Annotated in this window: 50 protein-coding genes, 1 tRNA gene and 2 pseudogenes (1 of these 53 only partly in view); 28 read left to right on the forward strand and 25 right to left on the reverse strand. The window is 64.2% G+C overall.

Features of this window, described 5'->3' with window-relative positions; translation table 11 throughout:
- Window positions 1–162 (forward strand): annotated as a pseudogene (locus ACN0S5_RS15220) (succinyl-CoA--3-ketoacid-CoA transferase); the annotation flags it as partial.
- A 709-nt stretch (window positions 163–871) separates the two neighbouring features.
- On the opposite strand, the gene ACN0S5_RS15225 reads toward ACN0S5_RS15220, so the two are convergent.
- The 6 genes from ACN0S5_RS15225 to ACN0S5_RS15250 form a co-directional block, all read right to left on the reverse strand.
- Window positions 872–1,738 (reverse strand): fumarylacetoacetate hydrolase family protein, encoded by an 867-nt coding sequence (locus ACN0S5_RS15225; RefSeq protein ID WP_417209571.1) that lies wholly within the window; start codon window positions 1,736–1,738, stop codon window positions 872–874.
- Window positions 1,739–1,787: 49 nt separating this feature from the next.
- Complete coding sequence (locus tag ACN0S5_RS15230; RefSeq protein WP_417209573.1) at window positions 1,788–3,293, reverse strand: sugar ABC transporter ATP-binding protein; 1,506 nt, start codon at window positions 3,291–3,293, stop codon at window positions 1,788–1,790.
- Window positions 3,290–4,291, reverse strand: a complete 1,002-nt coding sequence (locus ACN0S5_RS15235) for an ABC transporter permease (RefSeq protein ID WP_417209574.1) — start codon at window positions 4,289–4,291, stop codon at window positions 3,290–3,292. The genes ACN0S5_RS15230 and ACN0S5_RS15235 overlap by 4 nt, the downstream gene beginning before the upstream one ends.
- A 15-nt stretch (window positions 4,292–4,306) precedes the next feature.
- A complete protein-coding gene (locus ACN0S5_RS15240) occupies window positions 4,307–5,281 on the reverse strand; it encodes an ABC transporter permease (RefSeq protein WP_417209576.1) in 975 nt (324 codons plus the stop codon).
- Between the two features lie 142 nt (window positions 5,282–5,423).
- Complete coding sequence (locus ACN0S5_RS15245; protein ID WP_417209578.1) at window positions 5,424–6,236, reverse strand: SDR family NAD(P)-dependent oxidoreductase; 813 nt, start codon at window positions 6,234–6,236, stop codon at window positions 5,424–5,426.
- Between the two features lie 79 nt (window positions 6,237–6,315).
- On the reverse strand, window positions 6,316–7,275 hold the full coding sequence (locus ACN0S5_RS15250; protein WP_417209579.1) for a sugar ABC transporter substrate-binding protein: 960 nt from the start codon (window positions 7,273–7,275) through the stop codon (window positions 6,316–6,318).
- 296 nt (window positions 7,276–7,571) lie between these two features.
- On the opposite strand from ACN0S5_RS15250, the gene ACN0S5_RS15255 reads away from it, so the two are divergent.
- The 10 genes and pseudogenes from ACN0S5_RS15255 to ACN0S5_RS15300 all read left to right on the forward strand — a co-directional run bounded on the left by ACN0S5_RS15255 (window position 7,572) and on the right by ACN0S5_RS15300 (window position 18,453).
- Window positions 7,572–9,320: an extracellular solute-binding protein gene (locus ACN0S5_RS15255; protein ID WP_417209580.1), complete on the forward strand. Its 1,749-nt coding sequence runs from the start codon at window positions 7,572–7,574 to the stop codon at window positions 9,318–9,320.
- Between the two features lie 18 nt (window positions 9,321–9,338).
- The gene (locus ACN0S5_RS15260) at window positions 9,339–10,148 is read left to right on the forward strand and encodes an SDR family NAD(P)-dependent oxidoreductase (protein WP_417209581.1); all 810 of its coding nucleotides are present in this window, start codon (window positions 9,339–9,341) and stop codon (window positions 10,146–10,148) included.
- A gap of 68 nt (window positions 10,149–10,216) precedes the next feature.
- Window positions 10,217–11,515 carry a M24 family metallopeptidase gene (locus ACN0S5_RS15265; RefSeq protein ID WP_417209582.1) on the forward strand — a complete coding sequence of 433 codons (1,299 nt, stop codon included), beginning with the start codon at window positions 10,217–10,219 and terminating at the stop codon, window positions 11,513–11,515.
- Window positions 11,516–11,517: 2 nt separating this feature from the next.
- Window positions 11,518–12,282 carry a glucose 1-dehydrogenase gene (locus ACN0S5_RS15270; protein ID WP_417209583.1) on the forward strand — a complete coding sequence of 255 codons (765 nt, stop codon included), beginning with the start codon at window positions 11,518–11,520 and terminating at the stop codon, window positions 12,280–12,282.
- A 10-nt stretch (window positions 12,283–12,292) separates the two neighbouring features.
- Window positions 12,293–13,036, forward strand: a complete 744-nt coding sequence (locus ACN0S5_RS15275) for an SDR family oxidoreductase (protein WP_417209584.1) — start codon at window positions 12,293–12,295, stop codon at window positions 13,034–13,036.
- Window positions 13,036–14,181: an alpha-hydroxy acid oxidase gene (locus ACN0S5_RS15280; protein ID WP_417209586.1), complete on the forward strand. Its 1,146-nt coding sequence runs from the start codon at window positions 13,036–13,038 to the stop codon at window positions 14,179–14,181. The genes ACN0S5_RS15275 and ACN0S5_RS15280 overlap by 1 nt, the downstream gene beginning before the upstream one ends.
- Before the next feature lie 176 nt (window positions 14,182–14,357).
- Window positions 14,358–14,690, forward strand: a pseudogene (locus ACN0S5_RS15285) (hypothetical protein); the annotation flags it as partial.
- 139 nt (window positions 14,691–14,829) lie between these two features.
- Complete coding sequence (locus ACN0S5_RS15290; protein ID WP_417209587.1) at window positions 14,830–15,708, forward strand: BadF/BadG/BcrA/BcrD ATPase family protein; 879 nt, start codon at window positions 14,830–14,832, stop codon at window positions 15,706–15,708.
- Window positions 15,705–16,826: an N-acetylglucosamine-6-phosphate deacetylase gene (gene nagA / locus ACN0S5_RS15295; RefSeq protein WP_417209589.1), complete on the forward strand. Its 1,122-nt coding sequence runs from the start codon at window positions 15,705–15,707 to the stop codon at window positions 16,824–16,826. The genes ACN0S5_RS15290 and nagA overlap by 4 nt, the downstream gene beginning before the upstream one ends.
- A 376-nt stretch (window positions 16,827–17,202) precedes the next feature.
- On the forward strand, window positions 17,203–18,453 hold the full coding sequence (locus ACN0S5_RS15300; protein ID WP_417209590.1) for a lytic murein transglycosylase: 1,251 nt from the start codon (window positions 17,203–17,205) through the stop codon (window positions 18,451–18,453).
- A gap of 57 nt (window positions 18,454–18,510) precedes the next feature.
- Here the strand turns inward: ACN0S5_RS15300 and ACN0S5_RS15305 are convergent, their stop codons facing one another.
- Entirely contained in the window at window positions 18,511–23,682 is a 5,172-nt protein-coding gene (locus ACN0S5_RS15305) for a Hint domain-containing protein (RefSeq protein ID WP_417209591.1), read from the reverse strand.
- A 274-nt stretch (window positions 23,683–23,956) separates the two neighbouring features.
- Window positions 23,957–25,567, reverse strand: coding sequence for a transcriptional regulator (locus tag ACN0S5_RS15310; RefSeq protein WP_417209593.1), 1,611 nt, complete (start codon window positions 25,565–25,567; stop codon window positions 23,957–23,959).
- A 151-nt stretch (window positions 25,568–25,718) separates the two neighbouring features.
- Here ACN0S5_RS15310 and ACN0S5_RS15315 point away from each other — a divergent pair, with 151 nt between their 5' ends.
- Window positions 25,719–26,825, forward strand: coding sequence for a phosphatase PAP2 family protein (locus ACN0S5_RS15315; RefSeq protein WP_417209594.1), 1,107 nt, complete (start codon window positions 25,719–25,721; stop codon window positions 26,823–26,825).
- 26 nt (window positions 26,826–26,851) lie between these two features.
- On the opposite strand, the gene ACN0S5_RS15320 is transcribed toward ACN0S5_RS15315, so the two are convergent.
- Window positions 26,852–28,891, reverse strand: a complete 2,040-nt coding sequence (locus tag ACN0S5_RS15320; protein WP_417209595.1) for a S8 family serine peptidase — start codon at window positions 28,889–28,891, stop codon at window positions 26,852–26,854.
- A gap of 271 nt (window positions 28,892–29,162) precedes the next feature.
- On the opposite strand from ACN0S5_RS15320, the gene ACN0S5_RS15325 reads away from it, so the two are divergent.
- A complete protein-coding gene (locus ACN0S5_RS15325) occupies window positions 29,163–30,653 on the forward strand; it encodes a bromoperoxidase (RefSeq protein ID WP_417209597.1) in 1,491 nt (496 codons plus the stop codon).
- Window positions 30,654–30,660: 7 nt separating this feature from the next.
- On the opposite strand, the gene ACN0S5_RS15330 is transcribed toward ACN0S5_RS15325, so the two are convergent.
- Window positions 30,661–31,362 carry a DUF1194 domain-containing protein gene (locus ACN0S5_RS15330; protein ID WP_417209598.1) on the reverse strand — a complete coding sequence of 234 codons (702 nt, stop codon included), beginning with the start codon at window positions 31,360–31,362 and terminating at the stop codon, window positions 30,661–30,663.
- Between the two features lie 123 nt (window positions 31,363–31,485).
- Here ACN0S5_RS15330 and ACN0S5_RS15335 point away from each other — a divergent pair, with 123 nt between their 5' ends.
- On the forward strand, window positions 31,486–31,884 hold the full coding sequence (locus ACN0S5_RS15335) for a c-type cytochrome (protein ID WP_417209599.1): 399 nt from the start codon (window positions 31,486–31,488) through the stop codon (window positions 31,882–31,884).
- A 1-nt stretch (window position 31,885) separates the two neighbouring features.
- Here ACN0S5_RS15335 and ACN0S5_RS15340 read toward each other — a convergent pair whose 3' ends face one another.
- The 6 genes from ACN0S5_RS15340 to ACN0S5_RS15365 all read right to left on the reverse strand — a co-directional run bounded on the left by ACN0S5_RS15340 (window position 31,886) and on the right by ACN0S5_RS15365 (window position 37,100).
- Window positions 31,886–32,650, reverse strand: coding sequence for a hypothetical protein (locus tag ACN0S5_RS15340; RefSeq protein ID WP_417209600.1), 765 nt, complete (start codon window positions 32,648–32,650; stop codon window positions 31,886–31,888).
- A gap of 188 nt (window positions 32,651–32,838) precedes the next feature.
- On the reverse strand, window positions 32,839–33,024 hold the full coding sequence (locus tag ACN0S5_RS15345; RefSeq protein WP_417209601.1) for a hypothetical protein: 186 nt from the start codon (window positions 33,022–33,024) through the stop codon (window positions 32,839–32,841).
- Between the two features lie 336 nt (window positions 33,025–33,360).
- On the reverse strand, window positions 33,361–33,663 hold the full coding sequence (locus ACN0S5_RS15350) for a hypothetical protein (RefSeq protein WP_417209602.1): 303 nt from the start codon (window positions 33,661–33,663) through the stop codon (window positions 33,361–33,363).
- Window positions 33,660–35,618 (reverse strand): DNA topoisomerase IV subunit B, encoded by a 1,959-nt coding sequence (gene parE / locus ACN0S5_RS15355; RefSeq protein ID WP_417209603.1) that lies wholly within the window; start codon window positions 35,616–35,618, stop codon window positions 33,660–33,662. The genes ACN0S5_RS15350 and parE overlap by 4 nt, the downstream gene beginning before the upstream one ends.
- Before the next feature lie 202 nt (window positions 35,619–35,820).
- A complete protein-coding gene (locus ACN0S5_RS15360; RefSeq protein ID WP_417209604.1) occupies window positions 35,821–36,297 on the reverse strand; it encodes a dihydrofolate reductase in 477 nt (158 codons plus the stop codon).
- A gap of 11 nt (window positions 36,298–36,308) precedes the next feature.
- Complete coding sequence (locus tag ACN0S5_RS15365) at window positions 36,309–37,100, reverse strand: thymidylate synthase (RefSeq protein ID WP_417209605.1); 792 nt, start codon at window positions 37,098–37,100, stop codon at window positions 36,309–36,311.
- A gap of 177 nt (window positions 37,101–37,277) precedes the next feature.
- Here ACN0S5_RS15365 and ACN0S5_RS15370 point away from each other — a divergent pair, with 177 nt between their 5' ends.
- From ACN0S5_RS15370 to ACN0S5_RS15390, 5 genes are read left to right on the forward strand one after another with little or no spacing between them, the layout of a single operon-like run.
- A complete protein-coding gene (locus tag ACN0S5_RS15370; RefSeq protein ID WP_417209606.1) occupies window positions 37,278–38,285 on the forward strand; it encodes a hypothetical protein in 1,008 nt (335 codons plus the stop codon).
- 7 nt (window positions 38,286–38,292) lie between these two features.
- Window positions 38,293–39,675 (forward strand): surface lipoprotein assembly modifier, encoded by a 1,383-nt coding sequence (locus ACN0S5_RS15375; RefSeq protein WP_417209607.1) that lies wholly within the window; start codon window positions 38,293–38,295, stop codon window positions 39,673–39,675.
- 27 nt (window positions 39,676–39,702) lie between these two features.
- Window positions 39,703–40,131 carry a VOC family protein gene (locus ACN0S5_RS15380; protein ID WP_417209609.1) on the forward strand — a complete coding sequence of 143 codons (429 nt, stop codon included), beginning with the start codon at window positions 39,703–39,705 and terminating at the stop codon, window positions 40,129–40,131.
- The gene (locus ACN0S5_RS15385; protein ID WP_417209694.1) at window positions 40,125–40,832 is read left to right on the forward strand and encodes a DUF1194 domain-containing protein; all 708 of its coding nucleotides are present in this window, start codon (window positions 40,125–40,127) and stop codon (window positions 40,830–40,832) included. Before ACN0S5_RS15380 ends, ACN0S5_RS15385 begins: the two co-directional genes overlap by 7 nt.
- 8 nt (window positions 40,833–40,840) lie before the next feature.
- A complete protein-coding gene (locus ACN0S5_RS15390) occupies window positions 40,841–41,506 on the forward strand; it encodes a DUF1194 domain-containing protein (protein ID WP_417209610.1) in 666 nt (221 codons plus the stop codon).
- Between the two features lie 97 nt (window positions 41,507–41,603).
- Here ACN0S5_RS15390 and ACN0S5_RS15395 read toward each other — a convergent pair whose 3' ends face one another.
- From ACN0S5_RS15395 to ACN0S5_RS15405, 3 genes are all read right to left on the reverse strand, one after another.
- Entirely contained in the window at window positions 41,604–42,101 is a 498-nt protein-coding gene (locus ACN0S5_RS15395; protein WP_417209612.1) for a MarR family winged helix-turn-helix transcriptional regulator, read from the reverse strand.
- A 208-nt stretch (window positions 42,102–42,309) separates the two neighbouring features.
- Window positions 42,310–42,582, reverse strand: a complete 273-nt coding sequence (locus ACN0S5_RS15400) for a succinate dehydrogenase assembly factor 2 (RefSeq protein WP_417209614.1) — start codon at window positions 42,580–42,582, stop codon at window positions 42,310–42,312.
- Between the two features lie 2 nt (window positions 42,583–42,584).
- Complete coding sequence (locus tag ACN0S5_RS15405; protein ID WP_417209615.1) at window positions 42,585–42,977, reverse strand: helix-turn-helix domain-containing protein; 393 nt, start codon at window positions 42,975–42,977, stop codon at window positions 42,585–42,587.
- An 88-nt stretch (window positions 42,978–43,065) separates the two neighbouring features.
- On the opposite strand from ACN0S5_RS15405, the gene ACN0S5_RS15410 reads away from it, so the two are divergent.
- Together ACN0S5_RS15410 and ACN0S5_RS15415 are read left to right on the forward strand one after the other, a co-directional pair.
- On the forward strand, window positions 43,066–44,268 hold the full coding sequence (locus ACN0S5_RS15410; protein WP_417209616.1) for a pyridoxal phosphate-dependent aminotransferase: 1,203 nt from the start codon (window positions 43,066–43,068) through the stop codon (window positions 44,266–44,268).
- Window positions 44,265–44,666, forward strand: a complete 402-nt coding sequence (locus ACN0S5_RS15415; RefSeq protein WP_417209618.1) for a hypothetical protein — start codon at window positions 44,265–44,267, stop codon at window positions 44,664–44,666. The genes ACN0S5_RS15410 and ACN0S5_RS15415 overlap by 4 nt, the downstream gene beginning before the upstream one ends.
- Before the next feature lie 306 nt (window positions 44,667–44,972).
- On the opposite strand, the gene ACN0S5_RS15420 is transcribed toward ACN0S5_RS15415, so the two are convergent.
- Window positions 44,973–45,431 carry a YHS domain-containing (seleno)protein gene (locus ACN0S5_RS15420; protein WP_417209619.1) on the reverse strand — a complete coding sequence of 153 codons (459 nt, stop codon included), beginning with the start codon at window positions 45,429–45,431 and terminating at the stop codon, window positions 44,973–44,975.
- Window positions 45,432–45,573: 142 nt separating this feature from the next.
- On the opposite strand from ACN0S5_RS15420, the gene ACN0S5_RS15425 reads away from it, so the two are divergent.
- From ACN0S5_RS15425 to ACN0S5_RS15435, 3 genes are all read left to right on the forward strand, one after another.
- Window positions 45,574–45,870, forward strand: coding sequence for a hypothetical protein (locus ACN0S5_RS15425; RefSeq protein WP_417209620.1), 297 nt, complete (start codon window positions 45,574–45,576; stop codon window positions 45,868–45,870).
- A 141-nt stretch (window positions 45,871–46,011) separates the two neighbouring features.
- Window positions 46,012–46,305 (forward strand): hypothetical protein, encoded by a 294-nt coding sequence (locus ACN0S5_RS15430; protein WP_417209621.1) that lies wholly within the window; start codon window positions 46,012–46,014, stop codon window positions 46,303–46,305.
- An 85-nt stretch (window positions 46,306–46,390) separates the two neighbouring features.
- Window positions 46,391–47,182 carry an inositol monophosphatase family protein gene (locus ACN0S5_RS15435; RefSeq protein ID WP_323766799.1) on the forward strand — a complete coding sequence of 264 codons (792 nt, stop codon included), beginning with the start codon at window positions 46,391–46,393 and terminating at the stop codon, window positions 47,180–47,182.
- Window positions 47,183–47,233: 51 nt separating this feature from the next.
- On the opposite strand, the gene ACN0S5_RS15440 is transcribed toward ACN0S5_RS15435, so the two are convergent.
- The 3 genes from ACN0S5_RS15440 to putA all read right to left on the reverse strand — a co-directional run bounded on the left by ACN0S5_RS15440 (window position 47,234) and on the right by putA (window position 51,961).
- The gene (locus ACN0S5_RS15440) at window positions 47,234–47,614 is read right to left on the reverse strand and encodes a GFA family protein (RefSeq protein WP_417209623.1); all 381 of its coding nucleotides are present in this window, start codon (window positions 47,612–47,614) and stop codon (window positions 47,234–47,236) included.
- Window positions 47,611–48,390: a rhomboid family intramembrane serine protease gene (locus ACN0S5_RS15445; RefSeq protein WP_417209624.1), complete on the reverse strand. Its 780-nt coding sequence runs from the start codon at window positions 48,388–48,390 to the stop codon at window positions 47,611–47,613. The genes ACN0S5_RS15440 and ACN0S5_RS15445 overlap by 4 nt, the downstream gene beginning before the upstream one ends.
- Before the next feature lie 139 nt (window positions 48,391–48,529).
- Entirely contained in the window at window positions 48,530–51,961 is a 3,432-nt protein-coding gene (putA, locus tag ACN0S5_RS15450; RefSeq protein ID WP_417209625.1) for a bifunctional proline dehydrogenase/L-glutamate gamma-semialdehyde dehydrogenase PutA, read from the reverse strand.
- 159 nt (window positions 51,962–52,120) lie between these two features.
- Here putA and ACN0S5_RS15455 point away from each other — a divergent pair, with 159 nt between their 5' ends.
- The 3 genes from ACN0S5_RS15455 to ACN0S5_RS15465 all read left to right on the forward strand — a co-directional run bounded on the left by ACN0S5_RS15455 (window position 52,121) and on the right by ACN0S5_RS15465 (window position 53,314).
- Window positions 52,121–52,597, forward strand: a complete 477-nt coding sequence (locus ACN0S5_RS15455) for an Lrp/AsnC family transcriptional regulator (protein WP_417209626.1) — start codon at window positions 52,121–52,123, stop codon at window positions 52,595–52,597.
- Window positions 52,598–52,627: 30 nt separating this feature from the next.
- Window positions 52,628–53,167 (forward strand): tetratricopeptide repeat protein, encoded by a 540-nt coding sequence (locus tag ACN0S5_RS15460; protein ID WP_417209627.1) that lies wholly within the window; start codon window positions 52,628–52,630, stop codon window positions 53,165–53,167.
- Between the two features lie 62 nt (window positions 53,168–53,229).
- Window positions 53,230–53,314, forward strand: a tRNA-Leu gene (locus ACN0S5_RS15465).
- A gap of 24 nt (window positions 53,315–53,338) precedes the next feature.
- Here the strand turns inward: ACN0S5_RS15465 and irrA are convergent.
- On the reverse strand, window positions 53,339–53,764 hold the full coding sequence (irrA, locus tag ACN0S5_RS15470; protein WP_323766785.1) for an iron response transcriptional regulator IrrA: 426 nt from the start codon (window positions 53,762–53,764) through the stop codon (window positions 53,339–53,341).
- A gap of 186 nt (window positions 53,765–53,950) precedes the next feature.
- Between irrA and fabA the strand changes: the two genes are divergently transcribed.
- Complete coding sequence (gene fabA / locus ACN0S5_RS15475) at window positions 53,951–54,460, forward strand: bifunctional 3-hydroxydecanoyl-ACP dehydratase/trans-2-decenoyl-ACP isomerase (protein ID WP_417209628.1); 510 nt, start codon at window positions 53,951–53,953, stop codon at window positions 54,458–54,460.
- A gap of 261 nt (window positions 54,461–54,721) precedes the next feature.
- On the opposite strand, the gene pqqE is transcribed toward fabA, so the two are convergent.
- Window positions 54,722–55,593, reverse strand: partial view of a pyrroloquinoline quinone biosynthesis protein PqqE gene (gene pqqE, locus ACN0S5_RS15480; RefSeq protein WP_417209629.1) — the 3' portion only. The gene runs 232 nt beyond the window's last position; the window shows 872 of its 1,104 coding nt (coding positions 233–1,104); its start codon lies beyond the right edge, outside the window — the gene reads right to left on this strand; its stop codon occupies window positions 54,722–54,724.

Raw genomic sequence — 55,593 nt, forward strand, 5'->3', positions numbered from 1 at the left:
AAGGCATGCACCCTGCCGCTGACCGGCAAGGGCGTGGTCGACCGCATCATCACCAACCTCGGCGTGCTGGACGTGGTGGACGGCGGCTTGCAGATCGTCGAGACCGCCGAGGGTGTCAGCGAGCAAGACCTGCGCGCCGCCACCCAGGCGACAATCCTGTAACCCCCCCCTTGCCCCGCGCCGTTTCGGATGCGGGGCAAGGCCCAAGGGTCGGGCGGCGGTTCAGGGGGGGCCATGCCGTGTCAGGGTATGGCGTTGGTCGGAACGGGCGATGAAAGAGTGGCAAAGACCGCCACATCGCCGCCCCCGAGACACGTTGGAACGCCGCGGCGCCAGTAAGCGCAGGGCATGTTCATCCCTAAGAAATTTTTTCTGTCATGAAGCGGCTGCTCCTTTGGGACGATCACATCGGGACAGCGGGCGATGGCGGACCCGTCCGGGACGTGGGGCATGACCATCATTCATTTCGGCCATTTATCACGCCTACGAGGATCGAGTTCGCGGCGGGTCAGACGTCGGATTACCGTGGCTTCGATCTGGCGGTGTCAAGGAACCCTCTGTCCTCAAGTGGACTTATGGCTGGCCGAGGCTGGGGGGCTGCCAGCCTTCGGAAAGCAATGGATGTGCCCGAAGGCCCTGCGGTGATCCAAATGAGGAGGTCGGCCAAGATACATTTCGGCGCGGACGGCCGCCTTTGCCGGAAACGCACCGTGATCGGACGATGCTTTGACAAGGGAAGTCGCCCGCGATGTGGCCACCTGAAATGGCAAGCCGGAGCATGATCGGTCGATTTCATCGACCTCACGTCGATCCGAATTTGGCAGAGCCGTTTGTCAACAGAACGCCACCAGCGGGCTGCGGGGATCGGCCATCACGTTGACCGTCCCCAAGGGATTACCGGCGACTTCTGTTCGCCCAGCCCCGCGATCCCGAGGGACACCGTCTCTCCGCCACTCAGGTAGCGTGGGGGCGTCTGGCCCATACCGACGCCCGGCGGCGTTCCCGTCGAAATGACGTCGCCCGGCTGAAGGCTCATGAACCGGCTGCAATAGGCGATCAGGTGCGGGATCTTGAAGATCAAGGTTGCGGTGGTGCCCGATTGCTGACGGACGCCATCGACATCCAGCCACATTTCGAGGCTGTCCACATCGGCCACTTCGTCCGGTGTCACCAGCCAAGGCCCGGTCGGCCCGAATGTGTCGCAGCCTTTTCCCTTGTCCCATGTCCCGGCGCGGTTGAGCTGAAAGTCGCGCTCTGACACATCGTTCACGACGCAGAACCCCGCCACATGCTGCATCGCGTCGGCCTCGGCGATATAGGCGCCGGGTTCCCCGATCACGACGCCCAGTTCGACCTCCCAGTCGGTCTTGACGCTGTCGCGGGGGATCTGGATCGGGTCGTTCGGCCCGCACACCGCCGAGGTCCACTTGTTGAAGATGATCGGCTCTGGCGGGATCGGCATTCCGGCCTCTTCGGCGTGATCGGCATAGTTCAGGCCGATACAGACAAATTTGCCGATGCCGCCCACGCAGGCCCCCAGCCGCAGGTCCTGCTGCGGGGTGCCCGCCACCAGCGGCAGGGACGCGGGATCGAGATCCTGCAAGGCTTTCAGCCCGGCGGGGCGCAGCGTCTCTCCGGCAATGTCGGGCACGATCCCCGACAGATCGCGTACCCGCCCATCGGCGTCGAGAAGGCCCGGCTTTTCGGCACCGGGTGCGCCATGGCGCAAAAGTTTCATCAGGTCTCCAGTTCAGGATTGGGGGCGTCGACGGCAATTGGCAGGGGAATCACGCCGCCCGATCGCCGCCAAGGCCGGAGATTGCCTGAATGAGGCTGTCTTCCGTCACTTCGTCAGAGGTGAACGTGCGCATGATCCGGCCCGAATACATGGCGACAATCCGGTCGGAGACGTGCAGAACCTCGGGCATTTCGGAACTGATGACCATCACTGCATAGCCCTGCGCCGCCAGTTCCCGCAAAAGCTTGTGGATTTCTGACTTGCTGCCCACGTCGATCCCGCGCGTCGGTTCGTCCACGATCAGGACGCTGGGATGCATCGACAGCCACTTGCCGATGACGATTTTCTGCTGGTTGCCGCCCGACAGATTGCCGACCAGTTGTTTCCAGCCCGGCGTGCGAATGTCCAGCCGGTCACGGTATTGATCGAAAATCGCCACCTCGGAACCCTCGGCGACGAAGGGTCCAGCCTTGAGGCCGTCCACCTGTGGCAGGGTCATATTGTCCCGGCAGTTCATGCCCAGCACCAAACCCTGCCCTTTGCGGTCCTCGGGCACCAGAGAGATGCCGCGCGCGATGGCCTCCACCGGCGAGTGAATGCGCACCTCTTGCCCATCCAGCAGGATCTGCCCGGCGGAGGGATCGCGCAGGCCAAACAGCGTCTCGGCGATCTCTGTGCGGCCCGCGCCGACCAGACCGTAGAATCCCAGTACCTCGCCGCGACGGACCTCAAAGCTGACATCCTCATAGAGTCGGCCACAACTGAGGCCACGGACCTCAAGGGCCACATCCCCAAGGTCGTGGTGCGACGCGTTGCGGCTGAGATCCAGCTTGCGGCCGATCATCATCTGCGTGACCGCCTCTTCGTTGGTCTGCGCGGTGGCGACGGTGCCCTGATACTGTCCGTCCCGCAGGATCGAGATGCGGTCGGTGATCTTGAAGATCTCTTCCATGCGGTGCGAGATATAGATGATCCCGACGCCATCCGCCTTCAGGTCGGCGATCACGTCGAACAACACGACCTTTTCCGCATCCGTCAGCGAGGCGGTCGGTTCGTCAAAGATCACCGCCTTGGCGTCTACCGTGAGGGCGCGTGCGATTTCCACCATCTGCTGATTGGCGATGGACAGATCGCCCACGCGGGTCTTGGAATCGAAGCCGACATTCAGCTTTTTCAGGATTGCGTTGCTCTGTTCGGCCAGCTTGGCCCAGTCGACCCGGCCAAAGCCTTTGCGCGGCAGTTCTCCAAGGTAGATGTTCTCGGCAACGCTGAGTTCTTCGGCAAGGCTGAGTTCCTGATGGATGAACACGATCCCCTTTGCCTTGGCCTCTAGCGGACCGGCCATGACGACCTTTTCGTCCCCCATATAGATGTCGCCCTCGGTCGGTTGATGGATGCCGCCCAAGACCTTCATCAGGGTGGATTTCCCGGCACCGTTTTCCCCCATGAGCGCGTGCACCTCTCCGGGCATGACCGAGAAGGAGACCCCGTCAAGGGCGCGCACGCCGGGGAATGTCTTGACGATGTTTTCCAGACGCAGGACCGGATCGCTCATACCTTCAACTCCTCTTTGCCCTTGGCGTTCAACTGGCGATCGAGGATCAGCACCGCGATCAGGATCAGACCGATCACAAGGTTCACCGTCGATGTATCCGCGCCGATGTGGCCCAGCCCCTTGCGCAGCAGCTGGATCGCGATGACGCCGCCAAAGGTGCCGATCACGTTGCCTGCGCCGCCGGTGATCTTGGTGCCGCCAAGCACCACGGCGGTGATCACCCACAGCTCATACAGTTGTCCGTCGTTGGGATTGACCGAGCCGCTTTCGGAATAAAAGACCACCGCCGACAGCGCCGCGAGAAAGCCGATGATCGCAAAGTTGATCATCATGTGCGGACCGACCCGGATGCCCGCGTTCACCGCTGCCTCACGGTTGTCGCCAATGGCGTAGGCGTTGCGTCCGTGTACCGTCCGCGCCATCAGGAACCAGACCGCCAGCACCGTACCCAGCAGGAACCACGTGGCGGTGTGCAGCCCCAGAAACTGCGCCTCGGCGAAATCCACCAATGTCCAGTTCAGATGGCTTGTCGGGTTTTCTCCGTTGAACATGAACACAATGCCACGAAAGCCCAGCATCGAGCCCAGCGTGACGATAAAGGCGTCGACGCCGGTCTTCCACACGATCAGCCCGTTCAGCGCCCCAAGCAGCACGCCAGAGATCAGCGCCAGCAGCCATGCCACCGGGATCACCCAGTCACCAAGGCCCGCGAAGATCGGCCATGTCATGCTGTCGAGCAGGACAATCGCCGCGATTGCAAAGGTGGCCCCGACGCTGAGGTCGATGTTGCCGTTGACCATCACCAGCGTCATGCCCATGGCGATGATCCCGATCGGGGCCGACTGCTTGAGCAGCAACAGCATGTTTTCGAAATCCATGAACGCTTTGTCGGAAAGCGACAGGAATTCGCCCGCGATGCTGAAAAAGATCAGTTCCAGCACGATGAAGCCCCAGATCGCGCCGCTTTTCAGCGCTTTGGACAATGCTCCCGGTTGCATGATTGTCTCTCCCCTTCAGGCGATCGGTGACCAGAGCCTGCCGCGCTTGGCCGCAATGTCGAGCCAGACAGCCAGGATGATGATGATCCATGTCACGATGAACTGGACGTAGAATTGCAGCCCGACCAGCAGCAAGCCGTTCTGGATAAAGCCAAGGATCAGGACGCCGATGACGGTCTTGAAGATTGTGCCGGACCCGCCCATCAGCGAGGCCCCTCCAAGGATCACGGCGGCCAGCACCTCCAGTTCCAGTCCCTGGCCGACGGTGTTCTGCGACCCAAGTGACCGGCTGGCCTGAATCACTCCGGCGGTGGCCACGCAGCCGGACGAGATCAGGTAGCAGGTGAACACCGTGCGCGCCCGCCGTATGCCGGAGAATGTCGCCGCCACGCCGTTGCCGCCCACCGCATAGACCTTGCGACCAAAGGGCGTCTTCGACAGAGTGACCCCCAGCACGGCCGCAAGCGCCCCGAAGATGAGGATCGGCACCGGAATGCCAAGCGCCGTGCCCTGTCCGAATACGCTGAACCATGTGCCTTCCTTGTCCGCGATATCCATGTTCTGACCGCCTGAGTATGTCAGGGTCAGCCCGTGGATCGCCGACAGCATCCCCAGCGTTACGATCAGCGAATTCAGCTTCAGATACCCGACGAGGAACCCGATCAGCGCCCCCAGCGCCAATGTCATCGCGAACATCGCCGGGATCGCCAGCGTCGGGCCGATCTTGTCGTGCAGGTCAAGCACGACAATCGTGGAGAAGGACATCATCGAGCCGACGGACAGATCGAGGTTGCCGCTGATCACCACAAAGGTCACCCCCAGCGCCATCACCCCGAGGATCGCCGAGGACCGGATCACGCTGGACACGTTGTCCAGCGCAAGGAACCTTGGGTTGGCAAGGGTGAAGGCGATGATGAACACCGCAAAGGCGATCAGGATGCCCTGTTTCGCAAGGACGCTCCCGATTTGTTGTTTGGTGAGTGTTGCCATGTTCCCCTCCCTAAGGTCGCTGGCGTCCCGTGATGTTTTGGCGATCCGATCTGCCCGACCCGGTCATTGGCTCTGGCTTTGGCTTCGACCTAGGTTTTGGCCGTGCGTCGGCAAACCGCTCCGGTCCGTACAGACCGCTCTTTCAGACCAGAGTCATCCCCCCGTCGATCATGACGATCTGACCGGTCATGTAGTCGCTGTCTCGGGACGCGAGGAATGTCGTCGTTCCGGTGATGTCGCCCGGTCCGGCCACCCGGCCGCGCAGGATCTCGGCGGAAAATTCCTCCATCGCCTGTCCCGGACGGTTGGCGGCACCGATATTCATCAGGTCCTGATCAACCTGTTCCCACATCTCGGTTGCGACGACACCGGGGGCGAAACCCGTAACGGTGATGTCATGCTTGGCCAAATCGCGTGCGCCCGACTGCGTGAGCGACACGACGGCGAATTTTGACGCGCAGTAGGGCGCGACATTGTCAAAACCCTGTCGGCTGGCGACAGAGGCGGTGTTGACGATCTTACCGCGCAGGCCGTCGTCTCCGCGATCCTGTGTGATCATCTGGCGGGCCGCCTCCTGCATGCCGATCATGCAGCCCAGACCGTTGACGCCCATGATGAAATTCCAGTTTTCTTCGGTCACGTCCATAAAGTTCATCGGCTTGTTCACACCGGCGTTGTTGAACATCACGTCGACCCTTCCGAAGGTCTCTGCGGTTTGCGCGATCATCGCCCGCACCTGCGCGCGGTCGGTGACGTCCACCTGCGCCGAACTGACGGCCCCGCCGCGCCCGTTCAGGCGGGTGCGGTTGGCCTCGGCCACTTCGCCGACCTTTGCGCCGTTGATGTCCGCGAAACAGACCCGCGCCCCTTCGTCCAGAAGCGCCTCGCCGATGGCGCGGCCAATGCCCTGCGCTGCGCCCGTCACGATGCAGACGCGATCAGAAACACGTCCCATGCCGCGTCCCCCTTCGACTGAATTGTACTTGAACGGGATGCGCGGGCGACCGAACAGGCCCCCCGCGCAGAACGGTCATTCAGAAGACCGGCTTGGTGTAGTCACCCATGTTGTCCTGGGTGATCTTCGGCGTGTCGAAGTAGTTCAGGAACGGCACGTCCTCGCCATTCAGCACGTCGAGCGCGGTCTTGAGCGCGGCCTCGGCGTCATCGACGGGCGACTGATAGATCGACCCCCAGTATTCGCCCCGTTCCATCGCCTCGTATCCAACCGCAAAGTTGGTCGCGCCGACAAAGATGATGCCATCGCGTCCGGCAGCCTTGGCGGCGTTCAGCGCGCCGACCCCCATGTTGTCGTCGCCCGCATAGACACCGTCGATGTCGTCATATTTGACAAGGAAAGCTTCCATGACTTTCTGCGACTTTTCCCGGTTCCAATCGCCGGGCTGGGTGTCGAGGATGGTCACGTTCGGGCACACCTCGGGCAGGCGGTCGTCAAAGCCTTTTGCGCGCTCAATGGCGGTGGTGTAGCCGGGCTGGCCGGTGATGTGCACAACCTTGGCCTCGTTTTCGATGCCCATTTCCTTGAACTTGTCACACATGATCTCGGCCGAGCGCAGGCCTTGGGTGATGTTGTCCGGCCCCGAGAAGGACGCCACGAAATCGAACCCTGCGTCAGCAATGTTGGAGTTGGTCACGACGACCGGGATACCGGCCTTGTGGGCCTTGCGCACGGCGGGGATCACTGCCTCGCCATTTGTCGGCCAGATGATGATGGCGTCGACTTCTTGTTGGATCAGGTCTTCCATCTGGGCGATCTGGCGGGCGACGTCGCCGCCGCCGTCCAGCACCACGACCTCGACGTTCGGGTTGGCCTCGGCGGCAGCAATGAATGCCTTTTCATAGGTTGTCTGATAGCTGTCGACGCCGACGTTGTTCTGCGTGATGCCGATCTTGTAGCTTGCGTGGCTTTCAGCCACGGCCGCGCCGGTCAGCGCAACCGTTGCCGCAGTCGCGGCGAGAACGGTACGAAGTTTCATATGGGTCTCCTCCCGGATTGTCACAAAGATGTCCAATCCCCCCACCTCCTAGGGGAATCATCATCCGGCGTGCCGGACGACTGTCACTGAATGTGCTGCTTTTGGCTGTTCGGAAACTTACCTAAAATATCCGATTTGAACATTCGAGAGTCCATTCTGGACAAATCGACGGTACATTGCTCCCCGCAAATTGAACATCGTGTGGAGGTATCGAGATGGGCGACGCCGGATCATCCGAAATGAACAGTTCTGGGGTGTCCGCGCCGCAGGAAACACGAAAGGCTCAGCAGCGACAAATGAATGCCATGGGTGCACATACCGACGAGAGGATGCAGGCCCAATTGGCAACGGGCGAGATGTTGCAGATCCTTGAATATCTCGAAGACTGCGCAAATGAGCTTGACGATACGATCGAACTGAATGCGCCGAACCCGGTCTTCAGGATGGCTCTGCATGTCATCAGGGGCCACCTGGAGGCCAAGATCACAACCCCGACATCGCTGATCGCCGCGTCGAACGTGCCCTATGCCACCGCCAACCGGCGCTTGAAGGAGATGGTCAAGGCCGGGCTGATCGACCAGCGCCCGCGCACCAAGTCGGGCAAGAGCTTTTCCATGCATCCGAGTGAAAAACTGCTGGATCAATGGGCGCGGACATCGGGCCGGATCCGACGGCTGACCGAAACCTATTTTGGCACAGAGTCGGCGACGGACGAGGGCCGCGACTATTATTTCGGCGGTTCCTACATGTCCGCGCGGTCAATCCAACCGATCCAGGTGTTGCCGGAGCCGTTGAAGGTGGCTGGCGGTATCCGCGTGCTGGCGCACGGCGATCCGACCTTCATGGTGATGGAAAACCTCAAGCGTCAGTTCGAGCAGGTGATTGGCACGCAAATCCATCAGCGCGCCTTTTCCATCGACCGGCTGCGCGAAGAGGCGCTGCGCAATGCCGAACGCAAGGCCAGCCGATACGACATTATCGCGCTGGACCTGCCGTGGGTCGGGGAGTTCGCCGCCAAAGGCGTGCTGATGCCACTGGACGAGGCAATGCAGATCGACAGGCTGGATCCGGCGGATTTTCACACCGCCGGATGGAAAGCGGCGCATTGGGCGGGGCGGCCCTACGGCGTGCCCGCGCAGACCACGCCGGAACTGCTGTTTTACCGCCGCGACCTCTTTGCCAAGGCAGGACTGGAACCGCCTGCCACCACCGATCAGTTGCTGGACGCGGCGCGGTACATGCATGACCCGCAAAAAGGCCGCTACGGGATCGCGTGGAATGCGGCACGCGGCACGGCGCTGGGCCATACCTTTCTGATGACGCTCGCGGATTTTGGCCAACCGGTACTGGATCTGCCGGAGGTCGCGGGTGGCTTTGACACCGATGGGCTGGCCGGGGGGGCGTATCGCATCACGATCGACACCGATAAGGGGCTGTTGGCCGCGGAGTACCTGCTGGAATTGCTGCGCTATTCGCCCCCCGACATCCTGTCGATGTCATGGTATGAACGCGTCCGCCCCTACGCGGCGGGCAAGATTGCCATGGCATATGGCTATACGCTTCTCGCCCCCTACTTTGAGCTCGACCCGACGTCGGCCGCCTTTGGGCAAACCGGCTATCTGCCGCATCCGCACGGACCGGGAGCCGGAAACGTCGCCCCCGTGGGCGGGTACGTGATGGGCATCCCGGCCAATATCGCGCCGGACCGTCTGCCCGCAGCGACAGAAGCATTGCGGGTGTTCACAAGTCCCGAGGCGCAGAAACTGTTCGTTCAGAACGGCAGCCGCACCAATCCACGTTACTCCGTTGCCGCAGACGCCGAGGTGCGGCGTGCCTCGCCGATCTTTGAGGCGGTCGACGCCATGTCCTGGCGCGATGAGCTGCAATTCTGGCCGCGCCCGCCGGTGCCGGAGATCACCGGGATCATCCAGATCTGCGGTGAGGAATTCCACGACATGCTGCGCGGGCTGATCCCCCCGCGAGAGGCGCTGCGGCGCGCCCAGACAAGGGCCGAGGCGCTGCTTGAACGATCCGAAACACCATGATCCGAGGAGGAGAGACCCATGGACCCCAACCGCCTGAAAGGCAAGAATATCCTGATCACGGGGGCGGCCCGTGGCATGGGCGCGGCCAATGCCGAGGCTTTTGCCGCACAGGGCGGTAACGTGTGCCTTGGCGATCTCGACGAGACCGCCGCGCAAGACATGGCGGACAAGATCAACGCGGCCGGAAACGGCAAGGCGGTTGCGGTCCGGATGGATGTGACCAAACGCGCCGACAACGCCGCCGCCGTCGCCGCGACGGTCGAGGCATTTGGATCGATCAACGTGGCTGTCTTCAACGCCGGGCTCAACAAACCCCGTTTCTTCATGGATATCGATGAAGACAACTGGGACATGATCATGAACGTCAACACCAAGGCGATGTGGCTGGGCATGCAGGAAACCGCCCGCCAGATGATTGCCCAAGGGCCGATGGCGGATCATCCCTACAAGCTGATCAATGTGGGCAGCATCGCCTCGCGCAAGCCGCTGGTGGATGTGACCGTCTACTGCACCTCGAAATACGGCTGCCTTGCGCTGACCCATTGCGGTGCAATCGGGCTGGCCGAACACAACATCACCGTCAACGGCTATGCGCCCGGCGTGGTGGTGACACCGCTCTGGGAGCAACTGGACAAGGATCTGGTGGATATCGGTTTCAAAGAGCGTGAGGGGCAAGCCTATGACGACATCGTCCGCGACGCGCTGCAAATCAAGCGGGTGTCGTATCCCAAGGACATAGTCGGCACTGCGTCTTTCCTTGCCAGTGGCGACAGCGACTACATGACTGGTCAGATGATCCATGTCGACGGCGGCTGGTGCATCCAGTAACCGACTGAATTTTCGAAATTTTCAATCAAATGACGGGGTGTGCGCTTGTGCCCCCGAAGGAGAATGTCATGTCACGTGCCCTGATGCCCAACCTGCTGACCCCGCAGGATCTTGAACCGAACTGGCGCTGGGAGGGTCGGATTCCCGCCTGGGGCCATACCTCGGTGGATTTCGAACGGCGGATCGATCACGACCGGCTGCGCCGTTATCGTCTTGCCCGGACCCGGCAGGCGCTGAAGAATTCACATGCCGGTACGCTGTTGCTCTTTGATGTGAACAATATCCGCTATGTCTCGGCGACCAAGATCGGCGAATGGGAGCGGGACAAGATGTGCCGCTTTTGTCTGCTGACCGGTGACGATTCCCCCTACGTCTGGGACTTCGGCTCGGCGGCGATGCACCACAAGAAATTCTCGGACTGGCTGGAACCCGAACATTGCCTTGCCGGCGTTGTCGGAATGCGCGGCACCATCCCGCCGGAATTCGGCCTGATGAAGAAATACGCGCGTCAGATCGCGGGCCTGATCCGCGATGCCGGAATGGCAAACATGCCGGTCGGCGTCGACTATGCCGAAACCGCGATGTTCCACGCCTTGCAGGAAGAGGGCCTGAACGTCGTCGACGGCCAGCAGATCATGCTGGCGGCGCGCGAGATCAAGAACTGGGACGAGATCCAGTTGCTGACTCAGGCGGCCAGCATGGTCGATGGCGTCTACCACATGATCTATGAAGAGCTGAAACCCGGCGTGCGCGAGAACGACATCGTCGCGCTGTCGAACAAGATGCTGTACGAGATGGGGTCGGACGACGTTGAGGCGATCAACGCCATCTCCGGCGAGCGCTGCAACCCGCATCCGCACAACTTCACAGACCGGTATTTCCGCCCCGGCGATCAGGCGTTCTTTGATATCCTGCAAAGTTATCAGGGCTATCGGACCTGCTATTACCGGACGTTCAACATCGGACGGGCAACGCCCGCGCAGAACGATGCCTACGTCAAGGCGCGCGAGTGGATTGACGCCTCGATTGCGATGATCAAACCGGGCGTCAGTACGGACAAGGTGGCTGAGGTCTGGCCCAAGGCCGAAGAGTTCGGCTTTCCGGACGAAGACTCGGCCTTTGGTCTGCAATTCGGCCATGGTCTGGGGCTGGCGCTGCATGAACGCCCGATCATTTCCCGCGCTGTCAGCCTTGATCACCCGATGGAGATCCAGACCGGTATGGTCTTTGCGCTGGAGACCTATTGCCCCGCAGCCGACGGCTATTCGGCGGCGCGGATCGAAGAAGAGGTTGTGGTGACGGAAACCGGCTGTGAGGTCATCAGCCTGTTCCCCGCCGAAGACCTGCCCATCGCAAACCGGTATTGACCATGGGCAACCCGTTTGACCTGACAGGGCGCAAGGCGCTGGTCACCGGCGGGGCGACGGGCATCGGCGAGGGCATCGCCCTTGCCCTTGCCGCCGCCGGGGCCGACGTGGCACTGACCTACCGTAGCCACCAGCCAGAAGAGACGCTGCGCAAGATCGAGGGCATGGGCCGGACCGCCGCCGCCGTTCAGGCGGATTTTACCGGGATGGATGAGCCCGCGGCCTCGGAGGTGACGGACTTTGCCAAAGACGCTCTTGGCGGGCTCGATATCCTTGTCAACAACGCCGGGATCATCCACCGCGAGGAATCCGTCGATATGCCGCTGGACGACTGGCGGCGCGTGCTGTCGGTAAACCTGGATTCCGTCTGGCTGCTGTCGCAGGCCGCCGGACGGCACATGGTGGCGCGGGGGGCGGGCAAGATTGTGATTGTCGCCTCTGTGCTGAGCAGCCAGGGCGGGCTGCGCGTGCCTGCCTATGCGGCCAGCAAACATGCGGTGCTTGGGCTGACTCGGGCGCTGTGCAACGAATGGGCGCCGCACGGCGTGAACGTCAACGCCGTCGCCCCCGGCTACACCGCAACCGACAATACACAGGCGCTGCGTGACGACCCGGACCGTTCAAAGGCGTTGTTGGATCGCATCCCTGCGGGACGTTTTGCCGAACCGTCCGAGATCGCCGGTGCCGCTGTCTTCCTCGCCTCTGACGCCGCCAGCTATTGCCATGGCAGCGTCGTGACGGTGGATGGCGGCTGGCTCGCACGCTGAGAGAGGATTTATGGAACAAACGCTTCACGGAAAAACCGCCCTTGTCACCGCTGCGGGCAATGGCATCGGGCGCGCCTCGGCAAAGGCGCTGGCCCGGCTTGGCGCCTCCGTCATCGCCACCGACATCGACGGCGCGGCGGTCGAGGCCGTCGCCGCCGGGTCCGACCGCCTCACAGCGCATCGGCTTGACGTTTTGGACGCCGACGCGGTGGCGTCGCTTGTCTCGTCGATCTCTCCGCCGCAGATCCTGGTGAACTGCGCGGGCTGGGTGCATGACGGCACTATCCTCGACTGCGACGAGGCGGCTTGGGACCGGTCCTTTGACCTGAACGCCAAGGCCATGTTCCGCATGACCAAAGCCGTGCTGCCCGCCATGCTGGCGCAAAAGTCGGGGTCGATCGTCAACATCGCCTCTATCGTATCCAGCCTGAAGGGCGCGCCGCGCCGCTTTGCCTATGGCGCGTCCAAGGCCGCGATTATCGGCATGACCAAGGCCGTGGCCGCCGACTACGTGCAGGATGGCATCCGCTGCAACGCGATCTGCCCCGGCACCGTTGAAAGCCCCTCGCTGAAACAGCGGCTGGCGGCGACCGGCGATTTTGACAAGGCGCACGCCGCCTTTACCGCGCGCCAGCCGATGGGGCGCTTTGGCACGCCGGACGAAATCGCCGGGATGGTCTGTTATCTCGCGGGCGATCTGTCGGCCTTTACCACGGGGCAGGCCTTTGCCGTCGATGGCGGGTGGTCGATCTGATGCGGTTGGATCGTGCGGCCTCTATCGAGGATCTGCGGCGCATGGCCCGTCGTCGCATCCCGCGCTTTGCCTTTGATCTTGTCGATGGCGGCGCGGAATCAGAGCGCAACCTGCGGCGCAATACTGCCGCCTTTGAGGAGGTCGAACTGACGCCGCGCTATATGGTCGATGTTTCGGACATCGACATGCACGCGACCATTCTCGGGCAGAGATTTGACGCCCCCTTTGGCATGGCCCCCATCGGCATGCTCAATGCCTTCTGGCCCGATGCGGACCTGACGCTGGCGCGGCTGTGCAAGCGCGAAAATATCCCCTACGTGGCCAGTTCCGCCGCCTCGACAACGCTGGAACACCTGGCAGAGGCGGCTGACGGCAATGGCTGGTTCCAGCTATATGTATCCAGCGACGCCACCGTGACCGAAGGGCTGATCGCGCGGGCCGAAGCCGCCGACTACAAGGTCATGCTGGTCACCGCCGATGTGCCCGCCGCAGGAAAACGGGACCGCGATATCCGCAACCAACTGGCGGTTCCGTTCCGGATCACGCCAGAGGTCTTGCTGGGTCTGGTCGCGAACCCCCGCTGGTCGCTGGAAACCCTGCGTCATGGCAAGCCGAACATCGCCAATTATGCCGACCTTTTGCAAAGCGCCACTTCTTACGCGGATGTTCAAAAGACACTGATCACGCCCGGCTTCACTTGGGACGACCTAAGGCGCCTGCGCGACCGTTGGCGCGGAAAGCTGTTGGTCAAGGGCATCCTGCATGCCGAGGACGCCCTCAAATGCGCCGAAATTGGCTGTGACGGGATCGTGGTGTCCAATCACGGGGGGCGTCAGGTGGCCTTTGGCCCGCCAACAATCGAAGCCTTGCCAGAAATCGCCAAGGTGCTGGGTGGTCGGATCGAGATTATTGTCGACAGTGGCGTGCGGCGCGGCGCGGACGTTCTGCGCGCCAAGGTTCTGGGGGCGAGCTTTGCCCTGACGGGTCGCGCGCTTGCCTTTGGCGTCGGGGCGGGAGGGCCAGCCGGTGCGCAGCGGGCCATGGATATCCTGAAGCTGGAAATGGAGCGCGCGCTGGGTCAACTTGGCGTTCCCGCCTTCAGGGACCTGTGTCCGGACCATCGCACGCGGAACCGGAGCCCTTGATACGGCCAGCGGCGGTCGCGTCGCTGACCGAAAAGAGCGGCATCAGGCACGTTCATTCATTTGTCGGAATTGACGGTGCAGGATGCGAACCTGTTGGCCCCCGTTGCGGTGCCCGGAACGCGGGCGGTATCGGCATCGACCAGGGCGAAATCGATGATTAGATCCTGACCGGAACGCCCTCTGATCTGCTGTCGGCCTATGCGAAATGCGGAAACCTGTTCCTGACGATGGGCTGGCGGACGTTGTGTCGGACGTTGTGGCGGACGGTGGTCGGTTCGGTCGTGGCAATGATCTTTGGCGTGCTTGTGGACATGGGCCTGTCCCACGTGACGCGCGACGCGGTGTATCGGCTGCTGGTGCGGGTCAACGCGGTCCTCCGGGCGACGGCGGTGCCGGTTGTCGGGCAGCACAACATCAACACCAACATGATCGCGCTCGCGCTGATGGGCATCCTGCTCAAATACATGGTTGTTGCGCTGGAAAAGGTCTTTGCCTTTTGGGCGGAGCGGTCGCCGGGGTGGCGTGACCTCGCGGCGCGTCAGTGTCCATGGTCCGCCGCATCGGCCCTCCGGGCGTGTTGCCCCAATGCGGATGCTCCGCGGGAATAGAGGCTTTTTCACGCGGCGCGCCTGTGCCAATGATCCGGGTATGGGGCAGGATACAGACACTCTTTTGATCGCGGTCGACGGTGGCGGCTCTGGCTGTCGGGCGGTTGTCGCGACCTCTGCGGGGCGCGTGTTGGGTCAGGGCAGCGCGGGTCCAGCCAACGCCACCACCGACCTTGATCAGGCCATCGCAAACGCACGACTGGCGGTGCAGGCCGCGCTGACATCCGCGGGACTGGACAACGAGGCCATGAAACGCTCTGTCGGCCACCTTGGTCTGGCCGGGGCTTTGAGTCGCGAAGTGACGGCGCGGATTGCGGCGGGTTGCGGTTTGCCCAATGTCACAGTCAGCGACGACCTTGAGACAGCGGTCGCCGGGGCGCTGGGCGCTGGCGACGGGGTGCTGGTTTCGGTCGGGACCGGGTCGGTTCTGGCAGGGCGGATCGGTGGCACGCTGGTCCGGATCGGCGGTTGGGGCCTACAGGTGTCGGATCAGGCGTCAGGGGCGTGGCTGGGCCGGGCCCTGCTGGAACGGGTTCTGCTGTGTCATGACGGGCTGCAAGAGCATTCCGCCCTGACCCGCGCCGTTCTGGAGGAAACCGGGGGAACGGCGATGGACATCGTGCGCTATGCGGCCACAGCACAACCGGTGGATTATGCAAGGTTGGCACCGCGCGTTGCTGCCTCGGCGCAAGACGCCCACGGCAGCGCGCTCTTGCGGGACGGGGCCGGTTATCTGAGCCGGGCACTGGATGTGCTGGACCCGGAGGGGCACGCGCCGGTCTGTCTGGTGGGGGGATTGGGTCCGGTCTATGCAGATTGGCTGCCCCCGGCGGTACAGGAACGGCTGATCGCGGCCGCAGGCACGGCGCTGGACGGTGCCTTGCAGATGGCGCGCACTGCGGCGGAGCGTGGGGCATGACGCGGATCATCTATTCCGGTGCGCAGGTGTTTGACGGAACCACGCTGCATAACGATGCGGTTCTTGTGGTCGAGGATGGCGAGGCCGCGGCCATTCTGCCGACCTCCGAGGCTCCTTCGGGCACGTCTGTGGATATGGAAGGCGGCGTTCTGACGCCCGGTTTTGTGGATTTGCAGGCCAATGGCGGCGGTGGCGTGATGTTCAACGACGAAACCAGCGTCGAGGGTTTGCGCGTGATCGCCGCGGCACATGTCTCGACTGGCACGCGGGCTTTTCTGCCGACGCTGATCACCGACACGCCAGCCCGCACCCGCGCCGCGATAGAGGCGGTGGTGGCGGCCATTGCAGACGGGGTGCCGGGCATCGCGGGCCTGCACCTTGAAGGCCCGCACCTGTCCGTTGCGCGCAAAGGCGCGCATGACGCGGACCTTATTCGCCCGATGACGGATGCCGATGTGGATCTGCTGGAGCAGGCCGCACAAAGACTGCCTTTGCTCAAACTGACCGTGGCCCCCGAAAACACGCGCCCCGCGCAGATTGCGCGGCTTGCGCGGGCCGGGGCGCTGATCTCTCTGGGGCACAGCGAGTGCAGCTATGAAAAGGCCATGGTGGCCTTTTCCGCCGGGGCGCGCTGCGTCACGCATCTGTTCAACGCCATGAGCCCGCTGCGGCACCGCGAACCGGGTCTGGTCGGCGCGGCGCTGGATGCGGGGGCGGTTTCGGCCGGGATCATCGCCGATGGCGTGCATGTGCATCCGGCGGCACTACGCGCTGCGGTTGCAGCCAAGCGTGGGCCGGGCCGGGTGTTCCTTGTGACGGACGCCATGGCCACACTCGCCTCGGGGTTGCGGGAGTTTCGGCTGGGGGGGCGACGTGTTCTGCGCGCAGAAGGTCGGCTGACGTTGGAGGACGGGACACTCGCGGGGGCCGATCTGACGATGCCACAGGCGGTTCGCGTGATGACCCAAGAGGTGGGTGTGCCGCTTGCTCAGGCACTTGCCATGGCGACGACGACCCCCGGTCACTTGCTGTTCGGAACAGGCGGCACAGCCACCGGACATCGCGCTCCGTTTGTCCATCTTTCGGACTGCGGAACGCTGTCGTTGCTTGAGGAATAGGGCAGGGCGATGACCCCCTGTCTGCACCGGGGTGACGCAAAGTGATGCTTTTTTATGCTTTTCAATAAGCGCTTGGAATATATGCTAAGATCAAGTCAGTGTACCTATTTTACATCAGGATGAAAGCGACGTGGAATTCCGCCCGTTCAAGTGCAGTTGCAACTATAATCTTCGCTATGGCACCAAAACGTGCAGCTATTGTTTCCGCCCCACGCCGATCTGGAATCGCTGGTGGCTGCCGATCATCCTGATGGCCGTCGTCGGCGCAATCGTTTGGATGAACTGGTCGTGATCCGCCCATTGTAATCCGCGCGGTTGTGGTTGAACGCGATGTCGTTCTAGCGTAGCGGCGGCAACATCGGGCAGGAGACATCACATGCGTCTGACCAGACGAGATTTTGCGCTGGGACTATCGGGAATCGTGCTGGCCGGGTGTCTGCCCGGCGGCGGCGTGCTTCCGCAGGTCGCGCGACCCGATCCGGCGCTGGAGCCGGGTCTGCGGCCGCAGCCGAATCCAGCCTACGATCAGTGGGTTGCAGCCTTCAGAACGCGTGCCATGTCACAGGGGATCACCCAAGGAACGCTGGACCGCGCCTTTCGGGGGCAGGGCTTTTTGCCCGGCGTGATCGAGCGTGATCGCAACCAGACGGAATTCCGCCGCACGCTTGAGGATTACATCGCCATCGTCGCGCCAGAGGAAAAGGTTGCCTTTGGGCGGACAGCCTATGCGCGGCAGCGCAGCGCGCTTGACCGGGTCGAGGCGCAATACGGTGTCCCGGCGCAGATCATGGCCTCTTTCTGGGGGGTCGAGAGTTATTTCGGCACCAAACGCGGCAAGATCCCGGTGATCTCGGCCACCTCGACGTTGGCGTGGGAAGGGCGGCGCGGGCGCTTTTTCGAATCGAACCTGATGGACGCCTTGAGAATCGTCCAGACCGGCGATGCCCGCCCCGATCAACTGGTCGGCAGCTGGGCCGGGGCGATGGGTCACACGCAATTGATCCCCAACGCCTATCAGGAAAACGCCGTGGATTTCGACGGTGACGGCAAGCGGGACATCTGGTCGGAAAACCCGATTGATGCCTTTGCCACAACGGCGCGCTTTGTGTCGCGCGCCGGTTGGAAACGGGGCGCGCCTTGGGGGCTGGAGGTGCGCCTGCCGCAGGGGTATTCCGGGCCGACGGGGCGCACGAACCGGGCCGCCGTTTCGCGGTTTCAGGACCTGGGCGTGCGGACCGCGCGGGGCGGAGCGCTGCCCGATCACGGGTCGGCTGCAATCCTTGCGCCGATGGGCGTGGGCAAGCCGGCCTTTCTGGTGTTCCACAACTTCAACATGATCATGCGGTACAACCCATCCGAGAATTACGCCTTGGCGGTGGGCTATCTGGCTGACCGGTTGGCGGGGGCTGGGCCATTGGTCGGGAATTTCGGTCGCGACAAGTACGGGCTGAGCCAGGATGAGCGCAAGGCGCTGCAACGCGGGTTGACGCGGGCCGGGTTCGACGCGGGCACGCCCGATGGCGTGTTCGGCAAAAAGACCGAGGCCGCGATCAGCGCCTATCAGGCGGCCAAAGGGCTGGCCGTCACAGGTGAACCGTCACGCGCCTTGCTGGATGCTCTGGGCTGAGGTGCCGCGCGGCGCGGGTGTTTCGGGCCGCAGCCTGCGGCCTGAAACCTGCTCCGTCTAGGCCGCCAGCAGAATCCGCGCCTGATCCGCCTTCAACGAGGCGCGGGCAGCGGTATAGGCGTCCCGGCCCGGCGCGTTGGACAGTTCTGGAAACAGGGTCAACAGTTCCTTGCGCTGCGCCGTGTCCAGACCTGCCAGCGACTGGTCGCCGGGCTGAAAGCTTTCGGTCCATGCGCCGTCCGACATCACCAGTTCGTGCGCATTGAACATGAAATGCACATAGGTGATGCCGTCGTGTGGGCACACGCGGCTGATACCTGCGCGGCCGACAAGGTGGCTCGCCGCGACCAGAACCTCATCCTCGCCAAACAGCAGTTCCACGGTTGCGCCGCCCATGACAACCCGGTGCTGGGGAGAGACCAGCATGTCGCGTTCCGGCACGCCGCGCCCCAGCGCGCCCGCCAGAATCCGGATCGGGCGCAGATCGGGGCAGGCGGCCAGCGTTGCAGCGCTCAGGGATTTGGCTCCGGCCCAGAGCACACGCTTATAGCCGTTGTCGCGGGTCAGCACGCGGTCGCCGCGCGCGATTTTCGCCGCGTCGACCTCACCTCTGGTGGTCTTGATCATGGTGCCGGGGGTGAAACAGGGCGTATAGGTGACGTTCTCGATTTCCGAGAAGGTCAACGTGGACCCGTCCGCCCATGCGACCGTGCCGGATTCCGCCCCTGTCATGGTGACGACCGCCGGTCCGGTGATGTTCAGCGTGTCGCCGCCGGCTTCGCCGGTTTCTCCGCCGGTGATGCTTAGGTTCGCGCCAGAGACATCGCCCGCGGTGACGTTGAACACGTCGTCGCCGTCGCCGCCCGTTGCCACGTCGCCGGACCCCGCGTTGATCGTGTCGGCCCCGTCGCCACCGGAAAGAGTGTCCGCGCCTGCGCCGCCGGTCAGGCTGTCGGCTCCTGCGCCGCCATCCAGAATGTCGTCGCCGGACCCGCCGGTCAGAGTGTCGCCGCCGCCACCGGCAAAGACCGCCATCCCCGCGCTGTCGGCGCTGCCATCGACGCTGTCGTCGCCGCCGCCAAGGGTCAGGGTTTCGATGTCCGAGAAACCCGCCACGTCGGTGCCATCGGTGATCGTTCCGGCCTCGTCGCCGGTATAGGTGACCGTGACCGGGCCAGCGAGCGCAGAGGCATCCAGCGTGTCGTTGTCCGTGCCGGTCGTGGTGGTTTCACCGCCCGCGACGGTGTCCGCGCCAAAACCGGTCTCCAGCACGAAAGTGTCCGCATCCGCGCCCCCGATAAGCAGGTCGCCACCGGTGCCGCCCAGCAGCACATCCGCACCGTCACCGCCGTCCAGCGTGTCAGACCCGCTTGCGCCCTCCAGCGAGTCGTCGCCGGTTCCGCCAAGAACACTGTCGTTGCCAAGGCCTGCCTGCACGGTGTCGTCACCGCCATAGGCAAGGATGGTGTCATCCTGACTGCCGCCGATACCGTCACTGTTGTCGACGAAATCGCCGTTGGGGTCGCCCGCATAGGCCGCGCCGATAAGCTCGCCCGCGGCCGTTCCCTCGACGATGAAATCGCCGGGGCTAAGCGGGATGCCCATGGCGTTGAGTTGATCGGGTGTTTGCACTTGGGTGATCGAAACACCCACCAGCGTGATGGATTCGCCGTTGGGAAAGGTCAGGATCGCGTGGCCGGAGCCGTCGCCTGCGGTGTCGGTGACGGTAACATCCCCTGTCGTAACCGGGTTGCCGTCGAGGTCGGTCAATGCGCTCACGTCCAGCAGGTCATGGCTGGCAAAGGCACCGCCGCCAAGGTCCGTGGGAGCCTCAAAGCTGGAGATCACGTCATCGCCGGACCCGTCGGCCAGCACCACAACGTCCTGTTCCCCGTCGCCCGCGCCGACATCGATGATGTCGTTGCCCGCGCCGCCCTCAACCGTGTCCGCGCCTGAAGAGGTCAGCAGGCTGTCGTCGCCGTCGCCGCCGGACACGCTGTCATTGTCGAAGCCGGAAAAGATCGTGTCGTTGCCGCCACCGCCAAGGATCGTGTCATCGCCGTAGTTGCCGATGATATGTTCCGCCCCGGCGGAGCCGACAACGCTGTCGTTGCCGGTGCCCATCTGGAACCGTTCGATTTCCTCAAAGGTCGTGGTGTTGACGCCGTCGGTCAGCGTGCCGGTTTCTGCGCCGGTGTAGACGATGGTGATGTCATCCGAGATGGCCGAAAAGTTGATCCGGTCGCCTTGGGTCTCGCCGCTTTCGCCGCCGACGATGCTGTCATTGTCGAGTTGGACATCGAGAAAGATCTCATCATCGCCCGCTTCGCCGAACACCGTGTCGTTCCCGGCCCCCGCGTCGATTACATCGTCGCCCGCGCCTGCCTGCACGATGTCGTCGTTGGAGTTCACCGGGTAGTCGGAGTTGTCAATCCGGTCGCCGTCGGGGTCGCCGGTGTAGCCTGTGTTGATGGTGTCATCCCCGGCGGTGCCCGAAACGATGAAATCGTCCGATACCGCCGCAGGGACGCCGATCGCCTCTAGCTGGGCCGGGGTGGCAACGGCAGAAGTGGGCACGCCGATCAGGGTCAGCGAGGTGCCGTCCGGAAAGGTCAGGATGGCGTCGCCGCTGCCGTCGCCGTTGGTGTCCGAAACGGCCACATCCTCGGTCGAGACCGGATTGCCGGAACCGTCCAGCATCCCGGAGACGTCGAGTTGATCCCGCGTTGTGCCGTCGCCGGAATCCGTTGTGTCGAAACCCGTAATCGACTGGCTGTCGCCACCGCCAAGGATCACCGTGTCGCGGCCGGTGCCCAGATGGATCGTTTCGATCTCGGAATAGCGCAGCGTGTCGGTGCCGTCCGAAATTGTGCCTGCCTCGGGATCGGAGCCCGACATATCGACCGTGACACCGCTCGCCACGGCCTGCATGTCGATGGTGTCGGCGTCGGTGCCCGCCTCGCCGCCAGTGATGGTGTCGCTGCCAAATCCATCGTCGAGCACAAACAGATCGCTATCCGCGCCACCGGACAGGACATCCGCCCCGCCGCCAGAGAGGATCGTGTCGCTGCCGGTGCCGCCGGTGATGGTTTCGGCGTCGCCCGCGCCGACGATGTAGTCGTCGCCGCTGCCGCCATCCAGTTCGTCGGCACCGCCTTCGCCATAGATCGTGTCGTTGTCTGCGCCGCCAAAGACCGTGTCGTTGCCCTGGCCCGCGTAAATCATGTCCGATCCCGCGCCGCCGTCCAGATAGTCATCGCCGGCATGCTGTGCGCCGGCCTGATCGTCGATCAGGTCATTGCCGTCGCCGCCGAAAACGGTGCTGGAGCCTTGGCCATAGTGCAGGGTGTCGTCACCGGCATTGCCGTCCAGATAGACGCCGGTTGTGTTCGCCGTGGCATCGATCTGGTCGTTGCCCTGTGTCGCCTCGATCCCCTCGATCTCGGAAAAGGTGACCGTCTGACCGCGGATCGAGACGGTGCCCGCCTCGTCGCCGCTGAAGGTCACAGAGATGGTGTCGCCCGCGTCGCTTTCGTTGGAAAAGTCGAGCACGTCGAAATCGGTGCCGGTGGTGACAGTCTCACCGCCGGTCACCACCCTGTCGAAGTCAGAGCCTTCGAGCAGTATCCGGTCGTCGTCTGCGTCGCCGAAAACGGTGTCTGCGCCAGTCACCGCGTTCAGCGTGTCGGCCCCATCGCCGCCGCGCATCAGGTCGCCTTCGGCCCCGCCGTCTAGGTAGTCATCGCCGCTGCCACCGTCCAGCGTATCCTGCCCCGCGCCGCCATCGAGCGAGTCGTCGCCGGAACCGCCAAGGACAGAGTCGTTGCCGTCCCCACCCAGAAGGGTATCGTTGTCGGCCCCGCCGTCGATGGTGTCGTTGCCCGCCATGCCGTCGATGACATCATCACCCGCGCCGCCGTCGATCAGATCGTTCTGGCTTTCGGGATTGGCGGTGATCACCGTGGGCGGGTTGGAAAAATCGGTGGTCGAAAAGGCATAGTTGGTGCCCGCCCCGCGCGAGGTGACCTCGAACACCAGTTGCTGCTGATCGACATAGGCGAACTGCGCCCAGTGGTTTTCGTCCGCGTTGCCGGAACTGGTGCCATCGGACTGCGCGCCCAGTTCCTCACCGGTGTCGGTGGCGTTCAGGTTGGTGGTCGGCGCAGAGGCCAGGCCAAGGCTGACAACATCGGCGGTCTGGGCTGTGACGCTTTCGGCGGTGGTGTCGATGTCCTGAAAGGTGAAAGAGCCGGTGATCTTGATCGGCTCACCGGTCGCCTGATCGAAGAACTCGAACCCCAGCGTGACGCCGGTGCCCGCGTCCGACGCGCCATCGCGGTTGATGTAGACCGAGTTGGTATTGAATTCGATCTGGATGTTCGGATCGTCGGCGTCGAGCACGGTCAGGCGGGCCTGTACCACCACGCCCTCATCGGTTGTGCCGATGTTGTCGTAGACGGCATAAGACCCGACGACGCCGGTGCCCGTATCGCCGGTTTCGCTGATCGTGTCGAAATCGAAGGAGGACAGCGTACCGGCGCTGACGCCCAGATCAACACTGTCGCCAAAAATCGTGTCGTTGCCGCCACCGCCGTCGATGGTGTCCTGCCCGGACCCGCCGGTGATCACGTCCGCCCCTGCACCTGCGGTGATGCTGTCCGCGCCCGTGCCTCCGTCAATCGTGTTGTCGCCGCCAAGGGCGTCGATCACGTCCGCGCCTGCGCCGCCCAGCAGCTCGTCAGACCCGAAATCCGAGCTTAACGTGTCGTTGCCGTCGCCACCGAGGATCGTATTGTTGCCACCTGTCGCGGTGACGCTTTCGTCACCATCGCCAAGGTTGACGAAATCATCGCCGTCAATGCCGGTGACGGTGTCGGTTCCGCCAGAGGTGAAAATCGTATCGCTGCCACCGCCCAGATCAATGTTTTCGCTGCGGTCGCTGCCGGTGTAGAAATCCGATCCATCGGGCAGGCGCACGGTGGTGAAAAATTCGAATTGTGTTCTGCCGCCCAGATCCGCATCGCTGGTGCCGGAAAAGAACCTGTCACCGACAGTATATGTCGTGGACCCGTTGGAGATTTGCAGCACGCCGGCGACGGTGTTGTAATTGACCGAGTATCCCGATCCAAGGCTGGAGAAATCCAGCGTGTGACCGGCCCGGTTTTGCGAGATGCCGTTCCAGAAGGACGCGGAATTCCAATTGAAACTCGTAACTGAATATGTCGCCATCTCAGCGATACCCACCTTATTCCGAAGCGGGTGCCATTTTCTACGGCGTCGCCTCGTTCTGCCTCAAATCATGGCGTTCTGCGCAGGTGCTTTAGACTGGATAAATGGGGCCGCAGTAGGTCGCATTTTTGGAAAAGACGCGCAAAATTGTTGCGGGTTGGGACATAATCACACTTTGTCGCCGCAGTTTTGCCCTAATGCGGTTCGTCTTGGGGCGGCCTTTGGGGGGCTGCGAGAGCACGAAAAACGAGGGAGAAACCCGCGGATGCGTCGATCAAAGCAGGGCTCTGATCGGCTCCAGCATGCCCTTGTTGCGCAGGGTCCGGACCGGGTAGCTGTCATCGTTGACCAGCCGGTCAAGGGAAAAGCCCGGTTCGATCTTGGCCAGTTTTTCGGCCACCGCCTGCGCCTTGTCCAACTGACCTTCGAGGGCGTAAAGCGCCAGCAGGTGCCGATGGGCGGGCCGTGACAGGGGGGCCGATCTGACCGCCGCCTCGCCCGCCTCTATTGCTTCTTGCGGACGGTTGCAGGCAACGGCGACAATGCAATGCCCGGTGTCCCAGAAATGTTTGAAAGGTGACGTCCGCGCGATCAGACAGGCCCGTGCCGAGGCGTTGAAAGCGCCCTCCAGATCGCCCGACAGGATCAATGCCTCCGACAGGGATTTCCACGCAAAGGCACTGGCCGGATTTCGGTCGACCGCATTCTGGGCAAGATCCAGAACCCCCGCCGTGTCCCCCAGCGCGGTGCCGCGCACCTTGGAGACGATGGCATGAACCAGCACGTTGTCGGGCGCAAGTTCCATCGCCCGGTAATGCAATTCGACGGCCTCATCCAGCAGCGGTTTTTGATCGGCTTCGGCCATTTCGATCATCTGGGTCAGGCGGATCATGCTGGCCCAGGCAAGGTAGATGCCGTTCTGATCGCGCTTGAACGCCTGATCCATCAGGCCATAAGCCTCGCGCAGCGCGTCCTTTTCGAAGGAAAACATGCGGTAGAGACCCAGCCGCGACAAAGCGGTAGAGCGTGTCTCCGGCCGGTCCTTGTCCAGCACATGCGGCAGCTTGCCAATGATCTGGTCGGCCGCCTCAAAGACGGTGCGCGATACCGCGATTTCGGCCGACAGGATGTCCTCCAGCCGGTCAAGCTGTTGCAGCTTGGAATACAGGATGCGGGCGCTGGGCTGGTGCGTTGCCTTGATGAACAAAGCATGCCCGCCCTCGCCGTTCTGGATCAACTGGGTGCTGACCTGAACGTCACTGATCGGGGCGCTTTCCGGCAGCGGGCCGTCGCCTTCGGACTGCCGCCAGGCGCGGACCTGTTCGGCAATGTTCTCGCCGATCTGGTTGGACAGCACCTCGCCAAGCATCCGTTCGCGGCCCGGCCCCTCGGTCAGGGCACGGCAGTTGATCAGGATGCCGCGGCTGTCCGATGGGCTGGCCTTGGTCAGCTTGGATTGCAGGGCCGCGCGTTCCTGCCGCAGCCAGTCCTCGAATTCGGGATCGCGCACGTCGATGCCTTGCAACAGCTCGACCCGGTCATCCTCGGGCACCACTTCTTCAAGCAGATCGACGGTCACGGCGCGGGGGTCGAAAGAGACGCTGCTGCGGTCGGCCCGCAGAATGTCTGATGAGGCCCCCAGCGCGCTGCGCAGTTTCGACAGCGCCTGACGCAGGTTCGCGCTGGCCTGTTCGGGGCCGAAAGTCGACCACAACTTATCCTCCAGCCAGCGGCGCGGGCGGGCCATGTCCGGGCTAAGCGCCAGCATGGCCAAAAGCGCCTGGTTCTTGGCCCCCTTGAGCGGCACGACCAAACCTTCGCTGTCCCGGACCTGAAACGGTCCGAGCACGGTGATGGTGATCTTGTTGGCGTGCGTCTGGTTCATTCTTTTCCCCAAAGTCCCAAGAAGGCTACCACCGCCGTGACGCGGCGGCAACGGACGTGAAATTTTCGCAAATGTTTGCAGGTGAACGCAGATAGGCTTTGACCTGTGACGGGCAGTGCCAAAAAATCGGCCCGAAAAAGAAGAGGATGCCATGCCTGTCTCCGGTCTCTACAATTCACAGAACTCGCAGAATTCGCAAAACAGTCAGAATTCGCAGAACTCCCAGAATTCGCAAAATTCGCAGAACAGTCAGGCGGCGGAAAATTCGCAGGCGGGGCCGGACAATACGTTCTCCAGTGCGGCGCTGGGGACGGCGCGGGACGGGACCGTGGGCCATTGGGACGGCACCGCCGACCGGACCCCCAAACAGGACGGGCGCAGCGGCTGGGAGGCACTGAAGGCGATGGCGACGGGGCCACGGCGGGGGCTGATGGATGCCTGCCTGCACGGGATGTTCGGCGTCACGCTGGAAAGCGCCACCAAAGACAAACCGGCCACCGGCACCGTTGGGCTGAACGGCGCTGCTCTGGTCACGCTGGAGGCACCAACCAGCGCGCATCTTGCGGCCAAGCAGTTGCATTACCTGCGGACCTACGCCGACCTGCGCGGCGACCGGCTGAACGAAATCATCATGCAGACCGGCGACATCCAAAGCTTTTTTGGCCTTGTCGGCTACATGGCACCCGACGCGACCAAGTGGAGCCTTGCGCTCAATCAGGCGATGTTGCGGCTGTGCACGTCGATCGAGATGCCGCTGAAACACGGGTTTGACGTGGCGCGGCCAATCTCGATGTCGCGTAAGGTGCAGCCCTTGATCCAGACGCCGGGCCACGGCGCGTGGCCCTCGGGACATGCGACAGAGGCCTTTGCCTGCGCCACCCTGTTGTCGCGGTTGTTCCTGAACGCGCCGGTTGACCCGGTCGAACAGATCAGGGCGGGCAGCGAACTTTATCGCCACGCGGAACGGATTGCGATGAACCGGACCGTGGCAGGTGTGCATTTCCCGACGGACAGCATGGCCGGGGCTGTGCTGGGCGTGACCGTGGCCGAGGCGCTGATCAACCTGCTGGACGGGGCCACGCAAACCCGCACACGGGTGTTCCACGGTGTCGGGTATGACGGTGACTTCACCCTTGCCCGCATGGCGCAGGCGCTGGAGACCCCCGCTGAGATCAAGACCGGCACGCTGTCGCTGTCCCCCGGTATGGTCCCCGGCTGGCTGGCCAAGATGTGGGATGAGGCCAAGGACGAATGGTAAGCGCGCGCTGCTGAGCGGCGCGCTGCTCAGCAGGCGGGCAGGCGGTCTGGCAGATCAACCACGGCCTCGCCCAGACGCGCGTCGGGTGTTTCGGTCAGGACCAGAAATGCCGGGTTGATATCGTCCAGTTTGGTCGAGGCAGGGTCTGTCGCGTTGGCGGTGATCCGATCCGCCGACAGGGCTAGCGCGCGCGTCAATCGCCCGGCGGCGGCACTGGTCCCGGACAGACGCCGGGTGCTGCCGCTCAGCGTGCCAGCGGCGCGGACGCCCCCAGCAAACGCGCCGACACCGATGACCGTGGCGACGGTTGGCCCCGGCACGGACCAGGACGCACCTTGCCCGGAATAGGCGGCGGGCCGGAAATTTCCGATGCTTTGACCGCTTGCGTGCGCTGTGCGCTGCGCCGCACCAACGCAGAAAAGCTGACGGCATGCGGCTGTGACCAATGCGTTATGGCACCCCTCATCCGTGATCGGCCCCGCGCCCGGCGCGATATAGGCGGCGCGCAGCGGGTCCCAGTCATAGGCGGCAGGGTGGTCCAGATAGGACTGCCGCCCGCGCGCTTCCGATCCCCGGATCGCATCGTCGCGTTGCACCTGCAACCAGACGTCTCCGCCCCCTTTGACCGATACGGTCCATGCGCCAGAGGGGGCCAGCGGTTCGCCGGCCTTTTGTCCCCGCGTCGGGGCAAGAGCCAAGACGTAGTGCGCCGCGCATTCCGCATCCGCGTCAAGGCGGTGCGCGGGCACGTGATACAGCCGCGCCAGCGCTGCACCGTCGGGCCGCTCCAGCGAGCGGATCTCACCCGGTTGCAGGGCCGTCAGGCCAGAGAACACGCCCTCTGGCGTGGTCAGGCCGACCGCGATGCCGGTCGAGGCACCGTCCCGGCAGTGGATTTCCAAAAAGCTTGCGGTTTCGTCATCCGGCTGGACGCGCCATGCGATGTCTTGTGTGGTCGATCCAGGTCGGCAGCAGGCAACCTGACTGCTGCGATAGCTGTTGCCAAAGGCCCAGACCAGCCGCACGGGCTGGCCCGTCACCTGTTCCCAATGCCGCGCTTCGCGGGCCATCTGATATTCGACGAACCGGGTGCCGTCCTTTGGCCCGGCCAGCACGCCAAGCGAGATATTGACGATAACGGGGGCGGTGGCGTCGACCTGCCGCGCCTGCCGCAAAATCCAGCGCAGCCCCATGACCAGATAGCTTTCGAACCATGTGCCAGAGGTGTCGTCGATGCTTTCCGGCGGCAATTGCACCCCCAGCAGCGGCCAGTTGCGGGCGGGGTCATTGGCGTCCGCCGGATCGGCCCCGGCGGCAAGGTCCAGAACATGGGTGCCGTGTGTGGTGCCGAATCCGGTCTCGTCGCGGGTCTGGCCCGGATACAGCGCAGAGTTGAGCGCGGCATAGCTGGCGCGCTCATCCCCGTCCTCAAGCAAGCCGTTGATGTCTTCTGTTCCCAGAATGCGCCCGGCCAGCGTGCCTTTGGGAGGGGTGTCATGCTGTTCCAGCGCCTGCAACCAAAGGCCATGAAACCGGGTGCGGCGCAGACCGTCGGCACCCGTCCGGCAAAAGCGCGCGTTCAAAAACCCGATGCCGTCATCAAGGATCGCCACGATGGGCTGACCGGGATGCGGCGAGGGCGGCACCGGCGCGGACGGGTCCGGCAGGGGCCCCGCGGTGTCGATCTGGACCGGCATGCCGCTGTCGAGCACCTCGAACAGGGCCGCCTGCGCGCCGTCGGGCGTCCCGACGCGGCGAAAGACCATGTACTCATCGGGCAGGTCTGACAGGTCCTGCGGTCGGTCGATCCGGGCCTTCAGCGCCGTCAGTTCGACCGCATCCATCAGGAACGGCGATTCCCCGTCCTCGACCAGATCACGCAGGCCGCTGCGGGCGGCAACGACATCCGCTGACGGCACCAGCCGGACAAAAACCGGCGCGTACTCTGTGCCGCGATCCGGGCGTGCCGGGGGCAGCATGTCGCGACGCATCCCGATCAGCCGCGACCAGTCGAGATAGGCATCGCGAAAGGCGTGTCCGCGCGGCGCTGTCCAGACATGTGCCATGATGATCCCCCTGATCCGACGCGGAAAATCCCCGCAGGCCCAGAAAAGGCAATTTGCGGGAAGGGGTCAAGGAAACCTGCGCCGGGCGGCCAGTGGTTTGCGTAGAATTCACGCCGCCCGAGTGATGAAATCGTGACCGGGCCGCGTCATTTCATGCCCGCGTCACGGCGGATTTGCGTTGGATTTGCGGTTCGTTCACGGAGGCCATGCAATGTCCGGGTAACGTACCGTCAACTTTGGGCGGAAGACTTTGGGTTTTGGGGGAACGACCATGACACGGAACAGCGGTGTGACGAGGTTCGCCGTGATCGACGGCGGCGGCACAGGACGGTCTGTGCGCGACCGCATCGCCGTACCGGAGGGGCCCTGCCTGTCGGCACCGGAACTGGCGGCCGATATGGCGGAACTCTTTGCGCTGGGACTGGTACAGGATTTGCGCGCCGAGGCGCTGCTGGACCCGCATTGCGCGGTGCGCATCGATGGGGCCACCCGCTTTACCATGCATGAGCTGTTGTGTGAGTTGCGCAACCTCAGTTGGTTCGATGCGGGCAAAACGCTGGTCCCGACCGCTGCGGGCGCATTGTCCGCAGATGCGCGGCATGATGAGGTGGCCCAGCGCCGGGCGCTGCGCTGCAACAGCGAAGGGCAGTTGACCCTGCACAGTTTCCTGCGTGGCGGTGTGGCCCTGCGCGGCGGCGGACCGGTCCTGTCGGCGCTTTGGGACAGCGATCATGTGGTCGCGCGCCACCCGAACGGTGCCGAAACCTGGCCGTCCGAAGGGGCCCCGATGTCGGAATGGATCGGCTGGTGCGCGGAACACAGCCGGGCCGGGCTGCGCCTGCCGTGGGGGCCGGTGCGCGCGACACAGACGCCCAGCCTCAGTGACCGCGCCGAGGCGCTGCACCAGACGCAACCGGCGCGCCCCTTTCACAACGCGGCGCTGGTGGCGCTGGCGCGGGGCGTCGACGTGGCGGCGGGTCTGCCGGGGCCGTCGCTCTGGACCGGGTCGCGCCTGTTTTCGCTGATGGCCGAGGCAGAGGCGATGGCCCGCCAGTTTGCCCAGACACAGGCGTCCCGGCCCGACCGGATGCCGCGACCGGCGGTGACTGCGGCGCAGATGACCGTCTGGCTGGCGCAGGAAGAAGGGCGGCACGGTCGGCAGCAGGACGATGTTTATCGCATGGCGGCTGAGGAACTGGCCAGCGCCGCGCCCAACCTGCTGCATTGGGTCAGCCGCGCGAACCGCGCGCGTCGGGGGCCGCAACGCTTTGACCTCAGCCTTTTCCTTCCATTGGCCGGGCCTGAGCGGCAGCACCTGAACCCCTCCGACCTTGCCCCGCATGGCATCGTCGCCGGGGCCTTGGCGACATTGCTCAAAGCGGTCTTCGACACCTCGCCCCGCACACAGTTGCAGGCGGTGGGCAAAAGCGGCCCGGCGCTGGCGCTGGAGGATCAGGTGGATCGGCTTGCCTCCAACGTGGCGCTGATGCGTTGCGTGACCGGCGGCTATTTCCCGGCCGAAAACATACAGGACCTGCGTCTGGGTCAGGCCATCGCGCTGCACCTGCTGCGCGACCGGTTGGAGCGTGACAATCGCAGCGCCGGACTGGCCTTTCGCGATCTGGACGGGCGCAGCCTTCAGGTGCAGGCCCATCCGCGCCGCTTTGGCCGGGGGTTTGCGGAATTGCGCTGTGACGGCACGCCAATGGCATGGCCACAAGAGGCTTGCCACCCGGCAGCCCACCTGACGGCGGTCAGTTGAAACAGGCCTAGCGGCGGGCAAGAGTCCGGTCGTCGGGCATTGTCCCCGAGATTTCGAGGATCAGCTTGCGTTTGACCGCCTCGGCAAAGGACTCCCGCGTTTCTGCCGTGACAACAAAGGCACCGGGGCCGCCAATGATCATCTCCTGATATCGCGCCTCCAGTCCGCCATGGGCGCGGCCCGGATCTCCGGGGCGCAGGATCGGCAGCGCGTTGATGGTGACCCCTGCGGCCAGCACCTGCGCGCGGGCCTCTGCGATTGTGGGGCCAGAGTAGGAATTGACGCTGTCGCCGGAGAAATCGATCACCCGCCGCCAGCCGTCGAACTCATTGGTGTCCATCAGGCGCAACGCCTCGACAAGGGCCGCGCCAATGGCGTTGCGCCCATAGGCCTGCCGCGGTTTTGAGGTCAGCGCAGCGGCAAATCCGGCGGCGGCGTCGGGGCCGTCGATCAGGGTCCACTCTGCGACGACGGCCTGATTGGCCGCCCATTCCACATAGGTGACGGCGATGTTGCCATAGGCGGTGTTGGCGATGGCGGCCAAGACCTCTGGGTCGGTAATCGCCTGCGCATAGCCTTGCCGCTGAAAGGCGATCTCGCGCTGGTCGATACTGCCCGAGGCATCGGCCAGCAGCACCAGTTCAAGGTCGGTGTCCTGAGCCATCGCCGCCCCGGCCCAGACCAGCCCCACAAGGATCATCCAGCGCATCACCATCCTCCGTTTCGGCAAAAGATAGCACGCCCCGGCGTTTCGCCCATATTGATGCGCGTCATGGTCCGGTCTGGGTCGCGGTGGCAGACTCGCGGCGTTTGGGAACAGGAGGCACCGCCCATGATTGCCCGCCTTGCCATGCTCTGTCTTTTGGCCGCCCCTGCCTTTGCGCAGGACGCGGACATCGGCCGTTCGCACTACTTTACCCATTGTGCCACCTGTCACGGGCTGGAAGGCAGCGGTGACGGGCCGATGGCGGGGATACTGACGATCCCGCCAGCCGACCTGACGGAACTGTCGATCCGGAATGGCGGTGTCTTTCCCGTGGCGCGCGTCGTCAAGCGCATCGATGGACGCGATCCGCTGGTGGCGCATGGCTCACCGATGCCGGTCTATGGCGACTACTTCGAGGGGGCCTTCGATGTCCCGATGAAGACCGCCGCTGGCCAGCCGATCCTGACCTCGCAGCCGGTGGTGGATCTGGTGGCCTATCTGTATGAGATCCAGCGGATCGAGTGAGTCACGCGCGGCAGATGCCGTCGGTCTGCACATCCTTCCAAGGCAGCAGGACCCTTGGCCGATCAATCGCGGCGTCCATCCGGTCGACCGGCATGTATTTTCCGATCATGCCGCGCAGCCGTGAGGTGCGCGGCGCGTTCGGGTCCAGCAGGCGGCAGCAGACGTATTCCTCGACGATGCTGCCCTGCTGTTCATATCCAAACTCAAGGAAATCGCGCATCTGCTCTGTGTCGAACAGATAGGGGTCCTTGCTGTTGGCATGCTCGCGCGCGGCCTTGAGCGGGTGATATCCGGTCAGCTTGCGGTTTTGCCACTGCCAGACATGGGTGGCCTCATGGGCAAAGAGCATGGCGTCAAAGAGGTCGATCTGGTCGGGATAGCCCTTGAGGAAATCGGCCCGGTAGATGTCGTCCCGCAAGAGGATCTTGTTGAACAGCACCGTCGCGGCGGGCGAGACAGTGACCGTCTTGGCGGTGTCGAGCGGCGGCCAGATCCGTTCCTGACAGGTGGTGCGGGGGCGGACGGGGATTTTATAAGTGACCGATCCGGCGGGGTTGCCGTCGAGCACGCGCACCTTTTTGGGGTTGAGGGCGTCGCCGTGAAAAGCCCGCAGAAATTCGGCCTCATTCGGCGTCAGGGGACGGCCGCAGGCGGTGAGGATCAGCAGGAGAAAAAGGGCGAGACGGCGCATGGAATGAGAGTGGCCGGGGGTGGCGCGCTTGGCAAGAGGGCGCAGGGCTGTCCACGCGTGGACACGGGGGGGCATGATGTAAAATCAATAGGTTACAGAGACGAATTTACATCTCGTTAAGAAAGAGCGGTGTTGCGATGGGATTTTGTAGACACGTCATACTCCCATTTTGACGGCGGCGAAGGGGGTGTGCGCATCCTGCTGGCGCGGGTGCGACCCCTTGTCCGGGCCGCAGGGGACCGCGCCAGTCAAGCCGTGTGGGATCAGGCAGCGCCGCCCGGTTTGCCGGAGGGTTTACCGCCCGATTTGCCCGACAGTTTGTTGCCGACGGCTTTGCCCGCGATCACCGGCTCTTTGCCGACGTTGCTGTTGGCGGTGGCCAGCACCTTGACCTTTTCCTTCTTGGGCTTCTTCGTTTCGCGGTTTCCGCGGTTCTTTTCCTTGGACATGGGTCTTCCTCTTTCGACACGAACCGGCTGCGGGCCGGTGATTGGGACGCTCAGAGGGGGCAGGGTTGCCTGACATGGAGCAGGGCGATGACACCGATGAGGCATCTTGCAGGATGCAGGGGGACATGTGTGGTGTCTTTTGTGTCGCGCAAGACGGGAAGCGGCGGGGGATGAAAATATTGTTTGTGGGGAGGGTGGGGGTTGCCGGGCTGAAGCCCGGCCTACGGTCGAATGGCAGACCGAGGTGGGGGACAAGGACCGAAGGCGCGTCGCGCCAGAGCGTGCATCGTCCTTGGCGTTCTGGTTGCCATTGGTTTGTTGCAGCCGAAGCTCAGTTCATTTCGAGAATGCCCACCGGGCAAATGAAATAAAAGCACCAACGACCGCTCCGGCGAGCGCGGCCTTCGGCAGTAAATTGAGAAGAGTGTTAACAACGTACTTCGTATAGTCATGGTCGGGAAAAACAGCTTGATATTCGGCTTTGGTTGGCATCATGCCGTCAAGCCCTGCCGTAAGAACCAATAGACCGGAGATCACGACGGATCCGAAAAGCGCACCGATAACAATCGAACGGCCCAGTCGTTTGAAGGCATGAGGCGACCTGCAAATTGTATTGGTCATTGCATCGTCATCACTCAAACATCCAACTCCTCCACAAACCGCGCATTCTCCTGAATGTACTGAAAGCGCAGTTCGGGCTTTTTGCCCATCAGGCGCTCGACCAGATCGCTGGTCTCACCCGGTTCGTCCTCGTCGATGGTCACGCGGATCAGGGTCCGCGAGGACGGGTCCATCGTGGTCTCTTTCAGGTCCTTGGCGTCCATCTCCCCCAGACCCTTGAACCGCTGCACGTCGATTTTACCCTTGCCGCCCAGACCCTTGGCCAGTGCGGCCTCCTTGGCGGCATCGTCGGCCACGTAGAGGCGTTTGGCCCCCTGCGTCAGCCGGTACAGCGGCGGGCAGGCCAGATAGAGGTGCCCGTTGTCGATCAGCGGGCGCATCTGGGTGTAGAAAAACGTCATCAGCAGCGCCGCGATATGCGCGCCGTCCACGTCCGCGTCGGTCATGATGATAACCTTTTCGTAACGCAGGTCGTCGATGTTGAACTTGGTGCCAAGGCTGACGCCAAGCGCCTCACACAGGTCGCGGATTTCGGCGTTGGAGGTCAGCTTGTTCGACGCGGCCCCCAGCACGTTCAGGATTTTACCCTTGAGCGGCAACAGTGCCTGCGTCTCGCGGAACCGCGCGCCTTTGGCCGATCCCCCGGCCGAGTCGCCCTCGACGATGAAGATCTCTGTGCCTTCGCGATTCTTGTTGGTGCAGTCGGTCAGCTTGCCCGGCAGGCGCAGTTTCTTGGTCGCGGATTTGCGGGCGGTTTCCTTTTCCTGACGGCGGCGCAGGCGTTCCTCTGCGCGCAGGACAAGGAAATCGAGGATCGCGCCCGCGGATTTTGTGTCTGATGCCAACCAGTTATCGAAATGGTCGCGGACGGCGTTTTCGACAAGGCGCTGGGCCTCTGTCGTCGCAAGGCGGTCCTTGGTCTGGCCGACAAATTCCGGCTCGCGGATAAAGCAGGACACCAGCGCGCAGCCGCCGGTCAGCAGGTCATCGCGGGTGATTTGTGCGGCTTTCCGGTTGCTTACCAGCTCACCATAGGCACGGATGCCCTTGAGAATCGCGGCCCAGAACCCGGCTTCATGGGTGCCGCCCTCTGGCGTGGGGACGGTGTTACAGTAGGATTGGATGAACCCGTCGCGGGCGGGGGTCCAGTTGATGGCCCATTCGACCTTGCCCGGCGTGTTGAATTTTTCCTTGAAATCAACCGTTCCGGCAAAGGGTTTATCGGCGTAGGTGCTTGATTTTCCCAAGGTTTCGGTCAGGTAGTCGGACAGGCCGCCGGGAAAGTGGAAGGTGGCCTCTGTCGGGGTTTCACCGTCGTCGATTTCGGACTTCCAGCGGATTTCGACCCCGGAGAACAGATAGCCCTTGGAGCGGACCATCTTGAACAGGCGGGCGGGCCTAAACCTATGATGTCCAAAGATTTCTTCGTCCGCGTGAAAGGTGACGGTGGTGCCGCGCCGGTTGGGGGCGGCGCCGATCTGCGCGACGGGGCCAAGGGGGATGCCGCGCGAAAACCGCTGTTCGTACAGTTCTTTGTTCTTGGCGACCTGCACAACCATGGAATCGGACAGGGCGTTGACGACGGACGCGCCGACGCCGTGCAAACCGCCGGAGGTTTCATAGGCGTCGCCGGAGAATTTGCCGCCCGCGTGAAGGGTACACAGGATCACCTCGAGCGCGGATTTGCCGGGAAACTTGGGGTGCGGATCAATCGGGATGCCGCGGCCGTTGTCCTTGATTTCAATGGAGTAATCCGCCAGCAGGGCGACTTCGATCCGGTTGGCGTGCCCGGCGACGGCCTCATCCATGGAATTGTCGAGCACCTCGGCCACAAGGTGGTGCAGGGCGCGTTCGTCGGTGCCACCGATGTACATGCCGGGGCGTTTGCGGACGGGCTCCAACCCCTCAAGCACCTCGATGGAGGAGGCGTCATAGGTGGAGACTTCGGTCGCTTTGAGGAGATCGTCGGCCATGTGCGTGCTCGGTTTGTTCTGATTGATTGGGCGCGAGTATGGCAGAGCGGGCGGGGGGCGAAAAGGGGCAGGCACAAGTCATGCACAGAGGATGCACAAAGCATGCGCATGGGATGTGGGGGGAGGGGTGGTCAGAGGTCCCGGATCAGGTCCGGGACGGGGGGGCGGTGAGGGTGCGGACCCGTCCGGGGCGACATCGGCGTCACGCTGCGGACATATATTCAAGGGTCGTGGCCGCAGGGCGGACGGATGGGAGGTTCAATCTGGAGACCTCCCGCCACCCTTCCCCAATCTCCGGGAAAAACGCGTCCGCGCCCTCGACCTCTATATCCACATGCGTGATCAACAACCGGTGCGCCAAGGGCAGCATCGCCTCGTAGATCCTTTGCCCGCCGATGCCATACACTCGGAAATAGCCAAGCGATTGCGCCAGGGCGATGGCCTCTTCGACGGAGCCAACCACATGCTCATGCAACGACGTGTCGCGCGACACCACGATGTTCAGGCGTTTGGGGAGCGGCTTGAACGGCAGGCTCTCCCATGTGCGGCGGCCCATGATCAGCGCGCCGCCCAGCGTTTCGCGTTTGAACATCGCGAGGTCTTCGGGGAGGTGCCAGGGGATGTCGCCGTCCTTGCCGATGGCGCGGTTGCGGTCGTGGGCGGCGATGAGGGTGATCATAGGGGTCTTCCTCAGACGGCCACGGGGGCCTTGATGGCGGGCAGGGGGTCGTAGCCGGGAAAGGCGAAATCCTCGTACCGGAAATCGAAGAGGTCGGTGACGGGGCGCGTGATCTGGAGCGCGGGCAGGGGGCGGGGCGTGCGCGAGAGTTGTTCGGCCACCTGATCCATGTGGTTCGAATAGATGTGCGCGTCGCCGATGGAATGGATGAAATCGCCCGGCTCGTACCCGGTGACATGGGCCAGCATCGCTTGCAACAGCGCGTAAGAGGCGATGTTGAACGGCACCCCAAGGAACATGTCGGCGCTGCGCTGGTAGAGTTGCAGGTGCAGCTTGCCGCCCAGAATGCGGACCTGCCAGAGCGTGTGGCAGGGCGGCAGCGCCATGTCGGGCACATCCGCCGGGTTCCACGCGGAGACGATCAGGCGGCGTGAATCGGGCGTGGTCCGGATCTGGTCCAGCAGGGTGGTGATCTGGTCGATGGTGCCCCTGTGGCCGGGCCAGTGACGCCACTGGTGGCCGTAGACCGGGCCAAGGTCACCGTTTTCATCCGCCCATTCATCCCAGATGCGGACCTTGTTGTCCTGTAGATAGCGGATGTTGGTGGAGCCGGAGAGAAACCACAGCAGTTCATGCACGATGCTGCGCAGATGCAGTTTCTTGGTGGTGACAAGGGGAAAGCCCTCGGCCAGCGGATAGCGGCATTGCAGGCCGAAATAGCTGCGGGTGCCGGTGCCGGTGCGGTCGGATGTGTCCTGACCGTGGTCCAGAACGGTGCGCAGGGCGTCTAGGTATTGCTGCATGGTGGGCCTCTCCGGGTGTCGTGCCCTTGGGATACGGCATTTGGCAAGGGGGCGGAAGCGGGCGGTGTGGGATGATTATGCCGCACATCCGGACGGGTGCCGCTGCCCGCGATTGACTTTTGCCGATGCGCTGCGCACCCTGTGGACAAAATAAAAGACTAAACCAGAGGCAGTTTCATGTATCGCACTATCGTAGCGCTCGCATTGGCGAGCGCCCTTGCCGCTTGTGATCCGGCCACTTTGACCAGCGGTGGCAGCTCCGGTATCGGCACCGGCGCGCAACCCCTGATCGCGGAACCGGATGCCGTGGATGGCGGCACGGTGGACCCCGATGCCGATCCCGATCCGGACAACCTGTATACCAGCGAGTTGAAAAACGCCTCGGCGGATCTGACGGTCAACGAGATGGCGTTTGACCCCGCGACCGGGGAACTGGTGTTCAACAACCTGCCGTTCGACAGCAATCAGGCGTTGGCGGGCGAGAACGTCTATACCCGAAACGCCGCGCCCAGTGCGGCGCTGGCGACAACCGGCTTTGACGCCTATCGCAACGCCGCCGGTCCGGGGGGCGGATCGCAGTATTTTGCGGTGTTCCGGCGCTCGGCCACCGGGTTCAGTCAGGTCGGCGCGGTCGGGTCTGACCGCTACCTGTCGTTTGGCTTTGGCGGCGCGGTGGCGCAGCGGCTGGACGGCAAGGGCGCGCTGCCCAACACCAATGACGCCTATGTCTTTACCGGCGAATACGCGGCGGTGCGGACGGTGGTCGACGACACCACCGGCACGCGGATGGAGTATGTCTCTGGCGTGTCTTTGATCGACGTGGATATTCAGGATTTCGACGTGACTGGCGCGGTCGAGGGGCTGATCGTGAGCCGTGAATTCTTTGACGCCAACGGGGTGAATATCGCGGACCTGAGCCGCGCGGATTTCCTGTCGCTGGCCACGGCGGAGATCAACTTTGACACCTGGACGATCAGTTCGTCGGATGCGAGCGCGGTGCGCTCGGACGGTGAAGTGACCCAGTCGGGCAGTTGGTCGGGCCTGTTCGCGGGACCGAACGGCGAAGAGGTTGTGGGCATCGTGGTGGTCGAAGGGCAAGGGCCGGTGGGCATCGACCCGGCCACGGGTGAATTCATCACACAAGAGGTCCGTGAGGTCGGCGGCTTCATTGCGACGCGTCCCTGAGGCAGCGATGCGCCTTGGCGCGTGCCTTCTTCGGACCGCCCGGTGGCTGGCGTTGGCGGTGTGCGCGGCGGGGCTGACGCCGCTGACCGCGCAGGCCGACGAGGTCCGGATGAGCCTCGACGAGGCGCGCGGCGCTGCGGCGCGGGCGCTGATGGCGGGGCAGGCGGAGCTGGCGCTGGTGCTGGCCGATGGCGTGCTGCTGGGCGCGCCGGGGGACACGCAGGCGCTGATGATGAAATCCCGCGCGCTGCGGGCGCTTGGCCGCCCGCAAGAGGCGGCCACAGCGGCGCGGCAGGCCTTTGCCCAAAGCGATGATGAACGGTCACGGTTCTTTGCCGCCCTGCTGATGGCGCAGGCGCGGTCCACCGGCGGGCAACCGGGGGCGGCGCAGCTGTGGCTGCGGCGCGCGGCGCAGATCGCCCCGGATGAGCAATTGCGCGCGGCGGCGGTGCGCGATTTTCGCCATGTGCGGCGGCAGACGCCGTGGCGGCTGTCGCTGGATATGTCGGTGGAGCCTTCGGACAACCTGAACGGGGCCCCCAAGAGCAACAGCTTTACCTTTGGCGGGCTGCCGTTTGTGAACCCTTCGGCGGTGCCGCTGTCGGGCGAACGCTTTGTCTTTGCGGCGGATTATCTGCGGCGGGTGCCGCTGAGCGAGACCCGGCGGCTGAACCTTGGGGCCTCGGTCGAGATGCAGCGCGTGCGCTTTTCCAGCGCCGCGCGCGACAAGGTGCCGGGAATCCGCAACGGCGATTACCGGCAGGACGCGCTGGCGCTGAGCCTTGGCTATGAGGCGCGGGCGGCGGACGGGTCGTGGCTGGGCAAATCGGACCTGTCCCTGTCGCGGCACTGGCTGGGCGGCGTGCCCTATGCGGATGCCGCGCGGCTGGACCTCAGCTATGGCCGGATGCTGATGCCGGGGCTGACCGGGGTGGCGCGCTTTGCCTATGAAACCGAGGTGCGTCATGACGTGGGCCTGCGCGACAACCAGACCCGCGAGATCGGCGTGACGCTGACCAGACGGTTCGGCAAGGCGGCGCTGGGGCTGGATTTGCAGATGACGGACACGGCGTCCGGGTCGCGGCTGGTGGCGCGCGAAAGCGCCCGCGCGGCGATCAGTTACGGGCTGGGCAAGCCGGTCAAAGGCATGTTGCCGCGCGTGACGCTGGCATGGGAGGTCACCGATTATGACCGCGGGCCGTCCAGCTTTTGGGTGACCCCGCGGCGGGACGCGGAACTGTCGGTTTCGGTGAACGTGCTGCTGCCGGACTTCGATTACTATGGCTTTGCCCCCGAGATCGGGGTTTCCTTCCGCGACCGAAGTTCCAATTATACCATCTACGAGACCCGCGGCACCGACCTGCGGCTGGGTCTGAAATCGGTCTTTTGAATGACGGCGTTTGCCGGAAGGAAGCACATGGCAGTCAAGTACCTGCACACGATGGTCCGGGTGAAGGACCTCGAAGCCTCAATGGCGTTTTACGCATTGCTGGGTCTGAAAGAGACCCGCCGGAACGAAAGCGAGGCGGGCCGCTTTACGCTCGTGTTCATGGCCCCGCCGGGACAGGAGGACTGCCCGGTCGAGCTGACCTATAACTGGGACGGCGACGACGGGTTGCCGTCCGATTCGCGGCATTTCGGCCATCTTGCCTATTCGGTGCCCGATATCTACGCGGCCTGCCAGCACCTGATGGACAATGGCGTGACCATCAACCGCCCGCCGCGTGACGGGCGGATGGCCTTTGTCCGCTCTCCCGACAACGTGTCGATCGAACTGTTGCAGCAGGGTGAGGCGCTGGCCCCGGCGGAGCCATGGACCAGCATGGGCAACACGGGACACTGGTGACCGGTTTGGTCCGTCTCGGGGTCGCCCTTGGGGCGGCCCTGTTTCCGGCCGGGGCAGAGGCGGCCTGTCGGCTGGCGCTGTTGCTGGCGCTGGATGTGTCGTCTTCGGTCGACGAGGCCGAATATGTCTTGCAGCGTGACGGGCTGGCGGCGGCGCTGATGTCGCCCGATGTGCAGGGCGCGATCCTGCAAGGCGGCGGCGGCGTGGCGCTGGCGGCCTATGAGTGGAGCGGGCGGCGTCAGTCGAAGGTCATTCAGGACTGGGTCCTGATGTCGAGCGCCGCGGACATTGCCGAGGTGGCCGCAAGGCTGCGGTCGGTCGAGCGGTCCTATCGGCGCTATCCCACCGCGCTGGGCTATGCGCTGGGTTTTGGGGCGACATTGATGGAAGCCGCGCCAGACTGTGAGCGGCGGGTGATCGACGTATCGGGCGACGGCATCACCAACGACGGCTTTTGGCCGCAACTGGCGTATCGGCATTTTCCCTTTGGCGGCGTCACGGTGAACGCGCTGGCGGTGCTGGGCGCGGACCCGTCGGTGGTGGATCATTTCGAATTCGAGGTGCTGCACGGACCGGGGGCCTTTATCGAGACCGCGCAGGGCTATGAGGGCTATGAGCGGGCGATGATCCGCAAGCTGTACCGCGAAATCCATGACCGGATCGTGGGTGCTGTGCCGGATGCGACGGCGGGGCCGGGATGAGGGGGCTGATGGCCTTGGCGCTGTGCGCGCTCTGGGGCGCGGGCGCCGAGGCGGGCTGTCGTCAGGCGCTGGCGTTGGGGCTGGACGTGTCCGGATCGGTGGATGCGCGGGAATACCGGCTGCAACTGGACGGGCTGGCGGGCGCGCTGGAAGACCCCGAGGTTGTCGCGGCCTTTCTGGCGATGCCCGACGTGCCGGTGGCGCTGGCGGTGTTCGAATGGAGCGGACCGGGCGCGCAGCGGCTGGTTGTGCCCTGGCAGAGTGTCGTGGGTCCGGCGGATGTGGCGGGGATCGCGGCGCGGCTGCGCGGCACGGCGCGGATGCCGATGGAGCAGTCGACCGCCCTTGGCGCGGCCAAGGGGTTTGGCGCGGGCCTGCTGGCCGAACAGGCGGGCTGTTGGCGGCGGGTGCTGGACCTGTCCGGCGACGGGATGTCGAACACGGGGCCGCGCCCGCAGGACGTGCGCCCCAAAGGAATCACGATCAACGGGCTGGTGATCGGCGCATCGGCGGATGCGGACGGGATCGGCGCGCTGGCGTCGTACTACCGGGCCTATGTGATCGCGGGGCCAGAGGCCTTTGTCGAGACGGCCCTTGGCTTTGAGGCCTTCGAGGCGGCCATGGTGCGCAAGCTGAAACGCGAATTGCAGGTGCTGGCCGTCTCAGCGCGCTGATGGACCGACGCGGCGGCGTCTGGGCGCTTGCGCGGGGCGGAGCGCCCCGCCCGCCGTCCCAAAGGCGGACGCCGGCCCGGTGGACCCGCGGCGCAGGTCAGTAGATGTAGCGGATCTGGTCGGTCCAGTAGCGTTCGACCCGACGCAACGAGGTGGTGATCTCATCTATGGTGTCGACCGAGAGGACCGCCTTGTTTTGCAGACCGTCCGCATGGCGGGCGAACAGTTCACCGACGATATCCTTGATCTCGCGCCCGCGCTGGGTCAGCCGCACCCGGACAGAGCGGCGGTCGATCTCACAGCGCTGATGGTGCATATAGCCCATTTCGACCAGCTTCTTGAGGTTGTAGCTGACGTTGGAGCCCTGATAGTAGCCGCGGCTTTTCAGTTCGCCCGCCGTGACCTCATTCTCACCGATGTTGAACAGCAAGAGGGCCTGCACCGCGTTGACATCGATGATGCCGACCCTTTCAAACTCATCCTTGATGACGTCGAGCAGCAAACGGTGGAGTCGTTCCACCAGGCTCAACGCATCCAGATAACTCGACATGAAGCCTTGTCCTGGCCCCTGGTTCAGGGACGAATGAATGCTCATTTCGTTCTCCGCCTGTTTTTCTTTGCAACGGAGCATTCAAGGATAAACGCAAATATCGGGTTAAACCGACGAGAAGACCCGGAAAATTCTAGCGATTTCCGTAGGTTGATTAACCATTCTTACCGGGCAGGCGGTATCCGTCCGGGACCGATTCACAGCGGTGAGGCGGTCCCGGACGGCGGGTCACTTTAAAAATCATTCCGCATGATCAACCGTTTGCGGCGACTCGGGCGATTTCGGCCACCAGCGGCGCGTGCGCCTCGGGGGGCGGGACCTGACCGGAAATCCATTGGTACAGGTCCTGATCATTTTCTTCCAGCAGCGCCTCGTAGGCGTCCAGCGCCGGGGCGTCCATCTGGTCCAGCCGCGCCCCGGCAAAGCGGATCAGCAGGATATCCATCTCCTTGGTGCCGCGACGCATCGAGCGCATGTGCAACCGCCGCAGACGGGTTTCACGGGATTCGGCAGGCGCGGCTGTCATGATCAGACGTTCTCCTTGAGCACGCTGCGCAGGCGCTTTTCCAGCCGCCCCAGTTTATCCGCCTGCGCGCGGAACTGGCCGCGCAGGGCGCGAATCTCTGTCAGGATGGCGTTGACGTCGGGGGTCAGAGCGTCCTCATCCATGGGATCGGGCAGGCCGTCGCCCTCACCGGTGATCAGCCAGACGATCGAGATGTTCAGCACACCGGCCAGCATGTTCAGGCGGTTGGCGCGCGGTTCGCTGACGTCATCCTCCCAGGCCTGAACGGTCTTGTGCTTGACCCCAAGGCGCTTGGCCAATGTCTCTTGCGTCATGCCCGCCGCTTCGCGGGCCGCGGCGAGGCGATCCCCGAAAGTCGCTGTCTCGGGCCCGTACCAGTCTGTTGTGTCGTTCATGGTCTTTCCTTTCAGGCGAAGCCGCTTGAACGCCGTTCGGGCGCAAACTATGACAGGGCTGGCAGAGTTTCAAACAACGAGGCCCCCCATGTCTTTTCTGTCGCAAACGCTGGCCCGTGTGAAACCTTCCCCGACGGTGGCCGTGACTCAACTTGCGCGTGAGCTGGCGGCGGCGGGGCGCGATGTCATCGGACTGGGCGCTGGCGAGCCGGACTTTGACACGCCCGACACCATCAAGGCTGCGGCAATTGCGGCAATCGAGGCGGGGAAAACGAAATACACCGCGCCGGACGGCATCCCCGAGTTGAAGCAGGCGGTCTGTGACAAGTTCGCGCGCGAAAACGGGCTGACCTATGCGCCGTCGCAGATCAGCGTCAGCACCGGCGGCAAGCAGGTGCTGTACAACGCGCTGATGGCGACCCTGAATCCCGGCGACGAGGTGATCATTCCCGCGCCCTACTGGGTCAGCTACCCCGATATCGTGCGTCTGGGCGGCGGTGAGCCGGTGATCGTCGAAGGGGCCGAGGCCGAAGGGTTCCGCATCACGCCGGACCAGCTTGAGGCGGCGATTACGCCGAAGACCAAGTGGTTCATCTTCAACTCGCCATCCAACCCGACCGGGGCGGGCTATGACCGCGCGGCGCTGAAGGCGCTGACCGAGGTGCTGATGCGCCACCCCCATGTCTGGGTGATGTCGGATGATATGTACGAACACCTCGCCTATGACGGATTCGAATTTGTCTCTCCCGCGCAGGTAGAGCCGGGGCTGTACGACCGGACGCTGACGGTCAACGGGGTCAGCAAGGCCTATGCGATGACCGGCTGGCGGATCGGCTATGCGGGCGGGCCGGAACATCTGATTGCGGCCATGCGCAAGGTGCAGGGACAATCGACCACCAACCCCTGCTCGATCAGCCAGTGGGCGGCGGTCGAGGCGCTGAACGGGCCGCAGGATTTTCTGGCGGAACGGGCGGCGGTGTTTGCCCGCCGCCGCGACCTTGTGGTGGCGCGTCTGAATGGCTGCGCAGGGATCACCTGTGCGGTGCCCGAAGGGGCGTTTTACGTCTATCCCTCCGTTGCGGGTTGTCTGGGCAAGACCTCGTCCAAGGGCGCAAAGATCGACAGCGATGAGGCGTTTTGCACCGCGCTGCTGGAAGAAGAGGGCGTTGCGGTGGTCTTTGGCGCGGCCTTCGGCCTCAGCCCGCATTTCCGGGTCAGCTATGCGGCCTCGGACGCGGCGCTGGCGGATGCCTGCGACCGGATCGCGCGGTTCTGTGCGGGCCTGACATGACTCAGGACCTGCCGGAGTTCTACTTTCGCGTGCGTGAGAACGGCGCGATGGTCTACCGGGTCGACACCGAGAACCGCCAGCGGCGGATCGAGATGGAACAGATCGCCGTCGTCAACGTCAACAAGGGCGAGATCAAGCCGCACGGCGAGCGGGAACTCTCGGCGGGCGAGATGGAGGAAATCCACGCATGGATGGAGGCGCGTCAGGCGCTGCTGGCCATGCGGGAACTGGACGATATCCACCGTGCGGTGGATCACCTGAACCTGACGGCGCAATGGGCGCAGGCGCGGGCGACGCCCGCGCAACTGGAGCAGGTGACCGACGCGCTGCTGCTGGCGATGCACGACCTGCGCACCGTGCTGGTGCGCAAAAAGGCGGATCGGCTGACAAAGGACTGATCGCGGGGCGGTGTTTGCCCGGTGATGCCGTCTTGGGCGATGGGCGCTGCTTGCGCCCGCGCGGTAAGCGGGTGTCGGTCTGTCGCGGCCCTGTGGCGTGTTTCCCCTTTTGATCGGGCGGGAGGGTGCCTATGTCTGGTCCATGGCAAACACAGAACATTCTCCGTTCCGACGTGTCGGACGGCAGCTATTCGACGCGGGCCGTTCGCTGTTTCCCCTGTCGCCGGAGGACGTGCGGGCGCTGCTCATGTCCGCACCCTGAGGGCTGGGGCTGGTCGCGGCGGGGCAGGTGCCGCGCTCGTGAGATCACCCAAGAATGCCCGGCCAGTTGGCCCGGCCCTTGGCGATATTGCCCTCTATGTCCTGTAGCCACAGCGTGCGGGCGCGCAGATTGGCGTTGAGAAAAAGCTGGCCTTTGTGGAGGGTCCAGGCCTCCGGGATGGTCGGTGCAAGATACCCGCGCGAGGCGGCAAAGGCGCAATAGCCGCCGAATTGCGGCGCATAGGCCATCGGGTCCGCCTTGAACGCGGCGGCGTTTTCCGGCGTGGCAAAGCGCCATGTGGCGCCTTTCCAGTCGTGATCCGCCGCTCCACCCGGCACCGGGCCGTTTTCGGCGAAATAGGCAACGGGGTCCGAGCCGTCGATGGCGATGCCGGCTTCGGCGTAGATTTCCGGCTCGGCGGCCAGTGCGGCGCGTCCGGTCAACAAAAGGGCGGGCGCGGCGAGGCCAAGGCCAAGGGTGGCGCGGCGGGTGAGGCGGGTCATGGCGGTCTCCGGGGCTGGGTGTCTGGTGAGTCCAAGATGCCCTGCGCGCCGGGCGCGCAATAGCCCCCGACACGCGGACGTGACCGGGCGTGCGCGGCGAAAACCTGTCGCGCGACTGTCATGCCTCTGTTACGTTCAGGTCATGGCAAGATGGCTTTTCTCCCTGTGTCTTGGTTTCGGAATGGCGGGCGGACCCACGCTGGCCAATCCCATCGCCGAGGTGATCTGCGCGCCCACTGACCAGATGACCGGCAAACTGACCCGGCAGCTTGGCACCACCCGCCGCGCCAGCGGGTTGCGCAGCCCCGAAGAGGTCGTCGAGATCTGGACTGACCCGGACGGCGACTGGACCATGGTGATTGCCTATGCGTCCGGGCAATCCTGTATCGTGGCCATGGGGGCCCACTGGCAGGACACTGGACCCGAAGATCCGGCCTGAAGATCCGGCCTGAAGATCCGGCCTGATGCGCGGCTGTGGTGCTCCGATAGCGGGAGAATCTTCCGAAAACGCACGAAAAAATTGACTCGCGCGCGCGGATTGGTAGCCTGAGAAATATTACTTCGTCTTTAGGGGGACAACATGCGACTGATTTTGACCGCCGCTGCCACGGCGATCGCCCTGAGCGCGACCTCGGCTTTTGCCTGGGGCGACATGTATATGGGTGACGGCACCAACGATCCGAATTCCAACTTCCTGATGCATGAGTACAAGGCGGCGAATTATTGCCCTGCCGGACTGCAACCTGTTCTGGCAGGCGGCGTGGTCTGCTGTGGCAAGCCGAATGCGGGGGCGTATTACAACCACCCCGGCAACAAGCGTCGTTCGTACACGCCGCAGATGGTGGTCGGTGAAAAGGGCGTTGTCTATCGCTAAGACGGGCTGCCCCTTGGCAAGCAGGATCGGGCCGCGTATACGCGCGGCCTGATTGCTTTTTGTGACCTGAGAAAAGGGCCAAGCCATGCAGGGCAGCGCGAATCTGAACATCATGATGAAGGCGGCGCGCAAGGCGGGGCGGTCGCTGGTCAAGGACTTCCGCGAGGTCGAGAACCTACAGGTCTCGATGAAGGGCGCGGGCGATTTTGTCAGCCGCGCCGATATCGAGGCTGAGCGCATCATCAAGGAAGAGTTGATGGGCGCGCGTCCGACCTATGGCTGGTTGGGCGAAGAGGGCGGTGAGACCCCCGGTGAGGACCCGACCCGCCGCTGGATCGTCGATCCGCTGGACGGCACCACCAACTTTCTGCACGGGCTGCCGCACTGGGCGATTTCGATCGCGCTGGAGCACAAGGGGCAGATCGTGGCCGGGGTGGTCTTTGACGCCGCCAAGGACGAGATGTTCTATGCCGAGCGCGGCACCGGGGCCTGGCTGAACGATTCCAAGCGTTTGCGCGTTTCCGGTCGTCGCAAGATGATCGAGGCGGTTTTTGCCACCGGCATCCCCTTTGCCGCCAAGCGGACCCTGCCTGCCACGCTCAAGGATCTGGCGCGGGTGATGCCGGAATGCGCCGGTGTGCGGCGCTTTGGTTCTGCGGCGCTGGACCTCGCCTATGTGGCGGCGGGCCGCTACGAGGGCTATTGGGAGCGTGAGTTGCAGATCTGGGACGCCGCTGCGGGCTATCTGATCGCCAAGGAAGCGGGCGCGCTGATCGAGGGCGTGCGCGAAGGGCAGGACCCGCTGGAAAGCGGCAGCATCCTGTGCGCCAACAACGATATCTTCAAAGGCTTCGCCAAACTGCTGCGCGACGACTGAGGCATTTGTGACCGCGTCCCGGATCACGTCCGGGACGGGGCCGCTGTCGCCTCAGGTGTCGGACGGGTGATTGACGCCGTCGTGCCACGCCAGCGGTTCAAACTCTGTCGGCTCCATCCCCGCGATACAATAGAGGTTCACACCGTATTCGTTCGGGTTCGACCGGCGGCGATGGTACATGTAAACCCCGCAGGTCTTGCAGAAATGATGCTGGGCGGTGTGGGTGCCAAAGCTGTACAGCGTCAGGTTCTCCGCCCCTTTGACCACCTCGATCCCGTCCAGCGGGGCCGAGACGACTGCCGCGCTGCGCCGTCGGCAATAGGAACAATCGCAGCGCCGCGCGGTGTTGGTGCCGTCCGAGAGGCGCACGCGCAATTCGACTGCGCCGCAGTGGCAGGTGGCGGTATGGGTGTCGGTAGGGGTGTCGGTCATTTCCGGCGAATCCTCGGGACTTGGGAGTGGCTCTTGCGGCCCTGGACGCGGGGCACGCGGCTGCGCCCGGTGGCATAGCGGGTTTCGGGGTGCGGCGGCAGGCCGTGGGTGCGCGTCCAGAAGCGCGGCCCGCCCAGCCGCAGCCAGACCGGCACCGTCAGCGCCAGACCCACCACAAAGCCGCCCACATGCGCCCAGTAGGCCACGCCGCCCTGATCGGCGGGCGCGCTCCACCCGCCGAAAAGCTGCATGGCGAACCAGAGCGCCAGCATCAGCCATGCGGGCACCGGCAGGACGCGGAAGATGACGATGAGGATGATCAGGATATCGACGCGCGCCCGTGGAAACAGCAGCAGGTAGCCCCCCATGACCCCGGCGATGGCCCCGGAGGCCCCCACGGTGGGAATGGCCGAAAACGGATCGGCCAGCCAGTGGATCACCCCCGCGCCCAGACCGGCGGCAAGATAGAACAGCGCAAAGCCCGCGTGCCCCATCTTGTCTTCGAGGTTGTCGCCGAAGATGTAGAGAAACAGCATGTTCCCGGCGATATGCATCCAGCCGCCGTGCAGGAACATCGAGGTGAGCAGCCCGGAATAGCCATAACCTTCGGACAGGAAGGCCGGGACCAGCGCGTAATTGGCGTAGAATGCCATCAGCGCGCGGGGCGATTGGTTCAGGTCAAGCGTGCTGAGAAAGACCGCGATGTTGATCGCGATCAGCGCATAGGTGACAAAGGGCGTGCGCCCCGAAGGGTTGTGATCACGGATCGGGAACATGGGGCCGAGAGTGGCACCCTGTGGCGCGAGGTCAAGCGCGAAAACCGGGGGGCGCAAGACCCTGAGCGGGTCTTGCGCCGTGGTGTTCACCCGTCCTGCCCGGCCAGCAGGGCGGCGTTGCCGCCTGCGGCGGTGGTGTTCACCCGTCCTGCCCGGCCAGCAGGGCGGCGTTGCCGCCTGCGGCGGTGGTGTCGACGCAGACGTGGCGTTCCGCGCGGACGTGGCCCTGATCCGGCAGACCGGTGATCAGCGGCAGGATCGCCCCGTCGCGCGCGGCAAGCGCCTGACGATAGCTGCGGGCCGAGGCATCGTCGCCCCACCAGATCGCCCCGGAGAACCCTGTCGCCTCTGTCAGGGCATCGGCTGTGGCGCATTCGGCGATGACCGCCACGCCGCCGAGTTTCGTCACCGCCTCGACCTGCGCCAAGGCGCGTTCCAGACCGGGGCCAAGGCAGAGCACCGGGGGACGGGCATGGCTGTGCAGTACGTTCGATTCACCTGTTGGTCCGGGCAGGTCCTTATGGCTGGGCGCGGGGGCGGATTTGGCCTCTGCCAGCCGCGCCATGACGGCAGCGGTATTGTGTTTGCCCTTGGAGGTCGCATCGCTGCGCTGCGCGGGATGGGCGCGGAAGCGGTCCAGATACAGCGGCCCGCCCGCCTTGGGGCCGGTGCCGGACAGGCCCTCGCCGCCAAAGGGCTGGCTGCCCACGATCGCGCCGATCTGGTTGCGGTTGACGTAGATGTTGCCCGCCGCGACACGGGTGGTGACGTGCTGCACCCGGTCGTCGATCCGGGTCATCAGACCAAAGGTCAGCCCGTAGCCGGTGGCGTTGATGGCGTCGATGATCTTGTCCAGCTCGCGCGCCTTGAAGGTGGCGACGTGCAGGACCGGGCCAAAGATTTCGCGCTCCATATCGGCGATGCCGTTCACGCGGATCAGGGTCGGGGGCACAAAATGGCCGGTGGCGGGCACGGCGACCTGTTGCAGGACGCGCCCCTCACGTGAGGCCTGGGTGACATGGTCTAGGATGCCGTTCTGCGCCTCAAGGTCGATGACCGGGCCAACGTCGGTGGCGGCGTCCCACGGGTTGCCCACGACCAGCGTCTGCATCGCGCCCTTGAGCATCTCAAGAAAGCCCTCGGCCACGTCCTCTTGGACATAGAGGCACCGCAGGGCTGAGCAGCGCTGACCGGCGGACTGGAATGCGGATTCGATGATGGCCTGCACGGCTTGTTCCGGCAGCGCGGTGCTGTCGACGATCATGGCGTTCAGACCGCCGGTCTCCGCGATCAGCGGCGCGCCGGGGGCGAGATGCGCCGCCATGCTGCGGTGGATCAGTTGCGCGGTCTCGGTCGAGCCAGTGAAGGCGACGCCATTGACCTGCGGGGCAGAGGTCAGCGCCGCACCCACGTCTCCGGCACCGGGCAGCAGTTGCAGCGCGGTGGACGGCACGCCCGCCTGCGCCAGCAGGCGGCAGGCGAGGGCAGAGATCAGCGGCGTCTGTTCGGCGGGTTTGGCCAGCACGGCGTTGCCTGCGGCGAGGGCCGCGGAGATTTGTCCGGTGAAGATCGCAAGCGGGAAGTTCCACGGCGAGATGCAGACCATTGTGCCCAGCTGCGCATCCGTGCCGTCCTGTCCGCGCGCTGCGTAGTAGCGCAGGAAATCCACCGCCTCGCGCAGTTCGGCCACGGCGTCGAGCATGTTCTTGCCCGCCTCGCGGTGCAGGAGGGCGAAGATTTCTGCCTGATGCGCCTCATATAGATCGGCGGCGGCGTTCAGAACGCGCGCGCGTTCTGCCGGGGAGGCATCCCAAGGCTGGGCGGCTTCGGCGGCGGCGCGGGCCAGATCGGCGGTGGCCCATGTGACCTCACCGACCTGATCCGACGGATCGGCTGGGTTGACGATGCTCACGGTCGCGCCCGCAGGCAGGTCGACGCAGACCATGGGCGCGGCGCTCCAGCGGCTTTCGCGAAACGCGCCGCGCGCCGTGTCCAGCGCGGCGACGGTCGGGCGGTGGCGCAGGTCAAGGCCCTGCGAATTGGGGCGCTCTGGCTGGAACAGGTCCGGGCCGGTGGTCAGGGATTGCGCGGGCGTTGCGTTGAACGGATCGGCGGCGACGGTCTCAGGGGCCACATCCTCATCGACGATCTGGTTCACAAAGCTGGAGTTGGCCCCGTTTTCCAGCAGGCGGCGCACAAGGTAGGCCAGCAGATCACGGTGCGCGCCGACCGGCGCATAGATGCGGCAGCGGGTGCCGTTCTGGTCCTTGACCAGCCGGTGCAGGGTTTCCCCCATGCCGTGCAGGCGCTGGAATTCAAAGGCCTTCAGGTCGTCGGCCATGTGCAGGATGGCGGCGACGGTGTGGGCGTTGTGGGTGGCGAACTGCGGATAGATGCGGTCCGTCTTGGACAACAGCTTGCGCGCGTTGGCGATGTAGGAGACGTCGGTGTTGGATTTCGAGGTGAACACCGGGAAGCCCGGAAGCCCCGCAACCTGCGCGCGCTTGATCTCGGTGTCCCAGTAGGCACCTTTGACGAGGCGGACCATGATCCGGCGGTCATGCTGTTCGGCAAGGGCGTGCAGGTAGTCAATGACCGCGCCCGCGCGCTGGCCGTAAGCCTGAACCACCACGCCAAAGCCGTCCCATCCGGCCAGCGCCGGATCGGACAGGACGTCCTCGATCACGTCCAGCGACAGCGACAGGCGGTCGGCCTCTTCGGCGTCGACGTTCAGGCCGATGCGGGCCTGTTTGGCTTGCAGGCACAGGGCGCGCAGACGGGGAATAAGGGCTGCACGGGCGGTGTCGGCCTGAAGTTCGTCATAGCGCGGGTGCAGGGCCGACAGCTTGACCGAAATGCCGGGGTTGTCGCGGATCGTATCCGATTTGGCGGCGGTGGCGATGGCGGTGATGGCGCGGGCGTAGGCGTCGAAATAGCGCTGGGCGTCGGCCTCTGTCCGGGCGGCTTCGCCCAGCATGTCATAGGAATAGCTGTAGCCTTTCGCCTCCATCGCTGCGCCGCGTTTCATGGCCGCCTCGATGCTTTCGCCAAGGACAAACTGCGCGCCCATCTCGCGCATGGCGCGGCCCACGGCGGTGCGGATCACCGGCTCGCCCAGACGTTTGATGGCCCCGCGCAGGTGGCCGACGGGCCCCGGCTTGGTATCTTCCAGCACTTTGCCGGTCAGCATCAGCGCCCATGTCGAGGCGTTGACCAGCGGCGAGGTCGAATGGCCAAGATGCTTGGACCAGTCGGACGGCGCGATCTTGTCCTCGATCAGCGCGTCGATGGTGGCGGCGTCGGGCACCCGCAACAGCGCCTCTGCCAGACACATCAGCGCCACGCCCTCTTCGGTCGACAGGCCGTATTCGGCAAGGAACACCTCCATCAGACCGGGCCGGGTGCTGCCGCGAATGTCGCGGACCAGTTGCGCCGCGCGGGTGCTGATCGCGCCGCGCGCGGCGACATCGAGGGCGGCCCGGCTGCGCAAATGCGCCAGAGTTTCGCCCTCATCCGCATAGGTCAGCGCATCGATGCGGGCGCGCAGGTCGGTCATCTGGTCCATGGGCATTCTTGTGGCTTTCGTGATCTGGGGCATACTGTAAGGGAAAGCGGCAGGCGGCTTCGCAAGCCAAACCGTTTCGTGTAATGTATCCGTGAAAAGGCAGGCGATTTGCCCGAAGGTGGGCAGAACGCTTGTCGAATTGGCCGAGTTTTCGGGGGTTCGGCGATGCAAACGGATGATTCTGGGCTCGACCGCTTTGACCGGGCGATTCTCGCCGAACTGGCCGTCGAGGCGCGGGTTTCGGTGACCGAACTGGCGCGCCGTATCGGGTTGTCGAAATCGCCCACCCAGACACGATTGCGACGGCTGGAGGAAACCGGCTTTATCCGGGGCTATCGCGCGGTGCTGGACCCGATCCGCCTTGGCCTTGATCACGTTGCCTTTGTCGAGGTGCGGATGATCGACACGCGCGAGGCGACGCTGGCGCGGTTCAACGCCGCTGTGGCGTCCATCCCCGAGATCGAGCAGGCGCATCTGATCGCCGGCAATTTCGACTACCTGCTGAAGGTCCGTACGCAGGATATGCCCAGCTACCGGCAGGTGCTGGCCGAAAAGGTTTCGACCCTGCCGGGGGTGTCTTCGACCTCGACCTTTGTGGCGATGGAGGCCGTCAAGGAAGACGTTATCGCGGATGTGACTTGACCGGGCGGCTGGCCGTGCCACCCTTGTCCCATGAGACATGCTGCCTTTCTGATGATGTTCGCCTCTCCGCTGCTGGCGGATGGGTGTCCCACCGCCCCGGATCATCGCGCCGAGTTGGACCCGCTGTATCAGGCGCTGCTGGTGGCCCCGGATGAGATGTCTGCGCGGCTGATCACCAACCAGATGTGGGGCTATTGGGACAATGCGCCGGATGAGCCCAGCCAGTCGATGCTGGACGAGGCGATGCGGGCGCGGGCCCGGTACGATTTTGTCTTTGCGCTGGAACGCCTGAATGCGCTGGTCGGATACTGTCCGTTTTACGCCGAAGGTTACAACCAGCGCGCCTTTGTCAACTTCCTGCGCGAGGATTTTGAGGCGGCGTTGCCGGATCTGGAACGCGCGCTGGACCTGAACCCCCGCCACGTTGGCGCGCTGTCGGGCCGGGCGGTGACGCTGTTTGCCATGGGCCGCACGGAGGAGGCGCAGGTGGCCCTGCGTGCGGCTTTGGAGGTGAACCCGTGGCTGCCGGAACGGGCGCTGCTGGAAGTGCCGGAGGGAGACGATCTTTGATCGGGGAACTTTCGCGCCGGGCGGTTTACACCCCCCGCGCAACGGCTATGTTCGCGCCACTGGCCCGCGTGGTGGAATGGTAGACACAGGGGACTTAAAATCCCCAGGCTATATGCCGTGCCGGTTCGAGTCCGGCCGCGGGTACCAGGTTTTCAGGGAATGGGCGGATGGTCAGCCGGTCGTCTTGCGGCGCAGGCGGATGACCACCTCGACCGAGGCGATCTCGGACCCTTCGGGCGCTTCGGGCAGGCGGGTGATCTGCAACTGTTCGGCCGGGGCGTCGGTCAGCGCGCCCTGATCCTCCCAGAAGAAATGCGGGTGGTCGTGGGTGTTGGTGTCGAAATAGCTGCGCGAGCCGTCCACCGTCACCTCTTGCATCAGGCCTGCCTCGCAGAAGGCCTTGAGCGTGTTGTAGACGGTTGCCAGCGACACTTGTTCACCGCTGTCCTTGGCGGAGGCAAACAGGCTTTCGGCGGTGACGTGGCGGTTCTTGCCGTCGCCGACCAGAAGAGCGGCTAGGGCGACGCGCTGACGCGTGGGGCGCAGATCGCTGCGTCCCAACCAGTCTTTTCCGCGTTCCATAGCCTCGGACATCATCTGTGTCCCCTGTTGCCTGCTCACCGTGTATATAAAGCGCCAGCCGGGCAAATTTCAAACGGTTTCGCCATTCCGGGCCGGTTGAAAGGGATGCGCGCGGCCATGTCGCGCTCTTGCATGGCGCATCGGGCGGGTGCTAGACGGGGCAAGGTTTTGAATATGAGACAGCGAAAGGGGCCCGCCTGAATGGCCGATTATCCCACCAGCTTTGGCAAGGACGACCTTCTGAAATGCGCGCGCGGCGACCTGTTCGGGCCGGGCAATGCCCAGCTGCCCGAGCCGCCCATGCTGATGATGGACCGGATCACCGAGATTTCGGGCGATGCGGGCCTGCACGGCAAGGGCCATGTGCTGGCGGAGTTCGATATCACGCCGGACCTGTGGTTCTTTGACTGCCATTTTCCGGGCAATCCGATCATGCCGGGCTGTCTGGGTCTGGACGGGCTGTGGCAGCTGACCGGCTTTAATCTGGGCTGGCGTGGCTGGCAGGGGCGGGGCTATGCGCTGGGCGTCGGCGAGGTCAAGCTGAAGGGCATGGTCCGGCCCGACCGGAAGATGCTGACCTATAAGGTGGATTTCACCAAGGCGATCCAGACCCGGCGGCTGACCATGGGGGTCGCGGACGGGATCGTGGAGGCCGATGGTGAGGTCATCTATGAGGTCAAGGACATGAAGGTCGCCCTCAGCGAGAGCTGATCTGTCCACGCGTGGCGGCATGGGTGACGCAACGTCTTCAATGGCTTGCAGAGACGAATTTAGATTTTGGTAACGAACGGGCCCCTCTCGGGGGCCCGTTTTTCTTTGGTGGCGGGGCATGGTGTGCCGCATTGCGGGCGCGTTGCATGTGGGTCGTGTGAGTGGCGTTGGGTCGTGGTGGGTTGGAAACCCACCCTACGGGTTGGGTGTGGTGGTTTTGGTGGGTTGGAAACCCACCCTACGGGGTGAGTGTGGGGTTGTTCAGGCGTCGGGGACGCCGACTTTGGGCATCTGGCGGAAGGTGAGCGGCGCGGTTCCGGCGGCGTGGGCGTCGGCCTGAGCCTGTAGCCGTTGATGCTGCGGGGCTTTGACGCAGACCGGATCGGTGGCCGATGCGTCGCCCGCAAGGGCCAGCGCCTGACAGCGGCAGCCGCCGAAATCCACCAGTTTGCGGTCGCAGGACAGGCAGGGTTCCTGCATCCAACCGGTGCCGCGATAGGCGTTGAAGGCCGTGCTGTCGTACCAGATGTCGCGCAGGCTGTGCTCGGTCACTGACTCAAAGGTCAGATGGGGAATCGTCTCGGCCGCGTGGCAGGGCAGAACCCGGCCCTCGGGCGTGATGTTCAGCCCGGTGGTGCCCCAGCCGCCCATGCAGCGTTTCGGGTAATCCTCATGATAATCCGCCGGCACGTAGTCGATCACCAGCCGGCCCTTGAGACGGGCGCGGGCCTGCGCCACCAGAGTGGTCGCCTCACGTGCCTGCGCGCGGGTCGGCATCAGCGCGTCGCGATTGCGCATCGCCCAGCCGTGAAACTGAACGGTCGCCACCTCGATCCGGCGGGCGCCCATTTCTTCGGCCATCTCCAGCGCGCGGGGCAGTTGGTGCAGGTTCCGCCGGTGCAGCACGGCGTTCAGCGTCAGCGGAAAGCCGATCTCGCCGATCCATTCGGCGACCTGCATCTTGCGCTTGAAGCCGCCGCGATAGCCGCCGATCTCATCCGCCATCTCGGCATCGGTGCCTTGCAGCGACAGTTGGATATGGTCGAGACCCGCCTCATCCAGTTCCTTGAGCCGCTTTTGGGTCAGGCCAATCCCCGAGGTGATCAGGTTGGTGTAAAGACCGGCCTCTCTGG

Source organism: Antarctobacter sp., assembly GCF_048262615.1.
Lineage (GTDB): Bacteria > Pseudomonadota > Alphaproteobacteria > Rhodobacterales > Rhodobacteraceae > Antarctobacter.

Excerpts from the sequence above, each read along its gene's own strand:
- ACN0S5_RS15375 (WP_417209607.1), top strand. The coding sequence starts at position 38,293 with ATGCGCCTTGGCGCGTGCCTTCTTCGGACCGCCCGGTGGCTGGCGTTG.
- ACN0S5_RS15405 (WP_417209615.1), bottom strand. The coding sequence starts at position 42,977 with ATGAACGACACAACAGACTGGTACGGGCCCGAGACAGCGACTTTCGGG.
- ACN0S5_RS15410 (WP_417209616.1), top strand. The coding sequence starts at position 43,066 with ATGTCTTTTCTGTCGCAAACGCTGGCCCGTGTGAAACCTTCCCCGACG.
- ACN0S5_RS15345 (WP_417209601.1), bottom strand. The coding sequence starts at position 33,024 with ATGTCCAAGGAAAAGAACCGCGGAAACCGCGAAACGAAGAAGCCCAAG.
- ACN0S5_RS15380 (WP_417209609.1), top strand. The coding sequence starts at position 39,703 with ATGGCAGTCAAGTACCTGCACACGATGGTCCGGGTGAAGGACCTCGAA.
- ACN0S5_RS15340 (WP_417209600.1), bottom strand. The coding sequence starts at position 32,650 with ATGCCCCCCCGTGTCCACGCGTGGACAGCCCTGCGCCCTCTTGCCAAG.
- ACN0S5_RS15290 (WP_417209587.1), top strand. The coding sequence starts at position 14,830 with ATGGGGCAGGATACAGACACTCTTTTGATCGCGGTCGACGGTGGCGGC.
- ACN0S5_RS15235 (WP_417209574.1), bottom strand. The coding sequence starts at position 4,291 with ATGCAACCGGGAGCATTGTCCAAAGCGCTGAAAAGCGGCGCGATCTGG.
- ACN0S5_RS15390 (WP_417209610.1), top strand. The coding sequence starts at position 40,841 with ATGGCCTTGGCGCTGTGCGCGCTCTGGGGCGCGGGCGCCGAGGCGGGC.
- ACN0S5_RS15230 (WP_417209573.1), bottom strand. The coding sequence starts at position 3,293 with ATGAGCGATCCGGTCCTGCGTCTGGAAAACATCGTCAAGACATTCCCC.
- parE (WP_417209603.1), bottom strand. The coding sequence starts at position 35,618 with ATGGCCGACGATCTCCTCAAAGCGACCGAAGTCTCCACCTATGACGCC.
- ACN0S5_RS15280 (WP_417209586.1), top strand. The coding sequence starts at position 13,036 with ATGCGGTTGGATCGTGCGGCCTCTATCGAGGATCTGCGGCGCATGGCC.
- ACN0S5_RS15320 (WP_417209595.1), bottom strand. The coding sequence starts at position 28,891 with ATGGCACATGTCTGGACAGCGCCGCGCGGACACGCCTTTCGCGATGCC.
- ACN0S5_RS15425 (WP_417209620.1), top strand. The coding sequence starts at position 45,574 with ATGGCAAGATGGCTTTTCTCCCTGTGTCTTGGTTTCGGAATGGCGGGC.
- ACN0S5_RS15250 (WP_417209579.1), bottom strand. The coding sequence starts at position 7,275 with ATGAAACTTCGTACCGTTCTCGCCGCGACTGCGGCAACGGTTGCGCTG.
- ACN0S5_RS15430 (WP_417209621.1), top strand. The coding sequence starts at position 46,012 with ATGCGACTGATTTTGACCGCCGCTGCCACGGCGATCGCCCTGAGCGCG.
- ACN0S5_RS15440 (WP_417209623.1), bottom strand. The coding sequence starts at position 47,614 with ATGACCGACACCCCTACCGACACCCATACCGCCACCTGCCACTGCGGC.
- ACN0S5_RS15310 (WP_417209593.1), bottom strand. The coding sequence starts at position 25,567 with ATGAACCAGACGCACGCCAACAAGATCACCATCACCGTGCTCGGACCG.
- putA (WP_417209625.1), bottom strand. The coding sequence starts at position 51,961 with ATGCCCATGGACCAGATGACCGACCTGCGCGCCCGCATCGATGCGCTG.
- ACN0S5_RS15315 (WP_417209594.1), top strand. The coding sequence starts at position 25,719 with ATGCCTGTCTCCGGTCTCTACAATTCACAGAACTCGCAGAATTCGCAA.
- ACN0S5_RS15435 (WP_323766799.1), top strand. The coding sequence starts at position 46,391 with ATGCAGGGCAGCGCGAATCTGAACATCATGATGAAGGCGGCGCGCAAG.
- ACN0S5_RS15335 (WP_417209599.1), top strand. The coding sequence starts at position 31,486 with ATGATTGCCCGCCTTGCCATGCTCTGTCTTTTGGCCGCCCCTGCCTTT.
- ACN0S5_RS15305 (WP_417209591.1), bottom strand. The coding sequence starts at position 23,682 with ATGGCGACATATTCAGTTACGAGTTTCAATTGGAATTCCGCGTCCTTC.
- ACN0S5_RS15455 (WP_417209626.1), top strand. The coding sequence starts at position 52,121 with ATGCAAACGGATGATTCTGGGCTCGACCGCTTTGACCGGGCGATTCTC.
- fabA (WP_417209628.1), top strand. The coding sequence starts at position 53,951 with ATGGCCGATTATCCCACCAGCTTTGGCAAGGACGACCTTCTGAAATGC.
- ACN0S5_RS15420 (WP_417209619.1), bottom strand. The coding sequence starts at position 45,431 with ATGACCCGCCTCACCCGCCGCGCCACCCTTGGCCTTGGCCTCGCCGCG.
- irrA (WP_323766785.1), bottom strand. The coding sequence starts at position 53,764 with ATGATGTCCGAGGCTATGGAACGCGGAAAAGACTGGTTGGGACGCAGC.
- ACN0S5_RS15415 (WP_417209618.1), top strand. The coding sequence starts at position 44,265 with ATGACTCAGGACCTGCCGGAGTTCTACTTTCGCGTGCGTGAGAACGGC.
- nagA (WP_417209589.1), top strand. The coding sequence starts at position 15,705 with ATGACGCGGATCATCTATTCCGGTGCGCAGGTGTTTGACGGAACCACG.
- ACN0S5_RS15365 (WP_417209605.1), bottom strand. The coding sequence starts at position 37,100 with ATGCAGCAATACCTAGACGCCCTGCGCACCGTTCTGGACCACGGTCAG.
- ACN0S5_RS15265 (WP_417209582.1), top strand. The coding sequence starts at position 10,217 with ATGTCACGTGCCCTGATGCCCAACCTGCTGACCCCGCAGGATCTTGAA.
- ACN0S5_RS15300 (WP_417209590.1), top strand. The coding sequence starts at position 17,203 with ATGCGTCTGACCAGACGAGATTTTGCGCTGGGACTATCGGGAATCGTG.
- ACN0S5_RS15360 (WP_417209604.1), bottom strand. The coding sequence starts at position 36,297 with ATGATCACCCTCATCGCCGCCCACGACCGCAACCGCGCCATCGGCAAG.
- ACN0S5_RS15460 (WP_417209627.1), top strand. The coding sequence starts at position 52,628 with ATGAGACATGCTGCCTTTCTGATGATGTTCGCCTCTCCGCTGCTGGCG.
- ACN0S5_RS15240 (WP_417209576.1), bottom strand. The coding sequence starts at position 5,281 with ATGGCAACACTCACCAAACAACAAATCGGGAGCGTCCTTGCGAAACAG.
- ACN0S5_RS15275 (WP_417209584.1), top strand. The coding sequence starts at position 12,293 with ATGGAACAAACGCTTCACGGAAAAACCGCCCTTGTCACCGCTGCGGGC.
- ACN0S5_RS15395 (WP_417209612.1), bottom strand. The coding sequence starts at position 42,101 with ATGAGCATTCATTCGTCCCTGAACCAGGGGCCAGGACAAGGCTTCATG.
- ACN0S5_RS15225 (WP_417209571.1), bottom strand. The coding sequence starts at position 1,738 with ATGAAACTTTTGCGCCATGGCGCACCCGGTGCCGAAAAGCCGGGCCTT.
- ACN0S5_RS15245 (WP_417209578.1), bottom strand. The coding sequence starts at position 6,236 with ATGGGACGTGTTTCTGATCGCGTCTGCATCGTGACGGGCGCAGCGCAG.
- ACN0S5_RS15400 (WP_417209614.1), bottom strand. The coding sequence starts at position 42,582 with ATGACAGCCGCGCCTGCCGAATCCCGTGAAACCCGTCTGCGGCGGTTG.
- ACN0S5_RS15445 (WP_417209624.1), bottom strand. The coding sequence starts at position 48,390 with ATGTTCCCGATCCGTGATCACAACCCTTCGGGGCGCACGCCCTTTGTC.
- ACN0S5_RS15255 (WP_417209580.1), top strand. The coding sequence starts at position 7,572 with ATGAATGCCATGGGTGCACATACCGACGAGAGGATGCAGGCCCAATTG.
- ACN0S5_RS15370 (WP_417209606.1), top strand. The coding sequence starts at position 37,278 with ATGTATCGCACTATCGTAGCGCTCGCATTGGCGAGCGCCCTTGCCGCT.
- ACN0S5_RS15260 (WP_417209581.1), top strand. The coding sequence starts at position 9,339 with ATGGACCCCAACCGCCTGAAAGGCAAGAATATCCTGATCACGGGGGCG.
- ACN0S5_RS15330 (WP_417209598.1), bottom strand. The coding sequence starts at position 31,362 with ATGCGCTGGATGATCCTTGTGGGGCTGGTCTGGGCCGGGGCGGCGATG.
- ACN0S5_RS15270 (WP_417209583.1), top strand. The coding sequence starts at position 11,518 with ATGGGCAACCCGTTTGACCTGACAGGGCGCAAGGCGCTGGTCACCGGC.
- ACN0S5_RS15325 (WP_417209597.1), top strand. The coding sequence starts at position 29,163 with ATGACACGGAACAGCGGTGTGACGAGGTTCGCCGTGATCGACGGCGGC.